The following is a 57,671-nucleotide window of genomic DNA, read 5'->3' on the forward strand; positions in this document are numbered from 1 at the left end:
CCTGGAATTTCAGTGACAGGATATAGTTCACCCCATCCCAGACATCTTCTGCAGACAGTTTCATATTCCGTGGCAACAGGTTACGCAGCTCACAGAACTCACGCATGGCATCGGTCACACCTGAACGTAAGCCATTCACGTGAGTACCGCCTTGTGCGGTTGGAATCAGGTTGACGTAGGATTCCTGAATACTTTCTCCACCTTCCACGTTCCAGCAGATGGCAAATTCTGCACTGGCACGCTCAGCATCACCTGTCGCCACAAAAGCAGGAGCCGGAATGATTTCACGGTCTTCCAGCTCGTCCATCAAATAGTCAACCAGACCATTTTCAAACTGCCAGGTGATCTTTTCATCATTGATCTGGTCGATATAGTTAATTTGCAGACCAGCAGCCAATACCGCTTTGGCTTTTAAGTTATGTTTTAAGGCTTTAAGCGCGAATTTTGGAGAATCAAAATATTTGGTTTCCGGCCAGAAATGAACAGTTGTCCCTGTGGCACGTTTCGGTGCCTTGCCTTCCAGCACTTCTAGTGGTGCAGTCGGTTCACCATTTTCAAAGGCCATTTTATACAGGTTGCCGTGACGCTGAACTTCAACTTCTACGCGGCTAGAAAGCGCGTTGACGACCGAGATCCCCACCCCGTGCAGACCGCCAGAAAATTGATAGTTATCAGTACTGAACTTACCACCGGCATGCAATTTGGTCAGGATAATTTCAATCCCGCTCTGACCATATTCCGGATGAATATCGACGGGCATACCACGGCCATTATCTTCAACCGATAATGAACCATCCTTATACACCGTGACCGTGACTTTATTGGCATGTCCCGCCAGTGCCTCATCGACCGCGTTATCAATCACTTCCTGCGCCAAGTGGTTTGGACGAGAGGTATCGGTATACATGCCCGGACGACGACGGACCGGATCTAGACCAGATAAAACTTCAAGAGATTGAGCCGTATATTGAGACACGTTATTCGGTTTCCTTTTTTATGCAGTCGGATAAAAACTGTAAGAGCAGCGGAATTTTCTCCGCAAAATCATCCATGCCATGGCTGCCATTGGCCTCGGTCATCAGCAGTGCAGGTGGACGAGCTGAACTATAATAGCGATGTGCTTCACGATAATCCAAAACTTCATCGCCTTGTTGTAACAGCACTAACATTTTGTCTGCATCTTGTGCAGTTGGTAGCGCCATGGCTTCGAGCTGACCAAGATCTGTGTCATTCAGGCACCAGTTCGGATGAACCTGCAGGGGCAATTCATCATCAAACAGTTCACGAAACAGCTGCCATGGTCGCATTGCCGGATTGATCAGTACAGCCGGCACATGCGCTTGAGCGACCAGATATGTCGCATAAAATCCCCCCAAGCTACTGCCGACTAATGCTACCTGATCCATCGACTGGATCAATTTAGAAATCTTCTGAATTGCAGCTATGAGCGGCATGTTCAAATCGGGTAAATGCACCTGAATATCCGGGTACTTTGCACAGTATTGTTCCAATAACTGGCCTTTAATTGAGCTGCTACTACTCTTGAACCCATGCAGGTAAATGATATTCATCGGCAATCAATAAAAAACAAACAAAATGTCAAAATTTAATTTAAAAGTGTGAAATACACTTCATTTTATAACCACTTAATTGCTTAAATTGTCTGACAAAAAAGCCTTTAATGTTATGCAATTCTCGCTATTTTAAGAGTATTCCGAATAAATTGAGAATCAAGAATACTGAAAAAAAGAATTTATACCGCGAAGTGCTCAAAAAAGAAAGATGTCTACGGCTCATATAAAGGATAGGATCAAATGCCAAGTTTAACGCCATTGCATGAAACCTATTGTCGATGGGACCGAACTCCGCTTAGCCAGGCAGATGTCCTGGAAGGCCTGGCACAATTGGTCACCATGCGCTTTAGTGATGTAGTACAGGAGCTGATTAAATCGATTCAGCGTGAAATTTTAATGAGCGTATTCGGGCTGAGTGAAAAAAATTCCAAAACTTTCCAGAATATTCCTTATATCGTACGTCTGTATCAAATGTCTTATGACATGATCTTTCATTATGGCAATACTCTGATTGCGCCTGGACTGCGCCGTATTATTGAAAGATTTCCAAAATTACATAATAAACCTCTGACCCCGACCATGCATTTTATGGTCAGTGCCCTGAACGGGATTATTGGCGATTATCTGCTGAAATATCAGAATCCTCTCGCCCTGCCGATGCTCATTTACGATCATTATGGTTCTCTGCAACAAGGTGAGCTAACCGGACGCATTACCCTATTTGTGCATGGTCTGTGCATGAACCATCTGGACTGGTCAACCCGCAAATATCCGGGCATTGGAGAAAAATTACTGGCACAGCGTGACCATAACACCATGCTGTACCTGAACTACAATACCGGACGCCGCATTTCAGCCAATGGCCGCAGTCTGGCCAATGCCTTGCAGGATCTGGTCAAACGTAATCCAGGAATTACCAGTATTGATCTGATCGGACACAGTATGGGCGGTCTGGTGTCACGCAGCGCCTTGTTCTATGGCAAACAAAATGTCTATGACTGGATTCCGATGGTAGAAAATCTGGTCTGTCTGGGCTCACCGCATCATGGTGCGGTACTGGAACGTTTTGGTTTTAGTTTGCAGGAAAAGCTCGGACATTTTCCTTTAGTGAAAATTGTGGGACATGTGGTGAATATTCGCAGTAACGGAATTCTAGACTTACGTCATGGCAGCGTCCGGGATGATGACTGGGAACATAATCCGGTACGGATTGGCTTTATGGACGACAACCGTAAACCGGCACCGATTCCTGCGCATATTGATGCCTATCTGGTGGCAGGTACGATCGAGTTTGAACACCATACCAACAAAACGCTTAATGTGATCGGTGATTATCTGGTCAGTGTCAAAAGTGCCTTGGGCGAACATCCCCATCCGCGTTTTGATCTGAAAGTACCCGACGCACATAAGGCGATTTTCTATGGACTGAATCATTTTGAAATTCAGTATCATCCACTGGTGGCCGAACAGATTGTGCGCTGGTTCTATCCAAGTGTGGAAGATGAAACCTATACGCAAATTCATGAATACGTGACCGATCTGGACAGTATTGAAGGCATTGCCCTAACCTGATTGAAGGTAAAAAATTTGGTTCGCCTCTAAGAGAGTGATAAAAAAAAGCCAGTCTGTAGACTGGCTTTTTTGATTCCAATTTTGAAAATCAGTATTTATCTCTTAGACGTTTGACGGGCGCAGTCTGATATTTGCGAAATAACTGCCACAGGCTGATCAGCAATAAAATACTGAAGAACACCAATGACCAGACCGGTAAAGATTGCCCCAGGAACGTCCAGTCAATTGCGGCACATTCACCTGAACCGTTTAATACCTGCTGTAATACCGATTTCATCGGCAAAGTTTCCAGCCAGTAATCCAGACCTGGGCCACAGCTCGGCACTTGATCTGGGGGCAGGTTCTGTAGCCAGACATGCCGTGCAGCGACACCGACTGACCATAAGATACTCAGCGAGCCTAAGAAAGCATAACCACGCTTCATGGCATTGGATTTCGGATTATGCAGCAAGGCAATCAGGGAAATAATCCCTAGTCCGATCAATCCGATTCGTTGAAACACACACAATGGGCAAGGGTTCAGGCCCTGTCCATGCTCAAGATATAAAGCAAATGCCATCCCGGCAACAGATGCCAAAAACAACACACCACTCACGAAGCGATAACCCCATTGCATGGTTAATCCTCTTATTTATTATCGATATTGGGCTAAATATTCAGTAAAACTGATCGTGTTATCTTGCTCGAGCTGCTGTTGTTGCTGCAATGACTTTTGTGACAATTCATTGAAATATTTAAGTGTTTCTTTGCTTAATCGATGTGATTCATAGAGATTGCTATGCTGATGGGCCAAATGCTGACCAAACTGCCACATGCTGCTGTGGCTACGAATATCTCCGACAATCAGGGCTGACAAGGTCGCATCAACTTCATCGACACGGATCTGCATGGCTTGCATAGCATTGCTATATAGATCAGTTTCATAAGCCTGATCGAGCAATTGAGCCAGTGGCTGCATACGTTGCAAATGTAAATTACACCAGTCTTCAATCATATAGCGCTGGCCATTTTCCATAATCGCAGCGTTATAGGCGCGGCCACGATTGACCACTTCAGCCTGATTCTGGTCAATGATTTCCTGTTCGGCATCCAGCAATGCCGGGCTGTCTTGCAATAAGCAGTACAGTGCCACTACTTCCAGGAAGCCGGCAGTATCTTCATTGATCCCGATCGCGCTATACGGATTGACATCTACAGCACGCAGCTCAACATAGCCGATCCCGCGATTTTGCAAGGCTTGCGATGGAGTTTCACCTTCTTTAGGTACCTGCTTTGGACGCACCAGACTGTAGTATTCATTTTCAATCTGTAGCACATGGTCATTGATCTGAATTGGCTGACCATTGGCATCATCCAGACCCAGACGGGTAAACTGTTTGTACGGTGTTCTGACCGCTTTTTGCAGACCTTCCAGATAATCCTGCAGATTATTGTAGTGAATACCGAGCTGTTTCTGCGCTGAATTCTGGTAGCCAAAGCGTCCCATCCGTAATGCAGTCGAATAAGGCGTATATAAAGTACCGCGTACCAGCGGAAATAGATGGTGATCACGTCCAGTCATAAAACACTGGCACACTGCTGGACTGGCACCAACCAGGAAAATTACCAGTGGCGTTAAACGAATAAAGTTACGGATCAGCCCCATATAGCGATGGCTGCGATAATCCTGCAGGCTTAAAGCGCGTAGCTCTTCATCAGTTTCCTGTTCCTGAAGTGCTATAAAGAAATTATCCGGGAAAGACAGATTATAGTGAACCCCGGAAATGGTCTGCATACGGCGACCATAACGCACGCCTAAACCATGACGATACAGCGTTTTAAATAAGCCAATATTGGAGCTGCCATATTGCGCCAGCGGGATATTTTCATCCTTACTGTCGAGCATGCACGGCATAGACATCGGCCAGAGCTTTTCATCATTTTTCAGATGACGATGTACAAAGGCATGAATGTCGGTCAGATAGTTTAATGCCTCAGTAATACTCTCTTTCGGTGGAGTAATAAACTCCATCAAGGCTTCAGAATAATCGGTCGTAATATGCGGATGTGTCAGAGCTGAACCTAAGGCATGAGGATGCGGTTCCTGCGACAGGAAACCATTGCTTTGCATACGCAAGCTCTCACGCTCGATACCGCGCAGCATTCCTTTGATGAGCGACGAATCTACCCATTCCGGTAATACATCATGGGCAGTCGATTCAGGTTGACTCATTACAATCTCGCTTAATGGGGGTAACTATTAAAATAGAATCATCGGTTTAGCTTAGTATACCGCGATTTCCAGACAGCACATGCTGCCCTGCCTAGTTTTCAAGCAAACCATTGATTTTTAGTTGGGCAAATTTTTAACACAAAGTTTCTCTATAAGACATGTGAAATTTGTGATTTTATTGACAAATAAATACTAATAAATTGTAAACATTATGAATTATCAAGATATTTTAGACTTCTGGTTTAGTCCTGAAACTCAACCCAACTGGTTTGCCAAAAGTGACCAGTTCGACCAAAGTTTGAAGGAAAAATTTGGTGATATTCTGGAACAGGCGAGTAGAGCTGAACTGTGGTCATGGCGTAAGAATGCTGATGGTCGATTAGCTGAAATCCTTGTTCTGGACCAGTTCTCACGCAATATTTTTCGGGATACGCCGCGTGCTTTTGCTCAGGATAGTCTGGCTTTGGCACTGGCTCAGGAAGCCATCAGCCAAGATCTGGATAAACAGCTGAGTCCGGAGCAACGTTCCTTTCTTTATATGCCTTTCATGCATAGCGAATCTAAATTAATACATGAATTTGCGCTAAAATTATTTCAGCGCCTCGGCAATCCAGAAAACCTCGAATATGAAATCAAGCATAAAATCATTATTGACCGTTTCGGACGCTACCCACATCGCAACCAGATTCTGGGCCGTGAATCCACCGAGGAAGAATTGAGTTTCCTGACCCAGCCAGATAGCAGCTTCTAGAGGTCTGTAACTCGCTGGATCATCCTATCAGGAGAACGAAGATGAAAAAGACCGTCATTGCCCTGACCCTTGCGACGACCGCCCTGCTTTCCGGCTGTGCAACGACACCGTCCAAGCCGCTTACCTTTGACCAGCTCGGCCAGTACAGCACTACTCCACTGAATGCCAACACTTATCGCATCAGTTTTCAGGCGCGACCTAATATGAGTTTCGGTACAGCCGAAGAAATTACCCTGCTAAAAGCTGCTCAAACTACGGTACAAAATGGCTTCCAGTTTTTCCGGGTACTGAACGATCCAAGTAATCGTAGCCAGCAACCTCCACGTCAGGCAATTGTCTATCCAGCGCCTAGTGTCTATCCATACGGCTATTATCGTCCTTATGGTTATTCCCGCCGTTATCCGGGATTCTGGCCCGATCCATTCTATGACCACCCCTATACTGTCACTTTAGATCCTGCCCAGGTCGCTTATACCATTGAGTGCTTTAAAGCCGGTCAGGAGCCGAAAGATGCTTTTGATGCCCGCTTGATTTTACAATCACTTGGCGCTAAATATGGAGTAAGTCCATCCGGCCAAGTACTCCAACCACAGCCGGCCACGCCTCAATAACAGGATGATTTATGCAGAAAGAGCAGCCGTCACCAAGCTTACAACGCAGTAAACGTTTTGCGACCATTGCACTGGTTGTCGCAGTACTGGCTTGGCTGGCGCTGATGATTACTGCCAAACTGCTGCCTGAATATGTCTGGCTGATTCATATTCTGATGCTCTCTGCCGAAGCAGGTGTAGTCGGTGGTCTGGCGGACTGGTATGCAATTACCGTGCTGTTCCGCAATCCTTTTGGCCGGCTACCGATTCCAAAATTTTTACGTGACCATACTGAAATTATTCCACGCAATAAAGCCCGGATTGCCGAATCTATGGGGCGCTTTGTGCAGGAAAATTTCCTTTCCCCGCAAATTGTGCAGCGCAGTCTGGCTAGTACGGACTTAAGTCTGGCTGCCGGCCGCTGGCTGGCCAATCCGCAGAATAATGCCCAAGTCATACAAGTGATTCAGCAGACCGTACCCAAAGTATTTGAATTTGTCGGGCAGGAACAGATCGCCGGGTTTATCCAGAGCAACAGTGTGCAATGGGTCAAAAACACCCAGATCAATACCCTGGCCAGCGAAATGCTGCGCGCTATTTTGGAAAATGATTTCCATCAGGATGTGCTGCAACGTGGCCTGGATGTGGTGCATGCCTGGATGACTTCAAATCCGGAACAGACCCGTGAGCTGACCCGCACTTTATTCAAGGAAATGGGCGTCTGGCGTCTGGCCAAAGGCGCCAGCTGGATCGGTATTGATGTGCAGCAACGCAGTATCGATTCGGTGATTCAGCGGGTGGAAGCCATGCTGGCAGATCCCGACCATCCGTGGCGGCTTAAAATTGAAGAAACAGCTCAAGAATTGATGCAGCAATTGGCAGATTCTGAAAGTATGGCCAGCCAGCGACTGAATGAAACTAAAGATGCCCTGCTTGACAGTCCGCAAGTGCTAAATTTTATCAGTGGTGCAGTGGTCATTTTATGCGATGCCATCAAAGCAGATTTGCAAAAGTCGGATTCGGGGATTGCGGAGAATCTGCGAGTCGCCATTCAGCAAGTCGGTGAAAATATTATTTCAAATACTTCAGTGCGTGAGTTGCTGAATAACCGTCTCAGTGGTATCGCTGTCGATTTGAGTGACCAGTACAGTGAGAAAGTGATCCGTTTTATCAGTGAACGTATTCATGAATGGGATTCGACTGAGATGATCGACAAGATTGAAAACGAAGTCGGTGGTGACCTGCATATGATCCGGGTCAATGGTGTCGTGGTCGGGGCCTGTATTGGTCTGATCCTTGGGATCATCCGCGCTGCAGTCGAGCATCTGATTTAGTTGGTTTTTTCAGCTATAGAACTCATCTGTTAGCGAATGCTTTTTACCTTCTAAAACTTCTTTCTTAATTCTCATTGATAGAAAACAATTATTTGGGTGGCTGATTTCCTGACATATCGACCAGCAATCCGGCAAATTTGCGTACAAAAGGCAAAAGCGTTACCACAATCGGAAAAGCAATCGCCCAGGAAATCATCCAGTTATGAAACCAGAGGGCCATAAAGCCCTCAATCCAGCCCAGATTGCGCAGCATGTTAATCATGGAAATAATTCCACTCATCAGGCAGGACAAGATAAAAGGCACAATGACCAAGGCCCATTTGGCTGGAAGTTTGGGAATATTGCCGATGATGGTCGGACGCTGTTTTGAATCCATGCTGACTCTTTTTATAGTTTCAATCAGGCTAATATAGGCTATTTTGATTGCTGGATGATTCATTTTTTATAGTAAAGTTTGCAACTTATTTATTCCCCTCTTTCTCATGTGATCCTTCATTGATGACCGACCGATGGATAGAAACCATAGGCTGCTAATCGTATATTTTTTATTCCCCATAAATGGTTTTACCTAAAGAGTCGGAAATTTGCTATATTTGCTGTTTTTCTGCGATATCTATTTTCGACTGATTATGAATACGGCAATCCAAGCAGCTCTCGATCATGCAGTGCAAACTTTACAGGCACAAAACGTACTCCCATCTGACTGGAACAATACAAGTAATTTGACGCGTACCAAAGACCGCAGCCACGGTGACTTTGCATCAAATATTGCCATGATCGCGTCTAAAGCTGCGGGGATGAAACCGCGTGATTTAGCAGAAAAAATCCTTGCTGCCCTGCCTGAAGTGGCGGATATCAGCAAGGCAGAAATTGCAGGCCCAGGCTTTATTAACTTCTTTTTAAATGCAGACCAGCGTTTTGCTGTGCTGGATCAGATTCAGGCTCAACAGGCAACGTATGGTCGTACCCAGGCCAATGCGGAAAAACGCGTTCAGGTTGAATTTGTGTCTGCGAACCCGACTTCTAGCCTGCACGTAGGTCATGGTCGTGGCGCTGCTTATGGTATGACTGTTGCAAATCTGCTTGAAGCGACAGGTGCCAAAGTTGACCGTGAATATTATGTTAACGATGCTGGCCGTCAGATGGATATTCTGGCGACTTCAACTTATCTGCGTTATTTAGAATTGACGGGTCAGGAACTGGTGTTCCCGAAAAATGCCTATCAAGGTGATTACGTTAAAGAAATCGCACAAAGCATTATTGATAAAGACGGCGATATCTATGTTCGCCCTGTTGCAGACGTTTATAAAGATGTCCCTGAAGACGTACAGTATGCTGCCGAACCGGATGCTGAAGGCAATAAAGTAGTTGTTTCAGGCGATAAAGAAAAGCACATTGATGGCCTGATCTTCAACTCACAAACTTTATTAAATGAAGGTTACCGTGTATTCCATCAAGCTGCGTTAAAAGCCATCCTTGATGATATTAAAGATGACCTCGGTGAATTCGGGGTGACTTTCAACCAGTGGTTCAGCGAAGCAACTCTGACTGAAAAAATTGATGAAGCGCTACAAACTCTAGATCAGCGAGGCTTCCTGTATGAAAAAGATGGTAACATCTGGTTCAAGTCAACTGAATTTGGTGATGAAAAAGACCGCGTGGTTAAACGCCGTAATGGTCAAACCACTTATTTCGCGTCTGATATTGCGTATCACCTAAACAAATTACAACGTGGCTATACCGATATTATAGATATCTGGGGTTCAGATCACCACGGTTATATCGCACGTGTAAAAGCAGCGATTGATGCTCTGGGCTATGACTCGAAAAAACTGACTGTACTTCTGGTTCAGTTTGTCAGCCTGTGGCGTGGTGGAGAGATGGTACAGATGTCCTCTCGTTCAGGCCAGTTCGTGACTTTACGTGACCTGCGTAAAGAAGTCGGTAATGATGCAGCGCGTTTCTACTATGTCATGCGTAAATCTGAACAGCACATTGACTTCGACCTTGACCTTGCCGTATCTCAAAGCAAGGACAATGCCGTGTATTACATCCAGTATGCGCATGCGCGGATCTGCCGTATGTTAGAAAAGGCAACCTCTACAGGTGTGAACTTTGATGCAGCCACTGCACGTGGTCTGGCAGCCAAACTTGAGCTGGAAGCGGAGACTGAAATTCTGGCAAAGCTGGCAGCTTATCCAGAGATTGTCGTTCGTGCTGCAAACAGCTATGAACCGCATCAGATTGGTAACTACCTGAAAGAGCTGGCTGCGCTGTTCCATGGCTGGTACAACGACAACAAGGTTCTGGGCGATGATGCAGAATTAACTCAGGCACGTTTACTGTTATCTGTAAATGTTCGCCAGGTGCTGCGTAACGGTCTGGAACTGCTTGGTGTATCTGCGCCTGAGAGCATGTAAGCAAAACACTGTTTTGCATGCTCGCAAGGCGAGAGCTAAGCTCGAAGCGAAAATGTAAAGCACTGCTTTTACATTGACGCAAGACGGAGAGCTCTGCTCGAAGTCAGCATGCTAGTCATTGCCGTTTATCTGCTGAATAAATATTTTGTAACTTTAGCTATGTGTTTGAAGATGCAGATAAATTAAAATTCTGTGTGATTTGTGATCTAGATAATGACTTTTCTATCACGATCACATAGGATGAAGTCATAGTAGGGGCATAACTGCTGTTATGCCTTTTCTATTTGCCCCGATAAATAAGAGGAAATCCCAAGTGTTTGGAAAAACGCAGCGCGGTGTATCTGAAAGACCGAATAAGCCCAAAAAGCCACTTATTCCTACCTGGCTCGGCACACTCGTGATCATTTTAATCGTGTTAAGTTTTTTAATGGCACTCATGCTGTGGAAGCCATGGGAACCTGTTAAACCTAAAAACCAGGCTACGGCTGAGCATTCTCAAGAAGAAGATACCAATAAAGACTACCGTTTTTATGATCTGTTGCCACAGCAGCAAGTGACACCGATTCCTGAAGAGGCGGTTCCTGAAGCAAAAAATCAGGAAGCAGTGGTGATTGTAGAGGCACCAAGACCTGAAGTTGATGAATCAGAAACAGCAACTGAGCCAGGTCTGGATGCAACCGAAGCCCCAACTCCTGCTTCTGCAAGCTATATTTTACAAGTTCGTAGTTTTGATGACCCGGATCAGGCAGATGCCCGCCGTGCAGAAATCATTCTCAACGGTTTATCTGCAGATGTAGTCCGCAGTGTGGAAAATGGCAAGGTTTGGTATCGTGTCGTGTCTGGACCTTATGATTCAGCAGAATCTGCGATTATTGCACAGCAAACCTTACAACATAGTGGTATCGATTCGATCGTGGTCAAACGATAAAGTTTAGAAAATAAAAAAGCGCCAGATGGCGCTTTTTTTGGATCTTTTATCTCCTCCCTTTTTTAAAGGGAGGTTGGGAGGGATTTTAATTTTTTAACTCCCTCTTGCGAAGCAAGGCTTCTCACCTTTTTCAAAGGGAAAGAATCTAAGGGATATTTGTTATCATGAGATTCCCTCCTAAGCAAGCTTTGAAGCACTGCTTTGAATTGAAACGCAAGAGGAGGAAATTAGAATATTTAATCCCCCTCAATCCCCCTTTTTCAAAGGGGGAAGCAACATAACAGGAGATTAAAAGCTTTTTATAGGGTATGACCCAACGCCTCACCCATCAATACGGTTGAATTGGCTTTAAATTTCTCATCCCATTGCATCTTGTTTTCCTCAAACAGGATAACGGCGGTTGAACCTAGGTAAAAACGACCCAGTTCAGCGCCTTTTTCAAGGAATAAATTGTGCTGGTTTAGCTCGATACGACCAGATGGTTTTACCTTGCCAGTCGCCACAGTTTCAATACCAGCCACAATCATCGCACCAACTAGAACCACTGCCATACGACCAAGTTCGGTATCAAACAGACATACCATACGTTCATTACGGGCAAACAGACCTGGAATATTTTCGGCTGTGGTCTGGTTGACCGAGAACAGTTCACCCGGCACATATAAAGTTTCAGTCAGAGTCCCGGCAAATGGCATGTGAACACGGTGATAGTCACGTGGTGACAGATACACCGTCGCAAACTCACCATTCTTGAATGGTTCTGCTAGTTGCGGATCAGCAATCAAGTTTTCAACCGTAAACTTCTGGCCTTTGGCCTGAAACACATCGCCATTTTCAATTTTACCCAGTTGGGAAATCGCGCCATCTGCCGGAGATACGATCGCAGTTGAATCAGCATCGACCGCACGCACCCCGGTTCTTAGTCCACGGGTAAAGAAATCATTAAATGATTTGAATTTCAGGGCATTGGTTTGCTCAGCAATCGACATATCAATTCCGTATTTGGTCTTGAATGCTGCGATCACGGCTGTTTTTACAATCGGATTTTCGCTGGCTGCAATTTTTCCCACCACACGGGACAGGCGATGCTGTGGCACCACTTTTTGGGCCTGGATAAACAGTTGTTGTTTTAGACGCGATGTGATGCTCAAGATGGCACCTCTCCTGTAGCGATTGGACTATCGAGGCGGTTGCCCCATTCACTCCACGCACCATCATAGGCTCGAATATTCCAGCCGAATAAGCGACCCAGAATATAAGCCAGACCTGAACGGTGATGGGACTGACAATACACCACAACCGGCTGATCCAGATCAAATCCCAGTTGTTCCAGACGCTGCTGAGTACGTGGTAAAGGATGTAATTTTAAATGATTTTGCCGGTTAAGGGCAGTACTCCACTCAAAATGACGTGCGCCCGGGATGTGACCACCGCGTCGCGCAGCCAGACGCAGGCCAGTGTATTCATCTTCTGTACGACAATCCCATACCTGAATTTTTTCATTTTCAATGAGTTGTTTTAATTCATCATAATCAATCTGAAACTCAGCCTTTCTTTCAAGATTGACTGGAACCAGATGATCGACAGGTATAAACGTTTCCTGATCTGATGAAGTCGGTAGTCCCGCACCCAGCCAGGCATGAATGCCGCCATTGAGTAAACTGGTATTTTCAAAGCCCATGCAATGCAGGTTCCAGAGCAGACGCCCTGCCCACGCACCGCCTTCATCATCATAAGCTACGACATGATGTTCAGGAGAAATATTCAGGTAACGAATTAAAGCTTCCAGCCCTTCTGCATCCGGTAACAGGCCCATGGCTGTTTCTTCCTGACGAACCAGCAGCTTGGGTTGCAGATGTAAGGCATGTGGAATATGCAATTGTTCATAAACCGACGCCCGGCTTAAATCAACAATTCGAAGTTTTTCATTTCCCAAATGTGGAACCAAATCTTCTGCTTCAATCAGCAGACCAAAGTCAAAGGCGGAAGCTGTCATCTTAGTAGTTGTCATTGCGGTCAAATCCTTTTGATCTTAGCACAGCTCATTTTTTCAATTATGTTGTTTTTATCTAGATCCTTAGCATAATTTTAGCTAAAGCTGATTTAAGAAAGACCATCATCCAAGAAAAAACCGCCTCATGATTGAAGCGGTTTTTTGAATCAAGCAGAGATTTTTAGACAGGTTCTGAGATATTGAACACCTGACGCAAATATGCCAGGAAAGTATCATTATCCGTCATGGTTTTTCCTGGGCTATCGGAGATTTTCGCTACCGACTGACGGTTGCATTCCACCAGTTTCAATACGATATTTAGCGGCGTCTGCCCCATGTCATTGGTCAGATTGGTGCCGATCCCGAAGCTGACCTGAAAGCGGTCTTTAAAGTATTGATGCAATTTCCAGGCTTTTTCCAGATTCAGGCCATCACTAAAAGTCAGCATTTTGGTTTTGCTGTCAATTTTCAGCTTTTTATAGTGAGCATAAGCCTTGTCACCCCATTCATAGGGATCGCCACTATCATGACGCAAGCCGTCAAACAGTTTGGCAAAGTACAGGTCAAAGTCACGCAGGAAAGCATCCATACCGACTACATCGGTCAAGGCAATTCCGAGGTCACCACGGTATTCTTGTACCCAGGTTTCTAGGGCTGCTTTCTGGAAATTACGCAGACGCACATCCAAGGCCTGAAAGGCTTGCAGAAATTCATGCGCCATGGTGCCGATCGGGGTAATACCCAATTCTTTGGCTAAGTACACATTACTGGTCCCACGGAACACGTGCGGTGCAGCTTTATTAAATTCTTCAACGACATGCTTTTGCCAGTCAAAACTATAACGACGGCGGGTACCAAAGTCCGAGACCAGGAATGGTGGATCATTCGGGTTCTGCGCGGCATCATACTGTTTTAGCAATTCAATTTTAGCTTTTAAACGGCGCTCACCTTCGGCTAGCACTTCGGGTGTACGGATACGACTGAAATACAGTTCATTCACAATGGCCAGTACAAAGATTTCAAACATCATTGCCTGAACCATGGGGCCTTCAATAGTAATATCCAGGCGGCCTTCATTGTCGATGGTGGCCTTAATAAAACGCCGTTTGAGCTGGAATAGTTCCAGATAATCCACAAAATCGCTTTTGATAAAACGCAGGCTGCGTAAATATTGTAATTCGTCTTCTTTAAATTTGAGCTGACACAGCAAATCCAGTTGGTGATTCAAATCATCCAGAATATCCGTCAGCGGATATTCCGTATCTTCCAGGTTGCGACAACGGAAATGATAGACACTATGCGTTTGTGGAAACTTGTGTAATACCACTTGTAGCATGGTGAATTTATACAAGTCAGTATCTAACAAAGAGTGGATAATTGGAGCCATAACTAAGGGAAATATCGCTGTGCTTATCCCGCATTAAAGCATAAAAGTTTAGGCAATATTGCAGGATTTACGTACAGCTAGCTGAATTATCGACAAAAGTTCAAGAAAATAAACTGCTTCCCACACAGTTATTTGACTGCTTTCAGCCCGTTTTCCTGTTCCTTGATAATTTTTTGTAGCTGCTTTTCCTGACCGATCACCTTGGCAAATTCAGCTGTGGTTTTTTGCCCGGTTTTCTTGGCTTGGGCATCACAGTCGACCTGACGCAGCTGTTTGGCAATGGCAAATTCCATTTTAAACAAGGCACCCATCAAGGCTGTATTGCCACGGTTGTCCCGGGCGCAGCGGTCTGCCCCTTTGGCCAGTAAGGTGGTCACAATATCCTGATGGCCATAATAGGTTGCCATCATCAACGAGGTATAACCATCTTGATTGCGTACATCGACTGGAAAGCCGTGCTTTAAAAATTCATTGATCACTTCGCTATTGCCGATTTTAGCAGCAGCAAAAAACAGATCGATCAATTCCTGTTGTGAGGTCATCTGAACGCTTGCCGCAGTTTTTGCAGGGGAGACATTCTTCACTTCAGCAGCAGTTGCGAATGCGGAACTAAAGGCAAGAATACTGGCTAGAAATGCGTGTGGCAGAACTTTCATGATGAACTCCAATAGAAATCGAAAGGAAAATTTAAGTTTTTAAAAACTCAATTGACCTGAGATGGAATGAAAAACAGAGTGCCTGTAAAACTCCCCCTAGGGTGCAGGAAAGGTTTGGAGTATTACAGGACTTTTTGGAGGTGATGCGCTATGCCCTAGTCACCAGTTCCTCAAGACCAATCGGGATTAGTCTTTTAATTTTGCAGCTTTGGCTTTAACGATGGCGATGTCACCATTTACAGCTTTAGTCATGCGCATACCGTAGTCAGCATCTGCCTTATAGAAGTAAGACAACATGATGTGCTTGGTTTCTGAATCTTTGACATTGCCCAGATCAGCCGCCAGGTTCATGATCAGGTCATCTTTCTCTTTGGCAGTATATGAACGGTACAAGTCACCTGCTTGCTTGAAGTTTTGCTCTTTAGTACCGATCTGTTGCACATGACCAGTCAATGGTGTTTCAACTGCACGCGCTTTTTCAGTCGCCGGTTTTGGCTCTTTACGGCTTGGCTCGTAGTTCACATCAGAGTCACGTTCAGACACATTCATGTGACCTTCTTGGTTATTGTTGTTCACATTCACCACAGGACGGTTTACCGGAATTTGCTGATGGTTCGCACCTAGACGGTACATTTGTGTATCTGAATAAGAGAAGATACGGCCTTGAAGCAAACGGTCTTCAGATGGTTCGATACCTGGGACCAGATTACCTGGTGCAAATGCAGCCTGTTCAGTTTCATTGAAGAAGTTCTTCGGCATACGGTTGAGTGTCAATGTACCGACTTTCACTTCTGGAACCAGTTTGGTTGGCCAGATTTTGGTTGGGTCTAGCGGATCGAAATCAAAGCTGTTCAGATCTTTAGGATCAAGCACCTGAATATACAGATCCCATTTCGGGAAATTACCTGCATAGATGTTGTTATAAAGATCATTGGTCAAGTGATTGAAATCTTTACCTTGTTGCGCAGCCGCTTCTTTGACATTTAAGCCCTTCACGCCCTGTTTAGAGCGGAAGTTGAATTTCACGTACTTGTATTCGCCTTTGTCGTTATACAGTTTGTAGGCATGTACACCAAAACCGTCCTGTTCGCGGTAGCTGGTTGGGACACCTTGCTTGCCATAAACATAAGTCAGCATGTTGGTTGCCCAAGGCTGGCTAGACAGAAAGTCAAACACACGGTTGGCATCTTGTACGTTGGTGACGGGGCTTGGTTTCATCGCGTGGATGAAGTCCGGGAATTTGATCGCATCACGGATAAAGAAGACTGGTGTCTGGTTACCGACCAAGTCCCAGTTACCTTCCTGGGTATAGAATTTGATGGCGAAACCGTGCGGGTCACGTAGGGTCTCTGGTGAACCTTTACCATGAATGACGGTAGACATGCGCACAAAAACTGGAGTTTTGGTACCGGCCTTGAATAAAGAAGCAATTGTTAAATCAGACAGATCTTTCGTCGTAACGAATTCACCATAAGCACCCGTACCACGTGCGTGTACGACACGTTCAGGAATGCGCTCACGGCCAAAACGTTGCAGTTTTTGAACCAGTTGTACATCCTGCAGCAAAGTTGGACCTTGTGGACCCGCAGTGATCGAGTTCTGGTTATCACCGACTGGTGCCCCGTTATCTTTGGTTAATGGTGCAGCTTGTGCAGCTGTCACCGTTGCAAGCATTGCAACAAGTAATGAACGCTTAAACATTTCTAAATCTCTCAATTTAATACCTTTCCTGCATGCAGCTAAGATACTTGAGAGCAAAAAATAGATAAAACAGATAATTTTTATGATTATGATCGTGTTTTTAGATAGTCTAAAATATTATCAATGCTAATCAATCAATTAAGCCCATTTTTTAGACATTAACTTAATAACAGATGAGTCTGATCTTGCTACAATGGCGGCAATTTTGAATCTGACTAAAATTGATTATGCGTGCATTATTACAACGGGTACTGGAAGCCAAAGTCGTGGTCGATGGTGAAACCACCGGAGAAATTGGTAAAGGTATTCTGGTTTTTCTAGGTTTAGGTAAAGAAGACAATCTTGAAAAAGGCAAAAAACTGATTGATAAGATATTGAAATACCGTTTCTTTGATGATGAGCAGGGCAAGATGGGCTGGAATGTCAGTCAGGCCGGTGGCGGTTTACTGCTAGTGTCCCAATTTACCTTGATGGCGCAAACTCAAAAAGGCTTACGTCCGGATTTTGGTCCCGCCATGCCGCCAAGCGATGCCAAGGTCTTGTATGAACAGCTGGTTGAATATGCGCAGAGCCAGTTCGAAAATGTACAAACCGGTATTTTTGCGGCCGATATGAAAGTGCATCTGGTCAATGATGGGCCGGTAACGTTTAATCTGGAAGTTGAATAAACCGTCATTGTTCCAAAATGAAAAAAGCCCTCTTGATGAGGGCTTTTTTATGATAATCCTTCCCTAGCCCCTCCTTTAATTAAAGCAGGGGGATTAGGAGTTATTTACCAGTTTTCTCTTTAATAAACTGGCGTGCCATTTTCACTTTTTCTTTGACCGGTTTTGGCAGTTTAGGCGGAATCATTTTCGCAACCTGGTTAAACCAGACCAGCAGACCAAAATCACCTTCCATTTTAATCGTGCCACTTTGCATACCGGTCATGAATGCAGTCGGATCACCTTTGAGCAACGTTTTTACGCCCTGTTCACTGTCAGCAAATTGCAGTACAAAATCAGCTTTTTCTGCATCACCTGAAACAGTATCAATATGACCATTATTCACAACGATCTGACGTGCCATTCCTTCATCTGTTCCAATCTGAATACGGAACTGGCGTTCATGTACCAATTCAATAAATTTCGGGCTGGTACGTGCTAACTGCTTCATACGTAATGCAAGACCTGCGACTAGCAAATCAAGTGGATCGGTACTGAGGTCAACCAGAGGAAGTTTGAGCACAGGAATGGAGGACAGTTTCATGGAATTATGCCTATTCTAATTGTACGAAAATTGACAAATATCCTAGCATAGATCAAAGCCAGGCAGATGCAGGACTTTGTATCATATTTCTAAACGAAAAATGCACCCGCAGGTGCATTATTTCGCTGATATTAGAGAACTTAACGGCTAGATAGCTGCTGCTGGTCATCTTCATACACTGGTGTATGTTCGATATAACGGCGTTTAGCCAAAGCACGCTCTGCACGTCGATCTTCACGCAATAACAGTAAGGTCACTACGACCATCACGGCCGTTAAAGCTGTCAGATAGCTATATGTCATCGGGAGCTCAAACAAGGCTTGAGTACCTACTCGAATCACTTCGATCAGGCCCCAGGCCAGCATTCCCGCAGCCATAAAACTTAACCAGCGACGATAAGGCGAGAAGAAAACAGCAAGCACAGCCGCGGCGACTAAACTAAAGCCTACGAGAGTTGCTAGATTCGCTGTTACCATATAAACCCCTCCATCCAAAAGGATAGTGTGTATGCTTGATATTGCAACCGTCCTACCTATTGAATTTCGTTAAATCAATAAAATGGAATGTGTTGATTTGTATCTCTATGCATGCATTATGCTGAGTTTTTTGCATAAAAAAAGTCCTGTTTTCTCCCCTTACGACATACTCTGTCGCGATATTATTTTGTCATTACATTTTTTATTTTCACAGTATTTGTGGATCAATTGCTGCGTCGATGTTGGCGTGTCATTACAAAATCATATGCCCTTTCATCGACTTAAAAAAAATATTTTCCGTTTAAGATGATCGGGGTATTTATAGACAAGCTGCGCCGTCCCTCGATAAAAGTTAAGCTAAAAATATAAAAAAACGCGACCCTAAGGCCGCGTTGGATTTCACCGAAAAGCTATGTGTTACGCGCGGCTCAGATCTTTATCATGTACACCGAGCAGGTAGAGCACACCATCCAGACCCACGCTGGAAATGGCCTGATTGGCATTCTGACGAACCAAAGGCTTGGCACGGAAAGCCACACCTAGGCCCGCAATTGAAAGCATTGGCAGGTCGTTGGCACCATCACCTACAGCAATGGTCTGTTCCAGAGAAATTCCCATATTGTCGGCAATTTCACGGAGCAATAAAGCCTTGCGTGCGCCATCCACAATATGACCTTTGACTTCGCCTGTCACCACGCCATCCTGCACATCCAGAACGTTGGCATGAACTTCATCAATTCCCAGTTTGGCTTGCAGATATTCTGCAAAATACTGGAATCCACCAGACAGAATTGCGGTACGGTAGCCCAGTGCTTTCAGGGTGGAAATCAGGCGTTCTGCACCTTCAGTCACGGTCAGACGCTCAGCAATTTTTGGCAATACCGATGCATCCATGCCTTTTAATAAAGCAACACGGGCACGGAAACTTTGCTGGAAGTCCAGCTCGCCCTGCATCGCGCGTTCAGTAATTTCAGAGACTTGGATACCGACACCAGCTTCGATCGCCAGCTCATCAATGACTTCCTGCTCGATCAAGGTCGAGTCCATGTCAAAGCAGACCAGACGACGGTTACGGCGGTAAGCATTATCTTCCTGTACTGCCACATCGACATTCAGGTTATTCGACAGGCTTAAGCAGGCTGCACGCATGGCTGCTGCATCTAGCATCTGGCCTTTCAGACCAAACTGTACACAGGCACGTTTAGGGCCAGTATTGGAACCATCCAGCTCAGGACGGCCAGAAAGACGGGTTACGGTTTCAATATTGAAGCCCTGACTCGACACAATCTGGGTCACGGCTTGCAGATGAGAGGCATTTAATTCCGGGGCCAATGCCGTTACGATATAACGCATGCGGCCGCCCTCTCTTACCCACTGTTCATATTCAGCAGCAGAGATTGGTTTAAAGCGCACTGTTAACCCGATATCATGTGCTAGAATCAGGATTTCCTTCATGGCTAATGCTGTTGCAGTTTGGTCATCAGACGATACAACAATACCTAAGGTCAGTTGATTATGAATGACCGCTTGCCCCACATCTAGAATCTGTAAGGAATGAGCGGACAAAACCTGCATTAATCGTGTAAATTGATTAGGCTGGTCGGGTCCTAAGAATGATATAAGAATGATTTCTCGCATGAATTGACTCGGGTCTGAGCTACAACTATTGTTAGAATCATAATCGAAATTGAACAGAATTGCCTTGGAAGTTTACGTTGAATGCGCCTAGACAAGGGCTATTTGCTAGCCTACTGATTGTAAGTTTTGCTCTGCATACCTTTTTACTGGTATTGGCAACGACTCACCAACTGAATGATAACCGTGCCAACCAGGGACAGCTCATGACGAGCCAACTGGTCACAGACAGCCTGGCGGAGCTTGAACCGGCGAACCGCGTTTCTCTGGCACTTCTGGCCAACCGTTATGCGACTAACCCAAGCGTTGCTTCAATTCGTATCCTGGATGCGAATGGTCAGGTTTTAGCCACTGGTGGGCTGACCAAGACCCGTGATGGGGAAGTTTTTGTCCGTGATGCCCTGCAAAACGAGAAAAAAGTCGGTGTGATTGAAATCACCCTGATTGAGCCAAGTATTGGTGAAATTCTCCGGACTCAATGGCTTGCCATTCTGTTCTCTTTCATTATTCATGGTTTGCTTTGGGTCGGTTATCGTGCGGTAGCGCGTCCAAGCCGTACCGAGTATCTGGCACGTATCAATAATGAATCGCGACTGAAATTCGAGATTCAGACTTTAACTCAGGCATTAGAACAGGAAAAGCATAATGCTGCCCTCGCCATTGCCCAGGCACAGCAAGCCCTGAAAAACAAACCGAAAGAAAAAGACAGTAAACCTGTGGTCCTGGATACCGATAGCCTGAGCTTGAACATTCAGTTCTATGATCCAAAACAGTTGCTAGATAGTGTGAATAAGACGGTATCGGTTCCTTATTTCAATCTGTGCCAGATTTTCCTGAACAAAGCTACTGAACTGTGCATCCAGCACTACAAACTGAACAGCACGGATATTTGTACCGTACACAAGTTTGATGAAAAAGGTGCCAGTATCAGTATTGCGGCAGAGAAGCCAGATGCCCTCGCCTGTCTGACCATGATCAGTTCAGTATTCCAGTTGCTTTCAGAAGTCCTGTATAAGCGTTATCGCGAAGAAAAACGTTTTGTCCTGCAGACACGTAGCGCAATTTCTTCAGCCGTTGAAGAAATGCAGCTTAATTCCGTTCAGGCTGCAGAACGTCTGGTTCAGCAACTAGTCGCTAAGGAAAGTGCACTGCATGTTCCTAATGCCCTGTTGAAACAAATCGCGGACCACTTTGAGCTGGTCAGCATGCCAAATCCGACCAATGTTCTGACCCGTCATGCCTTTGTGGTCAATGGGATGGATGCGGAAAGTGCTGAACTAGCGCAAAGCTTCAGAACCGAGATTCTCAAATCGAAACAGTCTAAAGCGTCCTAAGTCACAGAAAGCAAAAAGCCCGATTGAATATCGGGCTTTTTATATGAGAGAAATAAAATCTTCAGCAGTCAGGATGTTATCTATCTGCGGAAGTATCTTGTGCTGATGCAGATTCAATTGTCTTACTTTTAGCGGCCCAGTACGTCGCCAAGGCGGGTCCAGAAATGTTATGCCATAGGCTGAAAATAGCACTTGGAACCGCAGTGATGGGAGACGCGGCAAAATGGGTCGCAGCCAACGCTACCCCTAAACCAGAATTCTGCATTCCCACTTCAATCGAAACCGCGCGACAATCGATTTCTGCCAGTTTCAATATTCGGCTTGCCCAATAACCCAATAAGTAGCCCATTCCATTGTGTAAAGCCACAAGACCCAAAATCATTAACCCGGATTCCAGAATCTGGGTTTTACTGCCAGCAATAATGGCCGCCACAATTGCGACAATGGCAATCACCGAAATTACTGGCATTACTTGGATATAGCCTTCTACCTTGGTTTTTAGAAGGGCACGGACAATCAAACCTAAAATGATTGGAAACAGCACCACTTGTAGAATCGAAATCAGCATAGATAAGGCATTAATTTCAATCCATTGGCTGGCCAGCAGATAAAAAATTGCCGGAGTCAAAAGCGGTGCCAATAAAGTTGATACCGAAGTACACGCCACAGACAAGGCCGTATTGCCTTTGGCCATATAGGTAATCACATTAGATGCCGTGCCACCTGGACAGCAGCCCACCAGAATCACACCAATCGCAATTTCAGCCGGAAGCTGGAATAGCTGACAGAGCAAAAAGGCTAACCCTGGCATCACCATAAACTGAGCTACGACCCCAATCGCAACGGCCTTGGGACTTTGCAAGATACTTTTAAAATCACCTGGCGTCATGGTCATGCCCATGCCGAACATGATCAGACCCAGCATCCAGGGAATATAGGCGCGTAACCAGACAAAAAGATCCGGCAGCATCAAGGCAATGGCTGAAAACAGAATGACCCATAGAGCAAAGGTCTTTTGGACAAACTGGCTAAATTGAAGAAGTGCTGACATGGGAAAATCCAAGTGTCATGAAAAAGAAATCAAGGCATCTGTGGATGCCTCAAAGTAAACAAACCATTGCATAATGGCAAATGGCCCTAATCGCCTTAAGTTAGCGCTTAGGCAGCATTAATAATATCTTTCAGATAAATCCGTTTTACACCCTGTGCCAGCATGTCCTGCCAGGCATGTTGTAGCGAACCGTTCAGGTCTATACCTTTGGTGGCATCCGCAATGACATAGGCCTTAAAGCCGAGTTTGCAGGCATCCATCGCAGTCCAGGCCACACAAAAATCAGTCGCGATACCCACGATGAATACGGTATCAATACCGCGCTCACGTAAATAGCCGGCCAGACCGGTACTGGTTTTTTGATCAGCTTCCATAAAGGCGGAGTAACTGTCGATATTTTGATGAAAGCCTTTGCGGATAATCAGTTGAGCTTGCGGAAGGTTCAGCTCCGGATGGAATTCAGCATCCTCAGTCCCTTGTACACAATGACTCGGCCAAAGGACCTGAGAACCATAATCCAGCTGAATCGTGTCATAGGCTGCTTGAGCAGGATGATTGTCTGCAAAGGAGATATGCTCTGCCGGATGCCAATCCTGAGTCAGCACAATATTCTGAAAGTACTGCCCCAATCGGTTGATATTCGGAATAATCTGATCGGCATTGGTAACAGCCAGATTTCCACCTGGGGTAAATCCTTTTTGTACATCCACCACAATCAGCGCCGCATTTTGCATCATTTTCATCCCTTGAAATCTGAGTTTGCATCCAAGCATAGCTTAAAACTAAAGAAAATTTTTAGCCCTTTAGGTAAAAATAGAATGACTCTGCATTCTGATAAAACGCATGATGAGTTAACTGTAAAAGCTATTGCTCTCCAAAACATAGAAAGAATTTGTCTTAAGCTGAACTGATACTGGAAAATAAAAAGCCTGCATCAGTGCAGGCTTTTCGGATATTCATCTTTTTATTTTTAAACCTTGGTACGGCTGACCAGGAGTAGCATACATACCGCAGAGATTACGATACATGGAATCGCTGCCGAGATCACCCCTGCTGCACCGAAGCCTGCTGTCAGTAGCTGACCCGCAATTGCAGGGCCAAGCATGGCGCCGATACGGCCAACTGCGGAAGCAACACCTACCCCTGTACCACGTACTTCAGTTGGGTAAACGATACTACCGAAGGCATAGAGTACACCCTGACAGCCAATCACAAAGGCACCTGCCAGTGCTGCGGCCATGTACATTTGCTCAAGTGAGCTTGCACCGTTGAGTGCCAATAGACCCGCCAGGATACCGCCATACATCAACAGGATCACATAGGCTTTTTTCAGGCGATCCGTGAGCATACCCAAAATCACAGTACCAATCGTTGCAGTCACCATAAAGTAGAACTGTGCAGTTGAACCATCTTTACGGGTGAAGCCCAGTTCCATGAACAATGATGGCAACCAGCTCAACATAATGTACACCACCATCAGGGTGAAGAAGTAGCTGACCCAGATGCAAAGCGTACGAAGCAAGTTGTCAGAGTTAAACAGATCCTTGAATGAACCCTGAGGAGATGCTGCACGTTCTGCGGCTGTCTTGTTTTGTGTCTTTAAGTATTCTTTAGATTCAGGCAGACACAACATCATCAGTGGAATCACGATGATGGGTAATAAACCACCTAAGTAAAAAACATTTTTCCAGTTTGCACCGAATTCAGTTGCTGCGATTAAAGACAAGATTGCTGCACCGACTGGCATACCACAGTACATCAGGCCCACGGCACGTCCACGGTTTTGTGGAGCCACGGCTTCAGAAGCCAGCGTGATTAAGATTGGCATTGCACCGCCAAGACCCGCACCCGCCAGAAAACGAACTGCCAGCAAACTGTGGAAACTGTTCACCCACACGGTACATAAGGTAAATAGTGCAAAAATTGCGGTTGACCAGATTAAAACTTTCTTACGACCAATACGGTCCGCGAATCGACCACCGACCAGTGCACCAGGCAATAAGCCCAGAATCCCTGCACTAAAAAACACACCCAATTGTGAGCTATCCAGACCAAAGTGCTCACGAATACCAGCAGCGGCAATCCCGGCAGCCTGAATATCCAGGCCTTCAATCACAGCGATCAGAAAGCAGATCCCTACCGTGATGATCGCGTGCTTATTGTCTGATTTTTCCATTGGAATATCCTTGTTCAATCAGCGTTCAAAAGAGAGGCCATCATCTATGAGCGCTCAAATAGAATTAACTACCAATAAGTTGAACAATTTGCTCGGATATACTGAAAAATCCAGAAAATTGATGACTTTAAGATGCTGTTCGATAAAGTCAAAAAAGCAATTAATGAGAAGTATTAAAATCCCAGTATTTTTGGATTTAGACTTATACATCAAACTCGGAAATTCAACAGTGAGAAAAATTCGGGGCCGATCACTAATACGAAAAAAAGATTAGTTCAGGCATTTTTGCTTTTTATTCCTCATAAATGAGGTTTATTATTCGATATATTTTAGCTCTTAATTCATCGAATATAAATATTAATACTCCCCTAAAACACCATAAAAGAATGTTTTCTAAATCTATTTAATTCACTTAAGTGACTTATTCTGTGTATTTTTTCCTGAAAAAATGAATTCATTAGCTTTCATCCTGCTGGAGGATAAAGGATGATTTGGACAGCAAAAAATCATAACGATTAAAACTTGATTGTTGCCTAGAGGCTTTGTATAAAGAATTCAGTGGCTTTTACTAAAGCATATTGTTCTTATGCGTTTGATCAGTCATAATTTGCATAAGCAATATTCAATTCAGTGCAAATCTATTGAATTTGCTACAAATCAAAATACAAACCCATCCCAAATATGTTTTCTCATTCTCTTCGGATGGACAAATAGGATAGTTTTTTAAAATGACTCAGCAAGCACAGACCATTCAGGGTTCCATTGTCGCAATCGTCACCCCCATGTTTGAAGATGGCAGCGTAGATTGGAAGGGTCTCGAGAAGCTGGTTGAGTGGCATATTGCAGAAGGCACTAACAGCATTGTGGCTGTAGGTACTACTGGTGAAGCATCAACGCTCAGCATGAGCGAGCACACTCAAGTGATCAAAGAAATCATTCGTGTTGCCAACAAACGTATTCCTATCATTGCCGGTACAGGCGCAAACTCGACTCGTGAAGCAATCGAGCTGACTCAGGAAGCCAAAGAACTTGGCGCTGATGCTGCCCTGCTGGTTACTCCTTACTACAACAAACCGACTCAGGAAGGTTTATACCAGCATTATAAAGCCATTGCTGAAGCGGTTGACCTACCTCAAATTCTTTATAACGTTCCAGGCCGTACTGGCGTGGATATGGCTAATGAAACCGTGATCCGTCTGGCAGATATTCCACAGATCGTGGGCATTAAAGATGCAACAGGTGATGTAGCCCGTGGTGCTGCCCTGATTGAAGGTCTGGCAGGTAAAAACATGACCGTTTACTCAGGTGATGATGCAACTGCCTATGAGTTAATGGGTCATGGTGCCAAAGGCAATATTTCTGTGACTGCCAACGTTGCACCAAAAGTCATGAGTGAAGTATGTGCTGCAGCCATTGCAGGCGATGCTGCACGTGCTGAAGAGCTCAATGCTCAGGTTGCAAATTTACACAATATTCTATTTTGCGAATCAAACCCAATTCCTGTGAAATGGGCTCTCCATGATATGGGCTTAATTGGTACAGGTATTCGCCTTCCATTAACACCACTTGCAGAACAATATCGCGCTCCGCTTCATGAGGCACTTGTAGAAGCGAGCGTCATTAAATAAAGAGCAACGATTATGCAATTACGTTTAGGACTTACCCTGGCACTTTCAGTATTCAGTTTAGCAGGTTGTAGTTCAATGGCCTTTAAAAACGGTACCTTGGACTATAAAGAAACAACCACGCTGCAACCATTGCAATATCCTGAAGGGTCAATGGTTCGTCCTGCAACGCCTTTGTACCCTGCTCCGACAGTGGATCCGCTTGCCCTGGAAAATGCACCAAAACTTGAAAATCAGCGTGGTAACCGCTTTGCGATGCCACGCCCTACTGCACAGCCAGTAAATTCAACTCAAGCAGATGAAACTCAAGAAAATTTTTCAGGAAAGCCGCAATTAGTCACTGACGGAAATCAAAATCCACTGCTCAAAATTGATGGAAATGCTGCTACAATATGGCAATACACTCTTGCCACGCTTAGCAGCCTTAACCATTCTATCGTTGGTCAAAATAAAGATCGTTATGAAGTAACGATTCAGGTTGATCAGCAAACCTATGTTTTAAGACTCTCTCCCGCAGGTTCGAGTAACACCCTGGCTGTGTTTAATCCCGATAACAGTTTTGCCGACCGCGAAAAAGCAGCAGAACTGTTAAACCAGATTTACCAAAATTGGCCAGCCTAGACATTTTCTAGGCATTTTTTTTTGTAGAAGGTTCCCTCATGTTAAAACAAACCTTGCTCTATACTGGTAAAGCGAAATCTGTCTATACCACGGACAGTGAAGACCACCTGATTTTAGTTTTTCGTGACGATGCGTCCGCATTCAATGGCGAAAAAATCGAACAACTGGATCGTAAAGGTAAGGTGAATAACCGTTTTAACGCCTTCATCATGGAAAAGCTGGCTGCTGCTGGTATTGAAACTCATTTTGAGAAACTGCTGACACCAACTGAAGTATTAGTGAAAAAACTTAAAATGATTCCAGTAGAATGTGTGGTACGTAACTATGCTGCGGGTTCTTTATGCCGTCGTCTGGGTGTAGAAGAAGGTAAAGAATTAACTCCTCCTACATTCGAATTGTTCTTCAAGGATGACGCGCTAGGCGATCCAATGGTGAACGAATCTCAAGCGATTGCTTTAGGTTGGGCGACTGCTGAACAACTGGCAAAAATGAAAGAACTGACTTACCAAGTGAACGATGTGCTTAAAGCATTATTCGAAGCGGGTAATATGCTTCTGGTTGACTTTAAACTTGAATTTGGTGTGTTCCACGACCGTATCGTACTGGGTGACGAATTCTCTCCAGACGGTTGCCGTCTATGGGATAAAGACACCAAGAAAAAACTGGATAAAGACCGTTTCCGTCAAGGCCTAGGCGGCGTGGTTGAAGCGTACGAAGAAGTTGCAGCACGTTTAGGTATCAATCTTGAAGATATCTAAGCACTAATAGTGCTTCAAAGAACCGGGTTAATAGCCCGGTTTTTTATTGTCTAATCTTATGATCGAAAAAATGAATTTTATTAATAAAAATGATCGTTTTTACATTATTCAATGCATGCCTTAATATTACTGCATCCCAGCAACATCCCCAGCAGATGCAATCCATCTGATGTTGCTGACCAGATTTATACCCTTACCCTCTAGGATGTATCTCCCCCAAGACATCCTATTTCAGCCCAATTCTCCTTGAATTGGGCTTTTTTTTGCTTATTGCTGCTGTTGTTCCTGCTGCCAGCGACGTTGTTGCAGACGTTCGCCTTCTACTTCACGCTTATTACGTGCCGATTCGTACAGCTTGGTGCCTTTCAGCTCAGGCGGCAGGTAATCTTGCAGGACAAAATGTTCCGGATAGTTGTGCGGATACAGATAATTTACCCCATAGCCCTGCTCTTTCATCATTTTGGTCGGTGCATTACGTAGATGTAAAGGCACTGGCAAATTGGCCGTTTTTTCAGCCAGATCCATCGCCTTGTTAATGGCGAGATAGGTACTATTACTTTTGGCACTGGTCGCCAGGTAAACCGCACATTGTCCCAGAATAATCCGGCATTCCGGCATGCCAATCGCTTGAACTGAGCGGAAACATTCGCCCGCCAGCAACAAGGCATTCGGATTGGAATTGCCAATATCTTCTGATGCCGCAATCAGCATACGGCGGGCAATAAAGACCGGATCTTCACCGCCTTTGAGCATGCGTGCCATCCAGTACAGGGCAGCATCCGGATCACTGCCACGAATCGACTTGATGAAGGCCGAAATCAGATCATAGTGCTGCTCGCCAGACTTGTCATAACGGGCAATATTCTGCTGTGCGACTTTGACCACAATCGCATTGGTAATGATATTTTCCTGGTCTGCCTCAAAAGTGCTGGCAATCAGATCCAGTAGATTGAGGGCTTTACGTGCATCCCCTGCGGCAAACTGCAATAAGGCGTCAAATTCTTCGATCTGGATATAGCGTTCCTGCAGAAATTTATCAGTCTGAATCGCCTGAGTCAGTAAAGTCTGAATCGCTTCATCACTCAGCGCATTTAAGGTATAGACCTGACAACGTGATAGCAAGGCACTATTTACTTCAAAAGACGGATTCTCTGTGGTCGCACCAATCAAGGTAATTTTGCCTTTTTCGACGGCATTCAGCAGTGCATCCTGCTGGGATTTATTAAAACGGTGAATCTCGTCAATAAACACCACGGGCGTCAGCAGATCACCACTTTCTGCAATGACTTCACGCAACTCCTTCACACCAGTATTAAGTGCAGACAGGCTGATAAATGGCCGGTCCACCGCTTGGGCAAGTAGCAAAGCAATTGTGGTTTTACCTACTCCAGGTGGCCCCCAGAAGATAATCGATGGTAAATGCCCTTGGTCAATCATTTGACGTAGAGGTGCATTCTCTCCAAGCAAGTGATCCTGCCCGATAATTTCTGTAAGGTCGCGAGGCCGCAAGCGTTCTGGAAGCGGGATATGACTGTCTGACATCTTATTATTGGCTCAAATTAAATTCTGCTTTCATTCTAACACCGGTAGTTTTGATTCCAATATTTCAAACATTTATGAGAAAAATTTAATTTATGTAAGAAAGCTCTATTTTTTTTACAATGAATGGATTAATCTTATGAAAAGTAGATAAATAGAACATGATTAATTACAGGTGAATAACCTTGTAAATTTCACATTGTCTCATATTAATTAGAATGGACTTGAGCAACTGATTGGATGCTCTTTGGGTGGTATCGGTGGGGATGCATGAAGCATAATAAATCTAGACGAACAACTGCAGAATGCGCTGAGTCGCTTATTTCAACCTCGATACAATCTTCTAATGAGCAACAGGCAAAATTCAGATTATTACAGGACCTAATCAATGATGTGCCACATCCACTCTGGGTGCTGGGCAAAGATAATATTGAATATTTTAATCAGGCACTTTCGGATTATTTAGGCACCAATTTAAGTAAATATGGTCCTAAAGAATGGCAAAGCCTGATTCATCCAGATGATCAACCAGCGTTTTCTAAGCAATGGCATGCTGCCCTGAATCAGCAACAAGGCTTTAATACCCAGTGCCGGATTAAATCGGCTGATTCCAGCTACCGTATGTGTGCCTTGGCTATTAAGTTTCAGCATACCGCGGAACATCTGCTGCAATGGTCGGTATCACTGACGGACATCCATGAATATTTTGAGATTCAGCAACAACTGTCTCAGGTCATTTCTACCCAGAAAAACATGCTGGATGCCAGTGTCGACTGTATTAAAGTGATGTCTCCACAAGGCGAGATCCGTCATATCAATCAGTCAGCCTGTCATAAGTTAGGGATTGATCCTGAACAGCAGCCTGCCCCGCATTCATGGTTAAGCCTGTTACCAGCCGAGGTTAAAAAGACCGGACAGCGCGCTTTAAAACAGGCTGCTCAAGGCTTAAATAGCCGTTTTGTAGAAAAAGCCCAGACAGAGAATCAGGACCCAGAATATTGGGATCATTTGCTGACTCCGGTATTGGACGAAAATAATATTCCCCAAAATATTCTGTGTGTTTCACGTAATATCAGTCAGCAAAAAATAGCCGAAAGCCGTTTAAAAGCCGTAATTCAGCGTGATGAGCTGACCGGACTGTATAACCGCAATGCCTTTTATAAGACCTTTAAACAGGTGCTGCTAAAAGCCAAGCAACAGCAAATGATGGTTGGCCTGCTCCTGATCGATCTGGACTATTTCCGGCATATCAATGACACCCTGAGTCATATTGCCGGAGATCATTTGTTGCATGTCTTGGGCAAGCGTTTTCAGGCCTGTTTTGGCTCCAACAATATAGTCGTTGCCCGTCTCGGTGGAGATGAGTTTGCCATTCTGGTCAAAAACTTGGAAAACGAAGCCCAGCTGATTAATACCGCACAACTGGCCTATGCTCAACTAGAACAACCAGTGAGTTATGTCGGCCATCGTATGAGTATCGGCATGAGTATTGGTTGTACCGTTTATCCGCGTGATGCCCAGAATAGTTCCAACCTGCTGAAATGTGCCGATATTGCCCTGAATGATCTGAAAAATAGTGGTCGTGGCGGGATTCGCATGTTTAATCAGGAGATGTTCAGATCACTGGAAAACATGACCAAACAACTGACGCTGGCACGCAAGATTATTCATGCGGATCAGATCATTCCTTATTATCAGCCTAAGGTCCGTCTCTCCGATGGTGAGGTGATTGGTTTTGAGGCCTTATTGCGTTGGCAGGATCAACAGCATCAGATCCAGTTACCCTCTCATATTTTTTCAGCGTTCCAGGACTATGATCTGGCTTCGCGCATCAGTGAAACCATGCAGCTAAAAGTCTTTGAGGATATGAGCCGCTGGCAGGCCGAAGGTCTGGATATTCTGCCAATTTCAATCAATGCAGCTCCAGTTGAATTCCTGCGCGATGACTATGCTGAGAAATTTCTGGCTCGTCTGTCCCGATTCGATATTCCTGCGCATAAGGTTGAGCTGGAAATTACCGAGCAGAGCTTGTCTGAAGGCGGAGCCAATTATGTGATCCGGGCACTGAACCTGCTGAAAAAACATGGAATTCATATTTCTCTGGATGACTTCGGTACCGGTCATTCTTCCCTGACCCGTTTGCAGGAATATCCGGTCGACTGCATCAAGATTGATCGCAACTTTGTAGAACGCATGAACAATGATCCGTCTGCGCTGGCCATTGTCAAAGCCATTACCCAGATTGGTTCCAGTATTTCTCTGGATGTATTGGTCGAAGGCATTGAAAATACTGAACAACTGGACACGCTGATCAATTGTGATTGCCAGATCGGACAAGGTTTTTATTTTTATCGTCCTATGTCCGGGTCTTCAGCACAGCAACTGCTACAACAGGCAGCTTAATTTTTTTATTTAATCATTTGACGGGGTTGGATTGCGATAATCATTAGCGCACCCAGCGCACGATATATTCATCAATTTCATCTTCATCAATATCGACTTCACTTAAGCAGCGACCAGCAGCGGATTTTTTGGCCTGAATCACGCTTTGTCGTGAACCCGTCTTCAGATAATGCCAGGATGGCAGGCTTTTCCCTTCAGCAACTCGGCGATAGGCGCAGCTTGATGGCAACCAGTGAATGGTGTCCAGTTTCTCAGGTGTTAGCTGAATACAATCCGGCACATATTGCAGCCGGTTCGGATAATCCGAACAGCGGGCAGTTTTGCAGTCCAGTAATTTGCAAGCCACTTTGGTATAGGCAACTTCATGGGTGTCTTCATCTTCCAGCTTGATCAGGCAGCAAAGCCCACAACCGTCACAAAGCGCTTCCCATTCTTCTGGCGTCAGCTCAGTGAGACTATATTTTTTCCAGAAGTATGGACGTAAGGCATCAGACATAATCAAAACGGCTATGGTAAAAATCAGCTTATTATACCAAGTCTCAACAAAGGAAATGTAGGGACGTGAATCTTATTAATATCACGTAAACTATTGTTAAATCAGAGACAGTACATCAACAAAACACTAACAGTGCCCAAAATCGAATATTCCTATACTGGATTTGAGAATAAAAACACATGGAGAATTGATATGTTTCGCTGGGCTATTATTTTTGCTGTGATTGCCTTGATTGCCAGTCTACTTGGTTTCGGTGGAGTAGCAGGCTTATCTAAGGATTTCGCAATTATCTTATTGGTGATTGCCGTTATTCTTGCCATTGTTGGTTTCCTTTCTCGCGGCAAGGTCTAGCGACTGAGTTCTGCTTAAGAAAAAGTTTCCTACAGAAAAAACAAGAGCCATTTGGCTCTTGTTTTTTTATGCGCCCAAAATGAATTATGGTTTGATATGGCGTGGTCTGAAACCAGCAGCGACCAATGCGGCCAAATACGCCACGACTCCTACCACACATAAAATCAGCACTTCCAGTACACGCATCCACTGTGATACATCACCATTGTACCAGCTCAGTGCATAGGCCAAGGCTGCAATCATCACCACATTGGCAAACATGAATTGCATAAAGATTTTTTTCCAGTGTGCGCCAAAACGGAAAATATTGCGTTGATGCAGATAAAAATACAGCAGACCCGCATTGACCATGGCTGAACCGGTCGAAGCCAGTGCCAGTGCCATATGCTCCGCTTCCCAATGAATCAGCTTAAAGAAACCAATAAAGATCACGTTCAGAATCGCATTGGCTGCTACCGCCATTAAACCGACGCGTACCGGTGTACGAGTATCCTGCTGGGCATAGAAGCCGGGAGCAAAGACTTTAATCAGCATAAAAGCAATCACACCGCCACTCATACATTGCAATGCCAGCGCCGTCATCTGGGTATCTTCAAAAGTGAACTGTCCGCGTTCAAATAATGCCTGAATAATCGGTGTTGACAGCATGAACAAGGCAATACTGGCTGGTAGACCCACCAGCACGATGACTTTTGCTGCCCAATCCATCATGTCGCGGAATTTTTCCGGATTCTTTTCTGTATGCTGTGTGGATAAAGACGGCAGAATCACGGTACCAATTGCCACGCCAATCAGACCCAATGGCAACTCGGTCATGCGTTCAGCACTATATAACCACGACACTGAACCGTCCTGCATGAAAGAAGCCCAAACCGTATTCAGTAACAGGTTAATCTGGGTGACAGATACACCAAACAAAGCGGGTAACATCAGTTTCATGATGCGATCCACCCCTTCATGCTTGAAGTCCACTTTCGGTGGAATCAGCAGGTTTTTACGCCATAACTCTGGAATCTGGATTGCCAGCTGCAAAATCCCGGCAATGACGACGGCCCAGCCTAGCGCCATAATCGGCTCTGCCATAAAAGGAGTGAGCCAGAGCGCACCGGCAATCATGGCAATATTCAATAAAACCGGAGCAAAGGCTGGCGTACTAAAAGAGCCATAACTGTTAAGAATACTGCTGGCAAAAGCCGTTAATGACATAAACAGCAGGTAGGGAATGGTCAGACGGAACATGTCTGTGGCCAGCGCAAACTTTGCTTCATCGCCATGAAACCCTGGCGCATAGATATACATGATCACCGGTGCAGCAATGATGGCAATCATGGTCAGGGTGGTCATGAAGGTAGCCAGACAGCCAAAGACCCGGCTGATCAGGATCTGCACTTCTGCATGGGTGCGACTGGTCTTATATTCAGTCAGTACCGGAATAAAGGCTTGGGAGAATGCCCCTTCTGCAAACAGCCGTCTGAAAAAGTTTGGAATACGAAATGCCACCACGAAGGTATCGAAATCTTTACCGGCACCGAATACATTCAGTAAAACCACATCCCGGACCAATCCCAGAACCCGCGACAACATGGTCATCGCACTGACAATTACGGTCGAACGCCAAAGCGCCATCCTATTCACCTAATAATTAATTTGGGCCTATTGTAATGAAACTTGCAAAAGAAGTTCATTGCTTAATCACATGACTTCCTGAAGGGTCATGGGTTCTTATAATGTTGTAACTGGGCACGAAAAGCACACCAGTCAAAATATGGTCCCGGATCGGTTTTACGTCCCGGTGCAATATCCGAATGTCCGGCAATATGCTGCTGCATTTTTGGATAATAGTCTTGCAAACAGGCGGTGACTTTGACCAAGGCATCATATTGTGCCTGTTCAAACGGCAGGTCATCACTGCCTTCCAGTTCAATCCCGATGGAATAATCATTACATTCTTTTTTGGCCAGATAGCTGGAACGACCTGCATGCCAGGCTCGGTCATTGAAATTCACAAACTGCAGCACTTCACCAGAACGCAAAATCAGCAGATGCGCCGACACCTGCATGCCTTCAATAGTCTGAAAATACGGATGCACTGACCAGTCCAGCTGATTCTGAAAAAACTGTTCAATATAGCCACCACCAAACTGTGACGGCGGCAGACTGATGTTATGGATTACCAGTAACTGGATGTCGGTATATTCAGGCCGCTGATTAAAATTTGGAGAAGGGATCTGGCGCGCCCCGAGCAATTGCCCGTCCTGGATTTGAAACTCAGCTGCCTGTTGCATAAAACTGTCCTGTACAAAAATAAAATCTGCAATATCAGGATTGCAGCCGGCTTAATGCTAAAACTTTCATAGGCAAATCTCAATTCATCCCGGCAGGCTGTATGAAAAATCGCTCATTTTAATGTAACGGTGTTAAGATAACGCACAATTTTTCACGGCTAAAAAAGATACGGAAATACTCATGAGCATATCTCAGGCTTTGCTAGAACAGTCGATTCAGATCAATATTCAACAGGCACTCTCCGAAGATATTGGCGATGGTGACATTACTGCCCTGCTGACTCCTGAAGATGAACAGGCGACTGCCACGATTATTAGCCGTGAAGCAATGGTTCTTGCTGGTCAGCCTTGGGTCAATGCCCTGATTCAGGCCTATGATCCGAGTGTAGAAGTGATCTGGCTAAAAAATGACGGCGATCATGTCGCTGCCAATGAAGCTTTTCTAAAACTGGCCGGTTCTGCACGTAGCCTACTGACTGTAGAACGCCCTGCCCTGAACTTTGTACAGACGCTGTCTGCAGTTGCGACCAAAACAGCAACCTATGTCAAAGAGTTGGACGGTCTGCATACCAAGCTCTTAGATACCCGTAAAACGCTGCCAGGCTTACGTATTGCCCAAAAATATGCTGTTGCTGTCGGTGGTGGTCAGAATCACCGTCTGGGCCTATTCGATGCCTTTTTGATTAAAGAAAATCATATTATGGCAGCCGGCGGCATTCGCCAGGCGATTGCCATGGCCCACCAGATTGCACCGGGTAAACCAGTTGAAGTGGAAGTTGAAACCTGGGATGAACTGAATCAGGCCCTAGAAGCCGAGGCTGATATCGTGATGCTGGATAATTTCAGTCAGCAGCAAATGATTGATGCCGTTAAACATGTGGCTGGTCGCTGTAAACTGGAAGCTTCAGGCAATATCACCATTGATAACTTACGTGAAGTGGCGAGTACAGGCGTAGATTATATTTCGATGGGCGTACTGACCAAAGATGTCAAAGCCATTGACCTGTCGATGCGTTTTAATGGTTAAAGTCTTATTATTAAAAAAGGGTGCCACAGCACCCTTTTTCTTATTCTCAAGGATATAAATCATAGAGGTTGAATGGCCTCTACTCTGTTAATTGGTATCACTTCCGTTCCATATTTGCACCATCGCGGTTTTTATCACGAGAATTCGAATCGCAGGCAGTTAAACCCAGCACAGCAAATACTGAAAATGCCATTAACCATATTTTCATGTTATACCCCTCTGAATGAGATTTGGTTAAAAGATCATCGCTTAAAACAGAGGTTACACAGTAGACAGATCCTGTTCATTTTTTGTCAGGCAATGTGTAGGTACAATAAAAAACGCATCCGAAGATGCGTTTTTTACAACTTGAAAAGCTTACCAGCCCAAAGCTTCTTGCTGTTTCTTGATCAGTTCCTGAATCCCTTTTTCAGCCATGGCCAGCATGTCATTGCATTGCTCACGGGTAAATGGCTTATCTTCAGCAGTACCTTGGATTTCAATAAATTCACCTGCCTGAGTCATCACGACATTCAAGTCAGTCTGACAGTTTGAATCTTCTTCATAGCAAAGATCCAGCAAGACTTCATCTTTAAAAATACCTACAGAAATGGCTGCTACCAGACCTTTAAGTGGGTCCTGTTTAATTTTCTTTTTCTCAAGCAATACGTTCATGGCATCAATCAATGCTACGGCTGCACCCGTAATTGATGCAGTACGGGTACCACCATCTGCCTGGATCACGTCACAGTCAATGGTAATGGTATTTTCACCAAGTTTTTTCAGGTCGACCATTGAACGTAGGCTACGACCGATCAGACGCTGGATTTCCTGAGTACGGCCACTTTGTTTGCCGCGAGCAGCTTCACGATCACTACGGGTATGTGTTGAACGTGGCAGCATGCCGTATTCTGCTGTTACCCAGCCTTGGCCCTGACCTTTCAGGAAACGTGGTACAGAGCTGTCCACACTGGCAGTACACAGCACTTTGGTATGACCAAATTCAACCAATACGGAACCTTCCGCATAACGTGTATAGTTACGGGTAATTTTCACTTCACGTAATTGATCTAATGCTCGTTGGTCGATACGCATAATAGGTCCTGCTGTTGACTAAAAATAATTGCGGCTCAGTATAACAGAAGCCTCCGCCAAGATTGGAACAGAGGACAGATCATTTACAAAATCACTGGACACGCCTTGCTTGTATAGATTTTTCAGTCCATTGGGGCTACTGCGATAGACAGGTGTTTTTTGCTAAACTGCAGATCTGCCGAAGGAAAATCCCTATGTCTTTACGTGAAGAACGCAAGCAACAAAGCCGTCAGGCCCTCCTCGATGCTACCTTGGCATTGAGCAGCCGTGGCCATGCCTTTAGCAGCATCAGCCTGCGCGAAATCACTCATGAAGTCGGACTAGTACCTGCCGCATTTTATCGACACTTTCAGAATATGGATCAGTTGGGACTAGAACTTCTGGATCAGGTTTCAATTCATCTCAAAGGTGTGCTGAATCAGTTAGGACCTGCAGATTTTTCTCTGGATGAGCTTTCAGCCAAAATCGAACTGTTTTTTCAGGCAGTTGATGCCCACCCTGAAGCCTGGACATTTGTCAGTGCCGAACGTTGGGGCGGTTCAAACATCCTCAGACAAGGCATTGAGCGGGAAATTCATTATCTGACCCAAGATTTGCGGCATACCCTGGAACAGATTCCAGCCATCCAGCAATCTCCTTCTCCAGCCGAATTAACCGCACTGGCACAGATCCTGGTTCCTCTTGCATTGAACTGGGCTATGGGCTGGATTCAGCTTCAGGCACAGCCTGATCCCGAACTGCGACAAACTCGGATAAATGACTTCAAAGCGCAAAGCCTAAAGCAGTTAGAACTGTTATTTCGTGGAATTTTATCTCAAGCCTGAGATCTCATCTGAGTGAAATCTATTTTACAATTCAATTTTATCCTGACATAAAAAACCCGCATATAGCTGCGGGTTTTTAGATTCATGCAGATCTGGTGTTATTTAGCTTTACGCTCTTTTTCAACCAGATAATTCACCACTTGAACCACTTTGGCATCATCGCCCTGAACTACATACTTACCATTTACGGTTACCGCTGGTACGCCGCTTAACTGATAAGTCGCAGCCAGATTTTTGGCCTGTGCGATTTTTGAAGAAATCGGGAATGATTTATAAGTGGTATTAAATTTCGCTTCAGAAATACCATAACGGGTATAGAACTTGGCCAATTGAGCCTGCTCCAGAATTGGCTGTTTCTTGGCATGAATATCATGAAATAGCTGCAAATGCGCTTTTTGACGAACACCTAGAGCTTCAGACACATAATACGCACGAGCTGCCTGTTCCCATAGCGGATTCATCGCGGCTGGAGTACGTACAAAGCGTACATCTTTAGGCAATTTTTTTAACCAGCTTTGCATGTGTGGTTCAAGAGAATAGCAGTGACCACAGCCATACCAGAAGAATTCACGGACTTCAATTTTCCCCGGCTTTTCAACTTTTACTGGATTCGCCAGGACTTGATAGTCTTGACCTGCTACAAAGTTGGCGGCCATTGCACTGCCAGAAAATGCCAAAACAGATGCGGCTACAGTGCCTAAAATAAATTTTTTCATTAGGATTATCGTCCTCTAAATCATTATGTCTAATTTATGGCTTCACTATAAAGTAATTATGCCGGTTTCGTTTTTATTCTGTGAACTTTTTTACAGCTTTTATCGCTTTTTTTTCCAGAATCGCTACACTAAACAAGTGTACTGATTTACAAGAAGTTAAATCTGTTTATACCGCCTCTGGGCGAACTTAAATTTTAAATAATCACGACTGATTGAGGTGACACCGATGTCGCAATTGAATGTTGATCCACAAGAAATTGCCAAGTTTGAAGCATTTGCAGCTATATGGTGGGATCAGCATTCCGAGTTCCGCCCATTGCATATGATCAATCCACTGCGTCTCAACTGGATTGATGAACATGCCGGTGGCTTGAGCGGCAAAAAAGTGCTGGATGTAGGCTGTGGTGGGGGCATCCTGTCAGAAAGCATGGCACGCCGTGGCGCTCAGGTGCTGGGCATTGATATGGGTGAAGCACCACTGAATGTGGCCCGCATCCATGCCGAGCAGGAAGGTGTCAACAATATTGAATACCGTCAGATTCCAGTAGAGCAACTCGCAGAAGAACAGGCCGGCCAATACGATGTGGTTACCTGTATGGAAATGCTGGAACATGTACCTGATCCAGCCTCTATTATTCAGGCCTGTTATAAACTGGCCAAACCTGGTGGCCATGTCTTCTTCTCGACCATTAACCGTAATCCAAAATCTTATCTGTTCGCGATCATTGGTGCAGAATATATCCTGCGTATGCTGGCCAAAGGTACACATGATTACAGCAAATTCATCAAGCCGTCTGAACTGGCGCACGACATCCGTAATGCCGGTTTAAAACTGAAAGATATGACTGGCCTGCATTATAACCCGCTGACCAAGCGTTACTGGCTGGCACCGAATGTCGATGTAAACTATATGGTGTACACCGTTAAAGAAAACACGCAAGAGGCCGCCCAATGAAGGCTGTTCTATTCGACCTGGATGGTACTTTAATTGATACCGCGGCTGACTTTATCCGGATTATCCAGCATATGTGCCGTGAAGCCGGCCGTGACGTGGTAGAAGCTGATCTGATCCGTACCCAGGTTTCAGAAGGTGCCCGCGCTATGGTCAAATTGGTCTATCCGGAATTGCAACTGGAAGATCCAGTGTTTTTGAATCATCGCCAGCGTTTTCTGGATATGTATGGTGCAGATATTGCTGTGGATACAGACCTGTTCAGCGGAATGTATCCTCTACTTGAAGAATTAGAGGAAAATGATATCCCTTGGGGAATCGTAACCAATAAACCGCGCTGGTTGAGCGAAGCTTTACTCAAAGCTTTAAACCTGACCGAGCGCTGTGCCGTACTGGTCTGTCCGGAAGATGTAACTCGAACCAAGCCAGATCCGGAGCCAATGTATCTGGCTGCCCAGCAGTTACAGCTGGCTGCAGAAGACTGTATCTATGTCGGTGACCATCCACGGGATATTGATGCCGGCCGCAATGCCAAGATGTACACCATACTGGCAGCATACGGTTATTTACCACTGCAATACAAAGATGACTTAACAGCTTGGCAAGCCGACTATATAGTGAACACAGTGAATGAGTTACACCAGCACATTCAAAAACTGGTCTTGAGCGAGCCAAGTGTCCTGTCTTGATTCCTGAAACTACTGAAGACACTTAACAATAATAATGAGGAGGTAGATAATGAAGTATTCAGAATATCAACCTCGCCCCGATCTGTTAAAAGATCGTATCATCCTGATCACGGGTGCGGGCGATGGCATTGGTCGTGCAGCAGCAATCAGCTATGCCCTGCATGGGGCAACTGTAGTTCTGCACGGGCGTACCTTAAACAAGCTTGAAGTCATTTATGACGAGATTGAAAGCTTGGGGGCGCCGCAACCTGCCATTCTCCCATTACAGTTATCTAGCGCCTCTGAACGTGATTATGAGTTATTGCTCGACACGCTCGATCGTCAGTTTGGCCGTCTGGACGGGATTTTGCATAATGCCGGTATTTTAGGCGAACGAGTGCCGTTGGCGGAATACCCGGTCAATGTCTGGGATGATGTCATGGCAGTTAACCTTCGTGCGCCTTTTGTGATTACCCAAGCCCTGTTACCTCTGCTGGAAAAATCCAAACATGCTTCGGTGGTCTTTGCCAGTTCCGGCGTAGGTCGTGAAGCCCGGGAATGCTGGGGCGCTTATTCAGTTTCAAAAATTGCCATTGAAGCAGTGAGCCAGTTATTTGCCAAAGAACGGGTCAATTCGAATATCCGTTTTAACTGTATCAATCCAGGCGCTACACGTACGGCAATGCGTGCCAAGGCTTATCCGAATGAAGATCCGAAAACCTTACCGACACCGGATTCCATCATGCCAGCCTATCTGTACCTGATGGGTGAAGATAGCTTGCATATGAACGGTCAAAGTATTGATGCGCAGGACTAATCTTTAATTGACACCTATTTAAAAGTCAATGTCCGCATTGGCTTTTTGTTTTTTTTAAACTCTATAAAGATAAGACCCATTTGAAAGCTGGCTTATTCTTCTGCCCAATTCATCCAGATTTCAGACTGAATCAGCCAGACCTTTCTTATTTCTACAATACTGTCTTTATTCAGTTCGCTACAAATTCCCCTATACTAGCGCCAACAGATTTTTATTTGAGTGCAACATGACTGACTTAAACAACATCACCGTGACGACTTTGGAAGATGGCATGGTCTCTCTGCTGGTCGATCAGCAGCCGATCTCTGAAAAATACGGCATGAAGTTTGATGCCAGCATTGTCGATGACATTCAGGCACTCGAAAATGGTCAAAAACTGAAACTGTTTGACCAGTTTGTCTTTTCCCATACCGATCTGAATTTTGAACATTCCTATCATTATGTGATGGGTATCGAAAAGCTGGGCGATCGTTATCAGGTAGCGAAACACTTTGTCTATCGCATCAAGATCGAAGGTCAGCCTGAAATTGAACATGTGATCAGCAATCAGGGCAAAGCAATGACAGCGGAAGATGTGCATGCCTTTATTCAGGCACATGTGCAGAAATCCCTAAGTGACTATACTGACCTGAACTATGCCTATTAAGATCGTTCATTAGATCCCGAAGAGCGCATTTACTGATAATGCGCTTTTTTTATCCTTAAATTCTTTAAAAAACAGATATAAATCGTTTTAATGAATCAATAATATAAAATTATTCGGTTTTTCAAATTAATATAAAATTTTTATAATGCTTTTCAAGTTAAATCAAAGCGAAGGAAAATTAAATGACAGACCAAAAACGTAAAACTGAAACTATTCGTCGTATTGAAAACTTGCAGTTATCAACTGCCCTCATTTTGGCTTTAGAAGATGCAGTCGAGGCAGAGTCTGTGGCTGAAGCCATTCAGTCTTTACAGGGTTTAACAGAACAGTGGAACTAAAAAATTGTAATGACTGAATCAAGATCTGGTGCTTAAAAAGAATATTTTTCCACTAATTTGAGACGGTTTTGATACACAATTCAGGACATTGCGCTTGCATCTTGATCCCGGTTTTGCTGAAATGCCAATGGGGCTGGGCATAACTGGTCAACTGACTGAAGTGCATCCTAAGCTTATGTAAAATCATGGCATAATCATAATTTCTCTGTAATTGATATAAAACTTCAGCCAGTTCTTCACAGTTTCTCTGCAATTTTTCCGTACATTAGTTACTGTAGAAAATGAACAATTGAATGAGGGTTCAACATGAAAAAGGTTCTGGTAGCATTGGCGATGTCCTGCAGTGCATTCATGCTGGCAAATGTTGCAAACGCTGCCCCTCATTTCAATGATGAACAGCGTATGGAACGAGGTCCGGGTCATCATCAGGCCAAGAAATCGCGTGAGTTCCATGACGATCACCAAGACCAGTATGATAAACGTCGTATGCGTGAAGAACGTGGTGTTAAACGTCTGCAACAGTTACGCTGGCAGCCTGGCTATGTCATGCCGCAGCATTATCGCAGTAATGGCTACAAGGTCGAATATAAGGACCATAAACTGCCTAAACCAGACCGTAAGCAGCAATGGTACAAAGTCAACAATGACTACATTCTGGTGAACTCTGAAAATAACAGTATTGTCCGGATTATCGGAGACTGATTTAGAACCTGATGCAAAGCCCAACCTTGTTTGGGCTTTTTGATTTTTAGGATGAGCCTTTTTAGGCTTTTTCTTATTTTAGAGCTTTCCTTTTAATCGTGGCTAATCTCCTAAATTCCTTCATGAATTTAACAATTCCACTAAACTGGCCTCACGCTTTCTATCCACTTATTCGCTAATTTAATCTCATCGAAAACATGTACAGATTTTTAGGTGAGAGCCATGAAAAAAGTTTTAACTACAATTGCCTTATCTCTTAGTGCGCTGGTTGCTACTTCTGCAATGGCAGCACCGCAGCATCATGATCCACGTTATGCACCGCATAAACCGGCACCGCACTGGGATCATAAAGATGCGAAAAAATGGGATGACCGTCGTTATAACAACCGTGGGGTTAACCCAAGCCGTGACTGGCGCGTAGGTCAAAAACTGCCAAACCGGTATGACAACCGTCGCTTTGAAGTCAGTGGCTATGAAGCACGCCGTTTGCCGAAAGCAGGTAAAAACCAGCAATGGTATAAAATCAATGGTGACTATGTACTAGTCAACGATCGTAATGACAAGATTATTCGAATCATCAACTAATCATTCTCTTTTCTGCCCTTCTAGCAGACACCTGAAGCTCGCTTCAGGTGTTTTTTTATATCTGTACTTCCACTTCAGTATTTTTTCATTAGAATCAAAGCTAGATCTTTAAATGTTGAAATAGGCACAGCTATGACTGCAGCAGAAACCTCACCGAGCAACACCTTGCAATATGTGCACTGGTTTCGCCATTCTGCGCCTTATATCAATGCTCATCGCAATAAAACCTTTGTGATCATGTTTGATGGTGAAGCGGTATTGCATGACAACTTTCAGCACATCATTCATGATATTGCCCTGCTCAATTCTTTAGGAATCCGTCTGATTCTGGTGCATGGCGCACGTCCGCAGATTAACCAGAATCTGGCTGCGAGTGGTTTCGAGACCCCTTTCCACCAGCAGCGTCGGGTGACGACACGTGAATCCTTAAGCTGTGTACTGAATGCTGTAGGATCGATCCGTTTACAGATTGAGGCGCTATTATCGATGGGGCTGGCTAACTCACCCATGTATGGTGCGCGCATTGATGCCGTTTCTGGAAATTTTGTGACAGCCAAACCTTATGGCATCCGTGACGGGGTCGATTTTCAGTTAACTGGTGAAGTTCGGGCGATTGATACTGATGCGATTCAACGTCATCTGGACAATCATAATATTGTGATTCTCGGTCCGACCGGCTATTCAACGACAGGCGAAGTTTTTAACCTTCTAGCTGAAGAAGTTGCAACCAAAACTGCGACCCGCCTCAAAGCAGATAAACTGATTATCTTGGGTCGACAGCATGGTCTGCTCGACAGTAAGGGCCAGTTAAAACGGGAAGTAACCCCACAGCAACTGGATGACTATATTCTTTCTGATGAACAGGATATTGAAATTCGGCTCCAGCTCAAGGCCGCTCAGGAAGCTTCCCGAAATGGCGTCAATCGTGTTCATCTGATTTCATATACCTATGACGGCGCCTTGCTGGAAGAACTGTTCACCCGGGATGGTTCCGGCACCATGATCACCGATGCGCATTATGAAGAAGTGCGTATGGCCGACATTCAGGATGTTGGTGGCCTGATCCGCTTGCTTCGCCCCTTGGAAGAAGAAGGCATTCTGGTTTACCGTTCGCGGGAACGTCTGGAAAATGAAATTGACCAGTTTGCCGTAATTGAGCGTGACGGCATGATTCTGGCTTGTGCTGCCCTGTATCCGATTCCGACTACGGGCAATGAACTGCGTTCTGCAGAAATCGCCTGCGTTGCAGTAGATCCAAGTTACCGTCAATCCAACCGCGGTAGCCAGATTCTGCATTATCTGGAAGATAAGGCCAAAAGTCTGGGTATTCAGCAACTGTTTATTTTAACGACCCGTACTGCACACTGGTTTCTGGAACAGGGCTTTGAACCGGCATCAGTAGATGATTTGCCCGATGCCCGACAGGCTTTTTATAATTATCAGCGCAATTCAATTGTCTGCAAAAAGTCACTTTAAAGTGACTTTTTTTATGCGCTCTCATATCTTTATTTTAGATAACGATATTCATAAAACCTGCATTCAGTATAAAAATCTTATTGCTGATTTTCTAATAAGCATATCTGGTCACTTTATTTAGAATAAATAGTTTTATATTTCATTATCTTATACCAATTACTCTTTCTTCCTAAATTAATATGTAAATCACTTTCCTGCATAAGTTTTGCACTTTTTTATTTATCTTTTTTCTTCATTAGAAATTCCTGAATAGTTATTTTTTTAGAAAAGTAAAAAGCTTTAGCGTATGCCTAAGCTCTTCATTTCACATTTCTAAATTTTCAGGAGTTCTGATTCATGCGCCAATCACACATTCAATTATTCACAAAAACTGCGGTCCTTAGTGCTGCGGTGGCTGGCGTGATGATGCTTTCTGGCTGTGGCAAAAAACAGGAAGCCGTGACCCTGAATATTGGTTTCCAGAAATATGGCGTACTGCCGATCTTAAAAGAACGTGGCACCTTAGAAACGTCATTAAAAGAACAAGGCGTGAATGTGAAATGGGTTGAATTCCCGGCTGGTCCTCAGTTGCTTGAAGGCTTGAATGTCGGCAGCGTATCTTTTGGTGAAGCCGGTGAAGCGCCACCGATCTTTGCTCAAGCAGCGAACTCAAATCTGGTCTATGTGGCCAATCAGCCTGAAGCACCGAAAGCTGAAGCGCTAATCGTACAAAAAGATTCGAATATCCAGTCAGTTCAGGATCTGAAAGGCAAACGTGTTGCCTTAAATAAAGGCTCAAATGTTCATTACTTACTACTTAAAGTCCTTGAAGCCAACAATCTGAAACTCAGTGATATCGAAGTGGTTTACCTGCCACCTTCTGATGCCCGTGCCGCTTTTGAACGCGGTGCTGTCGATGCCTGGGTGATCTGGGACCCGTTCTTCGCTGCAGCAGAACATCAGATTGGTGCCCGTGTCATCGCAACGGGTGAGAACATCATCAGTAACCATCAGTTCTATCTGGCAGATCGCAAGTTTGCTGAAGCCAACCCACAGATTATTGAAGCTGTCGTGAATGAACTCAATCTGACCACTGAGTGGGTCTCTGCTCATCAGGATGAAGCCGCCAAACTTCTGGAAAAACCAACAGGTCTGGCATTTGATGTATTGAAAACGTCTATTTCACGCATGGGTTTTGGAGTAAAACCACTCACTCCCGAAGTGGCACAAAAACAACAACAGGTGGCTGATGCCTTTTATGGCCAGCAACTGATTCCAGCCAAACTGAATATTCAATCTGCAATTATCGCGAAGTAAACCAAAGAACAATTTAGGGGATTTAATCATGACTCAACATCAGCTACACAACAAAGCAATCACATGGTTCAAGACCTCCAGTCATGGAATGAACGCTGCATTAGTTGCTTGCGCGATGTTGGGTTCAAGTGCCGCTTGGGCAGTAGATCCTTCTGTTAAACAGCTTCGTGTGGGCTATCAAAAAGCTTCTGTGAACCTGGTCATTGCCCAGCAGCAAAAACTGTTTGAAAAAGAATTTCCAAATGCAAAAATCAGCTGGAATGAATTCCCAGGCGGACCACAAATTCTAGAAGCATTGGCGGTAGGTTCTATTGATGTAGGTGCAACTGGAGATACACCTCCTGTCTACGCTCAGGCAGGCAATAAGCCATTGCACTATTTTGCTTATGAAACTGCAAAACCTTTATCTTCTGCCATTCTGGTCCAGCATAATTCCAAAATTACCAAGCTGAGCCAGCTCAAAGGTAAACGTGTCGGCGTACACCGCGGTTCAAGCTCACATTATTTACTGGTGCAGGCAGTACGCAAAGCGGGTCTGCAATGGACCGATATCCAGCCGGTCTGGTTAAGCCCTGCTGATGCGCGTGCAGCTTTCCAGAAAGGGGCGATTGATGCCTGGGCGATTTGGGATCCGTACTATGCTGCGGCTCAAGTAGAAGATAAAGCCAGAGTTTTATCTTCAGGCAAGGGCTTAAGTCCCAATTACACCTTTTACCTCGCTTCAGAAAATTTGATCAAAAATCACCCGCAAGCCTTAAAAGGCATTATCAAGCAGGTAAATGTTGCAGATAAATGGGTACAAAGCCATAAGGCTGAAACTGCAAGCATCTTTGCACAAAGTACCGGTCTAAAACCGATTGTCAGCCAGACCTTTATCCAGCGTCGTCCGAATCCGTCTGGTGCGGCACCGCTCACCAAGAAAGTGATTGCCGATCAGCAGGAACTCGCAAACCATTTCAGCGAACTCAAGATCATTCCGAAATCTATCAATATTCAGCAAGCCGTTTGGGCAGGCAAATAATCTAAGGATCAAAGACATGAAAATTTTCTGGTTTATCCCGACACATGGCGACAGCCGCTACTTAGGTACCAGCAAAGGTGCACGCCAGGTCGATCATGCCTACATGAAGCAGATTGCGGTTGCGGTCGATAATCTTGGTTATGAAGGTGTATTAATCCCGACTGGCCGTTCATGTGAAGATCCATGGTTAACTGCTGCCAGCCTGATTGATGCCACTAAAAAATTGAAATTCCTCGTCGCGCTGCGTCCAGGTGTTACTACGCCTGCCCTGACTGCACGTATGGCTGCAACCTTTGACCGTCTGTCTGGTGGCCGTGTATTGCTGAACCTGGTGACGGGTGGTGATGAGCAAGAGCTAAAAGGCGACGGCGTTTATGAAGATCATGCAACACGCTACAAGACTGCAGCTGAATACACCACCATCTGGCGTGAAATCCTGACCCGTTCACATACCGGCGAAAGCTTCACTTTCCATGGCGAACGTCTCAGTGTAGATGATGCCAAACTGCTTTATCCACCAGTTCAAAAACCATATCCACCACTCTGGTTCGGTGGTTCTTCAGATGCAGCCGTTGAACTGGCCACTGATCAGGTTGACACTTACCTGACTTGGGGTGAGCCACCTGCAGCAGTGAAAGAAAAAATTGAAAATGTGCGTGCCAAAGCGGAAGCGAAAGGTCGCAAGCTGAGCTACGGTATCCGTCTGCATGTGATCGTGCGTGAAACCAATGAAGAAGCATGGAGAGCAGCAGACGAGCTCATCCAGTATGTGGATGATGCCACCATTGCTGCTGCACAAGCGAAATTCAAGCAAATGGACTCTGTCGGCCAACGTCGTATGGCTGAGCTGCACAATGGCGACCGTAGCAAACTCGAAGTGTCTCCAAACCTGTGGGCAGGTGTAGGTCTGGTACGTGGCGGTGCAGGTACAGCGCTTGTAGGAGATCCAGAAACTGTCGCAGCACGTATTCAGGAATATGCTGATCTAGGTATCGATACCTTCATTTTCTCAGGCTACCCACATCTGGAAGAATCGATCCGTTTTGCGGAACTGGTATTCCCATTACTTCCGCTTGAAACTCAGCAAAAACTGGCTCAGCCAAACCTGACTGGTCCATTCGGTGAGATTGTGGCAAATAACTACACTCCAGATGAGAACAAGAAGGCTGAGAGTATTCAGGAGCCAGCTTAATGTCGAAAGTCGTTTCAGTTGAAACCCTCGCAGAAAAGAAGGTTTCACGTGGAACAATTCTGGAGCAGCATCTGCTGCCCTGGCTGGTTCCAATTTTCTTGATTGCAGTTTGGCAAATTGCCTCTAGCACAGGCCTGCTGGAAAGCCGGATTCTGCCTGCACCGAGTGCCGTGGTTTTAGCCTTCTGGAATTTATTGCTCAGCGGTGAACTGTGGACGCATGTGCAAGTCAGTGCAGGACGTGCCATCAGCGGATTATTGGTAGGTGGTGGTTTGGGTCTATTGCTGGGTCTGTTAAATGGTTCATCCAAAACTGCCTCTACCCTGCTCGACACCACCTTGCAGATGATCCGCAATATTCCTGCACTGGCACTCATTCCCCTAGTCATCTTATGGTTCGGGATTGATGAATCAGCCAAGCTGTTCCTGGTCGCGATTGGTGTGTTTTTCCCAATCTACATCAATACCTATCATGGGATTCGTTCAGTCGATCCCCAGCTGATTGAAATGGGTAAAAGCTATGGCCTGACTCGCTGGCAGCTTTATAAAGAAATCATCCTGCCAGGGGCAATGCCTTCAATTCTGGTCGGCCTACGTTTTTCACTTGGTCTGGTCTGGGTACTGCTGATTGTGGCTGAAACGATTTCTGCCCAGTCCGGTATCGGTTATATGACCATGAATGCGCGTGAATTCCTGCAAACTGATGTCGTACTGGTGGGTATTTTACTGTATGCCCTGCTCGGTAAACTGGCAGATGTCCTAGCCGTGGCCTTAGAACGATTCCTGCTGCGCTGGCATGCTGGCTATCAAAAATAATTGAAAAAATATTGAGGAGCATGTGATGACTGATCTCAGCTTAGGGCGTCTTGCCAATGATCCGACTGCAGTGCAGGAGCCTGCTGCAACCGACATCAATCCCAATGCCGTTGCGGGTGCCGAAATCATTATTGAACAGCTGCACAAGTTCTATGGTTCGGTGAAGGTACTGGAAGATCTGGACCTGCATATTCAGCCGGGTGAATTTCTGGCGATTGTTGGACGTAGTGGCTGTGGTAAAAGTACCCTGCTTCGTCTGATTGCAGATTTAGAAAAACAGAGCTATGGCGAAATTAAATTCAAGTCCGCACGTCATATCCGTGAAGGCATCACCGCTGATGATATCCGCGTGATGTTCCAGGATCCGCGTTTATTGCCATGGCGCAGCATCGAACAGAACGTGCAACTCGGCTTACCAAAAGACCAGCATGACAATGCATCACAAATGCTGGAGAAAGTCGGCTTAAAAGAAAAAGCTGGACTTTGGCCTTCACAACTGTCTGGTGGTCAGCGTCAGCGTACAGCTCTGGCACGTGCCTTGTCACATAAGCCACGTATTTTATTGCTAGATGAACCACTTGGTGCGCTGGATGCCCTGACCCGTCTGGATATGCAGAACCTAATTGAAAAATTATGGACTGAACAGGGCTTTACCGCGATTCTGGTCACCCATGACGTGAGTGAAGCCGTACAACTGGCAGACCGGATTATCCTGTTGGATAAAGGCCATATTACCAAAGAGTTCAAAGTTGATCTTCCACGTCCACGACAAAAGAATGTGAAATTCGCCGAACTTGAACAGCAGGTTCTGAATGCCGTTCTGGCAACCTAAAATGTGAGGGAATCTGGAATAACTGTTTATTCTGGATTCCTTATTTCGAATCAAGAGAATATCTGTCTCACTGATTATTTATTCAGCAATTGGCAAAATTTCAACTTCATTCATTAATTTTATTTTAACTTTATGATGCTTCAAGGTAATAATTAGTACTTAAAAAATCATCAACCTTTTCAAAAGCTTGGTTTTTAATTCCTGCGCCTTAAACCGATACTAATTATATCTTTAATCTAAAGAATAAATCATCATTATTCATAAAATTAGCACCTGACTTGATGCACAAATCTGATGATTTGACGTACAATTAAAAATTCCCTTTTTAATTGTTTTTAATATTTGCTGATGGAACAAAAAAAGAGTACTCAAAAACGCAACCAGCTGCTGAATGCTGCACTCGATGTTTTTTCCCTATACGGTTTTAATGGGGCGAGTTTAGATGAGATCGCGCAAATTGCAGAAATGCATAAGTCGAATATTTTCTATTATTACGAAAATAAAGAGGCGCTCTATGTAGAGGTTTTAACGACCGTTCTACAAAAATGGCTGGCACCTTTACAAATGCTAGAAGCTGATCTTGAGCCTGAAGAAGCGATTACCAATTATTTGATGCAAAAAATTGAAGTATCGCGTACCCAGCCTAAAGCTTCACGCCTGTTCGCTCTGGAAGTGATTCAGGGTGCGCCGCACATTTTAGAAATCTTAAAAGGTCCATTGAAAAAACTGGTCAAGCGTAAAGCCAAAGTGATTTCAAACTGGCAGGAACAAGGCAAGATTTCTAAAGATATCGATCCTGAACTGCTGATTCTGAATATTTGGGCCGTGACCCAGAACTACGCAGATTTCGCGACCCAGATGGAAATGGTAACAGGCAAGACCTTGCGTAACCGCAGCATGCAACAACGGATTATCCAGCATACGGTAAACATGATGTTATATGGCGTGATCCCACGTAAGGATCAATAAGCGCACTTATGATTGGCATACGGCCATAGCTCCTATGGTCGCCGAGCAAACTTGAGCCTCCCTTTTATTTTACCATTCGATATAAATCTAATAACTTCCTCGCACCCAGCAACAGATTCTCTTCCCAGTCCAGATGCGCAGTTTCATTGGCACCATCACTGATATATTTGACTGAAATCAGGCGAACACCCAGTTTTTTACAGACTTTTGCCAAAGCATAGCCTTCCATATCAACCAGATTACACGTGACTTTCGATATGCTGGTTTCAAAACTATCACCTGTCCCGCAAATCCCTTTCGGCAAATGTTCAAAGAACGATTCCAGCTCAATAGCACCCGGGAAATGCTGATCCATCGGCGTAACGCCGATTTCAAAACCGAGTGGTGAAACATCCATATCACGCTGTACAAACTGGCTGACTTCAATCAGTTCATGTGCATTAAAATGCGTACTCCCTGCTGTACCCAGGTTCAGTAAGGTAGTGCAGCCCGTCTTCTGAATCACTTCAAAGGCTTTAAAGGCCGCATTAATTTTGCCAATCCCGCTGTAATGTACTTCAATACCTTCTGCTTCAAACAAGCCCTTGGACTCATTCGGAAGTGCCATAATTAATGCAATTTCTTGACTCACAATTCTCTCCTGCGCTGTATGGCAGTGATATACCATAAAACAGCAGCACAAAGCAGCCTGAGTTGCATCATTTTAGATGCTCAATCATACAAGGAATTGCATTCTTATTTTTCTGTGGCCTTCGCAATTTGCTGGTTTTGCAAATACTGTTTAAGGCAAGGTGAAAAGATTAAATTGCCATGATAAAAACCTGCTGCCGTTTTAGTTGCAACCAGTATCCATAACATGACTAATACACCTCCCAGTGCATAAGCAACCGCATATAAAAATTGAAGCTCTAGTACAGCAGCCAGATTAAATATCGCCAAAGTAAATACACCGATTGGAAAGGTGAGTCCCCACCAGCCCAAGTTAAAGGGCAACTGCTTTTTGGCATGAGATAAGGTGGTCAATAAGGCAATACCAAACCACCAGACAGCAAAACCAAGCAGGATTAAGGCACCCATAATACCCACCTGTTCTAAAAACAGTCCCAGACTGTATTGATCTATCACTGCCAACACTTGCGGTGCCTGATGACCCAGTAATAACAATGCCAATGCACCTGTACCAATTGGCCCAAGGGCAAGCCAACTGCTAATGGCCATTTCTTTTTCAGGTAACTGATGTAAAGCCAGACGCAACATTAAAATGCTCAGAATTCCGAATGCAGGCAGAACTGAAATTCCCCACAGCATATAGCTGCCGAGTAGAATCATGACGCTCTGTTGAGTTGGCTCCTGATGGGCCAATAACAATCCCCCACTACTTGCAGCAACCTCACATGCCACGATGGGCAGTAACCACACTGCTGTCATGCTTTTAAACTCATGCTTCTGCCGGCTATACATAAAAAATGGCACGGCCCACCCAATCACAACCGCAAGTGCAACATCGACATACCAAAGTAGTCCTGCAATCTGTACGGCAATATCGCCCATTTGATCAATACCAAATTTAAGAAAGCCATTGATGATTGTGGCAAGCCCCATCGGGATTGCACCCAAAAATAAACTCATATTTGGATGCTGAAAAATCTGTTTGGCTTCAACTGGGTAATAAATCCAGCGCAGCGCATAAAGACTCAGGAAAGCAACAAATAAGATGATATTCAAAAGCCAAAGCCCGGCACCCATTTGCCAGAAAAGCTCAGAAGCCAGCGGAGATTCTGCGATAATTAAAGCGACAATACCGGTACCCATGGTTACTGTGAACCAGTTCGGTGTGAACTCACGGATCAGGTCAGAAACTCGATTTAAATCGGCAAATGGCTTTTTCATCAGCTCCACTCTGAAAGGATGTTAGAACCATCATACGAATAATCAAATATAAATTAAATTGATTAATATTAATTTTTATTATCAATTTAATTTATTATAAGTTCATCATTGCATTAATTTTATTGTCTAAAAACACAACAACAAGACGAAACGCTGAGATTATGGCAATATATAGCCTTTCCTATTTTTCAATTCCCTGATTTCGCCTATGCAGCTGCTCCGTCTCAATGCTTTAGCGTCATATTCTGAATTGCCAAAAACCGCCGTTACGATTGGTAATTTTGACGGCGTGCATCTGGGTCATCAGGCCATGATCAAACAGTTAAAAGCTGTTGCAGAAGCTGAGCAACTAAAAACTGTTGTGATGATTTTCGAGCCACAACCGCTTGAATTTTTTAAAGGTTATGAAGCACCGCCGCGTATTTCCTCTTTGCGTGAAAAAGTGGAATATCTAAGCGAACTGGGTGTGGACTATATTGCGGTCGCCAAGTTTGATCATCATTTTCGTAGCCTGAGTGCCGAAGCCTTTGCCGACATTCTGAAAGATAAACTGAATGCAGCGCATCTGGTCTTGGGGGATGATTTTCACTTTGGTAAAAACCGTCAAGGTAATAGTGAATTCCTGCGAGACTACGGATTTAAGGTTACCAACCTGCATACCATTGCCTTGGATGGTGAACGGGTCAGTTCTACCCGCATCCGTCAGACTCTGCAAGCGGGTGACCTGGCTCTGGCAGCCAAATTACTGGGACGTCCTTATAGTATTACCGGCCGGGTGCAATACGGCGACCAGATTGGCCGTACCATTGATTTCCCGACCATTAATGTCCGGTTAAACCGGCATAGACCCTGTCTGCAGGGTATTTATGGGGTTGAAGTCGTCTGTGAAACCGGATCACTCAGCGCCAAGGTTCAGCAAGAAAATCCTGAACAGCCGGGTATTGCCGGCTATGATCAGGGCAGCCTGTTTGGTGCCGGTCATGTAGGTACCCGCCCTGCGATCAAACAGACTCATCCGGAATGGCGATTAGAAGTACATTTTCCTGATGTTTCTGCTAATCTGTATGGCCTGTTAATGCGGGTAACCTTCTTGAATTATCTGCATGGCGAAAAAGATTATCCTTCGCTTGAAGCGTTAAAGGCCGGAATTGATGATGATGTTGAGAAACTGCTTGAGTTTCGTCGAAAACACCCCACATTTCCCTTTTAATGTCCCGTATTTTTATTGTAAAACGTGTCAGTCTAATGACTGATTAAATTGGAAGACAACTTGCATGAGCGATAAGCAAACTCCTGAAAATGCAGTGGATTATAAAGCCACGCTGAACCTCCCAGGTACTGACTTTGCAATGAAAGCAAATCTGGCAGTACGTGAAGCGAAATGGTTAGAAGAGTGGTATGCCGATGACATTTATCAGCAGATTCGTGCATCGCGAATTGGCAAGAAAAAATACGTGCTTCATGATGGCCCTCCATATGCCAATGGCCAGATTCACTTAGGTCATGCAGTCAACAAGGTACTTAAAGACATCATCATTAAAAGCCGCATCATGGACGGCTTTGATGCGCCTTATGTGCCAGGCTGGGATTGTCACGGTCTTCCAATTGAACTGAAAGTTGAAGAAAAAGTCGGTAAGGTCGGCGTTAAAGTGGATGCGCCTACTTTCCGTAAAGCTTGCCGCGAATATGCATTGAGTCAGGTGGAGCTACAGAAAAAAGACTTCATCCGTATGGGCGTGTTTGGTGACTGGAGCAATCCTTACCTCACCATGAACTTCAAGCAGGAAGCCAACATCGTGCGTTCACTCGGTGAAATCGCGAAAAATGGCCATATCCAGCCAGGTCTTAAACCGGTGAACTGGTGTCTGGACTGTGGTTCAGCACTGGCTGAAGCTGAAGTTGAATATGAAGATAAAAAGTCAGACGCGATTGACGTGGGTTTCACCGTGGTGGATCTGGCGGATCTGTCTGCACGTTTAGGTGTTGAAGTTAAAGACTCAACCGATATCGTAATCTGGACAACTACGCCTTGGACCCTGCCTGCGAACCAGGCGGTTGCTCTGCACGCTGAAATTGAATACCAATTGGTTGTTGCACGTGGTGAAGATAAAGCGGCGCAAAACTTTATCCTGGCCAAAGATCTGGTTGAATCTGCGACTGAACGTTATGGTTTTAATGCGGTTGAAGTAATTGCAGATTTTGCCGGTGCGAAACTTGAGAATCTGGTACTACAACATCCTTTAATCGCTGAGCGTCAAGTGCCAGTGATTCTGGGTGAACACGTTATTGCAACCAGCGGTACTGGTGCTGTACATACTGCACCTGGCCACGGTGTGGACGATTATAAAGTTGGTCTGCTGTATAACCTGAAAGTAGATAATCCTGTAGGTGGTAATGGTGTGTATTTACCGACTTCACCACTATTTGCAGGCGAGCACATCTACAAGGCCAATCCCCAAATTATTGCGGCACTTGGCGAAGCTAACAAGCTATGGGCACATAAGCCTATCAAGCATAGCTACCCGCACTGCTGGCGTCATAAAACTCCAATCATCTTCCGTGCGACCCCACAATGGTTCATCAGCATGGATGAAAAAGGTCTACGTCAAGGCGCATTGAATGCCATTGAAAATGACATCAGCTTCGTACCGGATTGGGGTAAAAACCGTATTCAGGCGATGATTGAAGGCCGTCCGGACTGGTGTATCTCACGTCAACGTACCTGGGGTGTGCCAATCCCATTCTTCGTGCACAAAGACACCAATGAACTGCATCCTCGTACACCTGAACTGATCGAAGAAGTGGCTAAACTAATCGAACAGGAAGGTATTGATGCCTGGTATAACCGTGAAGCGAAAGACTTCATCGGTGATGATGCTGAGCAGTACAACGCGGTTCGCGATACCTTAGACGTATGGTTTGACTCTGGTACAACCCACTATGCAGTGCTGCGTGACCGTGAAGAATTGACCGATCCGGCTGATCTGTATCTTGAAGGTTCTGACCAACACCGTGGCTGGTTCCAGTCTTCATTATTGACCTCTATGGCAATCAATCAACGTGCGCCATATAAAGGTCTGCTGACTCACGGTTTCGTGGTTGATGAGAAAGGTCGCAAGATGTCGAAATCGCTGGGTAATATCATTACTCCGCAAGACATTATCAAGAACATGGGTGCAGACGGCCTGCGTTTCTGGATCGCTTCAGCAGATTACCGTTATGAAATGACCGCAGGTAAAGAAATCTTTAACCGTGCATCAGATGGTTACCGTCGTATCCGTAATACTTTGCGTTTCTTGCTGGCAAACCTGAATGGCTTCAATCCGGCAACTGATGCCCTACCTGTAGATCAACTGATTGCACTGGATCAATACATCCTGCAACGCGCCAATGATGTACAGGAAACCATCAAGAAAGCATATGAAGATATGAACTTCCATATCGTGACCAATGCCTTGACCAATTTCTGTATTAACGACCTCGGTGGTTTCTACTTAGACATCATCAAAGACCGTCAATACACTACTAAAGCAGACTCGCAGGCACGTCATTCTGCGCAAACTGCGCTGTATCATCTGGTACAAGCCTTTGTTCGCTGGATGGCACCAATCCTGAGCTTCACCGCTCAAGAAGCATGGCCACTAATTCCAGGTCAAAGCGAGAAATATGTGTTCACTGCTGAATGGTACGATATTCCAGTTTCAGCACAGGCAAACCTGTTGTCTGAAGCAGACTGGCAAACCCTGATTACAGTGAAATCTGCGGTGAACAAGCACATTGAAAATGCGCGTAACGAGAAACTGGTGGGTTCAAACCTGTCTGCCAAAGTTGAGCTGTGGGCCAATGATGAACTGAAAGCTGTTCTAGACCGTCTGGGTGATGAGCTGCGTTTCGTTCTGATCACTTCTCAGGTGATCGTGAATCCGTTTGATGCTGCTCAAGGCAATGATGCTGAACTTGAAGGTCTACGCGTGAAAGTATCTGCGGCAGATGGCGAGAAATGTGTACGCTGCTGGCATGTACTTCCTGATGTGAATACACATGCCTCACATCCAGGACTATGCGGTCGTTGTATCATTAACCTCCCGAGCGGCCAAGGTGAAGAGAGAAAATATGCCTAACCCACAGCAGAAAAAGGGTCTGTTCCAGTTCTATCCTCACAATTTGTGGTGGATTGGACTGGCTATTCTGGCGATCATTCTAGATCAATGGACCAAATGGATTGCGGTAACACATCTGGAATATGCAGATCCGGTGCCCGTCCTGCCCTTTTTAAATTGGACACTGTTACATAACTATGGCGCTGCCTTTAGTTTCTTGTCCGATGCCGGTGGCTGGCAACGTTATTTCTTTACCTCACTTGCAGGTTTAGTGTCTGTGGTTTTCGTGTTCTGGCTGATGCGTATGCCAAAGAGCATGAAAGTCTTGCCACTAGCAGTTGCCCTGATTCTGGGGGGGGCTATTGGTAATCTGATTGATCGCATTTCTTTAGGCTATGTGGTCGACTTTATTCATGTCTATTATCAGAACAGCCACTTCCCTGCTTTTAATATTGCGGATAGTGCCATTACTTTAGGTACGATTCTGCTGCTGATTGATACGTTTTTCCTGGAAAAACACCGAATTCAACGTGCACAGGCGCAACATGACTGATTTTATTAATCCTAACGAGGAAACTCGTGTTGAAGACGGCTCTAAAGTCGAGCTTCATTTTT

The 57,671-nt window shown here is 45.0% G+C and carries 57 protein-coding genes (2 of these 57 only partly in view); 33 read left to right on the plus strand and 24 right to left on the minus strand.

Features of this window, described 5'->3' with window-relative positions:
- Both parE and FTU03_RS01330 read right to left on the minus strand, forming a co-directional pair.
- On the minus strand, positions 1-976 hold the 5' portion of the coding sequence (gene parE / locus FTU03_RS01325) for a DNA topoisomerase IV subunit B (RefSeq protein ID WP_166137506.1). 905 nt of this gene lie to the left of the window's left edge; 976 of the gene's 1,881 nt are visible here — the first part of the coding sequence; it begins with the start codon at positions 974-976; the stop codon falls past the left edge of the window.
- Between the two features lies 1 nt (position 977).
- Positions 978-1,571: a YqiA/YcfP family alpha/beta fold hydrolase gene (locus FTU03_RS01330; RefSeq protein ID WP_179991907.1), complete on the minus strand. Its 594-nt coding sequence runs from the start codon at positions 1,569-1,571 to the stop codon at positions 978-980.
- A 243-nt stretch (positions 1,572-1,814) separates the two neighbouring features.
- Between FTU03_RS01330 and FTU03_RS01335 the strand changes: the two genes are divergently transcribed.
- On the plus strand, positions 1,815-3,146 hold the full coding sequence (locus tag FTU03_RS01335; protein WP_166137513.1) for an alpha/beta hydrolase: 1,332 nt from the start codon (positions 1,815-1,817) through the stop codon (positions 3,144-3,146).
- Between the two features lie 88 nt (positions 3,147-3,234).
- On the opposite strand, the gene FTU03_RS01340 is transcribed toward FTU03_RS01335, so the two are convergent.
- Both FTU03_RS01340 and gshA read right to left on the minus strand, forming a co-directional pair.
- Entirely contained in the window at positions 3,235-3,762 is a 528-nt protein-coding gene (locus FTU03_RS01340) for a disulfide bond formation protein B (RefSeq protein ID WP_159124206.1), read from the minus strand.
- Between the two features lie 18 nt (positions 3,763-3,780).
- Positions 3,781-5,358, minus strand: a complete 1,578-nt coding sequence (gshA, locus tag FTU03_RS01345; protein ID WP_179991906.1) for a glutamate--cysteine ligase — start codon at positions 5,356-5,358, stop codon at positions 3,781-3,783.
- Between the two features lie 211 nt (positions 5,359-5,569).
- Here gshA and FTU03_RS01350 point away from each other — a divergent pair, with 211 nt between their 5' ends.
- From FTU03_RS01350 to FTU03_RS01360, 3 genes are read left to right on the plus strand one after another with little or no spacing between them, the layout of a single operon-like run.
- Positions 5,570-6,109, plus strand: coding sequence for a DUF924 family protein (locus tag FTU03_RS01350; RefSeq protein WP_179991905.1), 540 nt, complete (start codon positions 5,570-5,572; stop codon positions 6,107-6,109).
- A gap of 41 nt (positions 6,110-6,150) precedes the next feature.
- Positions 6,151-6,720, plus strand: coding sequence for a hypothetical protein (locus FTU03_RS01355; RefSeq protein WP_179991904.1), 570 nt, complete (start codon positions 6,151-6,153; stop codon positions 6,718-6,720).
- An 11-nt stretch (positions 6,721-6,731) separates the two neighbouring features.
- Positions 6,732-8,033: a DUF445 domain-containing protein gene (locus FTU03_RS01360; protein WP_179991903.1), complete on the plus strand. Its 1,302-nt coding sequence runs from the start codon at positions 6,732-6,734 to the stop codon at positions 8,031-8,033.
- Between the two features lie 88 nt (positions 8,034-8,121).
- Here the strand turns inward: FTU03_RS01360 and FTU03_RS01365 are convergent, their stop codons facing one another.
- The gene (locus FTU03_RS01365) at positions 8,122-8,409 is read right to left on the minus strand and encodes a DUF2798 domain-containing protein (protein ID WP_125278848.1); all 288 of its coding nucleotides are present in this window, start codon (positions 8,407-8,409) and stop codon (positions 8,122-8,124) included.
- A gap of 253 nt (positions 8,410-8,662) precedes the next feature.
- Between FTU03_RS01365 and argS the strand changes: the two genes are divergently transcribed.
- Entirely contained in the window at positions 8,663-10,453 is a 1,791-nt protein-coding gene (gene argS, locus FTU03_RS01370; RefSeq protein WP_179991902.1) for an arginine--tRNA ligase, read from the plus strand.
- Between the two features lie 313 nt (positions 10,454-10,766).
- Positions 10,767-11,381: an SPOR domain-containing protein gene (locus FTU03_RS01375; RefSeq protein ID WP_159124212.1), complete on the plus strand. Its 615-nt coding sequence runs from the start codon at positions 10,767-10,769 to the stop codon at positions 11,379-11,381.
- 299 nt (positions 11,382-11,680) lie between these two features.
- Here FTU03_RS01375 and asd read toward each other — a convergent pair whose 3' ends face one another.
- The 5 genes from asd to FTU03_RS01400 form a co-directional block, all read right to left on the minus strand.
- Entirely contained in the window at positions 11,681-12,532 is an 852-nt protein-coding gene (asd, locus tag FTU03_RS01380; RefSeq protein ID WP_166137528.1) for an archaetidylserine decarboxylase, read from the minus strand.
- A complete protein-coding gene (locus FTU03_RS01385) occupies positions 12,529-13,377 on the minus strand; it encodes a sulfurtransferase (protein ID WP_179991991.1) in 849 nt (282 codons plus the stop codon). Before FTU03_RS01385 ends, asd begins: the two co-directional genes overlap by 4 nt.
- Positions 13,378-13,555: 178 nt before the next feature.
- Entirely contained in the window at positions 13,556-14,761 is a 1,206-nt protein-coding gene (gene pncB / locus FTU03_RS01390; protein ID WP_179991901.1) for a nicotinate phosphoribosyltransferase, read from the minus strand.
- 128 nt (positions 14,762-14,889) lie between these two features.
- Complete coding sequence (locus FTU03_RS01395; RefSeq protein ID WP_179991900.1) at positions 14,890-15,417, minus strand: ankyrin repeat domain-containing protein; 528 nt, start codon at positions 15,415-15,417, stop codon at positions 14,890-14,892.
- Positions 15,418-15,603: 186 nt separating this feature from the next.
- Positions 15,604-17,118, minus strand: a complete 1,515-nt coding sequence (locus FTU03_RS01400) for a catalase (RefSeq protein ID WP_179991899.1) — start codon at positions 17,116-17,118, stop codon at positions 15,604-15,606.
- Between the two features lie 227 nt (positions 17,119-17,345).
- Between FTU03_RS01400 and dtd the strand changes: the two genes are divergently transcribed.
- Positions 17,346-17,786 (plus strand): D-aminoacyl-tRNA deacylase, encoded by a 441-nt coding sequence (gene dtd, locus FTU03_RS01405; RefSeq protein WP_004281259.1) that lies wholly within the window; start codon positions 17,346-17,348, stop codon positions 17,784-17,786.
- Between the two features lie 100 nt (positions 17,787-17,886).
- Here dtd and FTU03_RS01410 read toward each other — a convergent pair whose 3' ends face one another.
- From FTU03_RS01410 to serB, 3 genes are all read right to left on the minus strand, one after another.
- Positions 17,887-18,366 (minus strand): SCP2 sterol-binding domain-containing protein, encoded by a 480-nt coding sequence (locus FTU03_RS01410; protein WP_004281258.1) that lies wholly within the window; start codon positions 18,364-18,366, stop codon positions 17,887-17,889.
- 140 nt (positions 18,367-18,506) lie between these two features.
- On the minus strand, positions 18,507-18,842 hold the full coding sequence (gene aciT / locus FTU03_RS01415) for a ciprofloxacin tolerance protein AciT (protein WP_034703185.1): 336 nt from the start codon (positions 18,840-18,842) through the stop codon (positions 18,507-18,509).
- 417 nt (positions 18,843-19,259) lie between these two features.
- Positions 19,260-20,480 carry a phosphoserine phosphatase SerB gene (gene serB / locus FTU03_RS01420; protein WP_179991898.1) on the minus strand — a complete coding sequence of 407 codons (1,221 nt, stop codon included), beginning with the start codon at positions 20,478-20,480 and terminating at the stop codon, positions 19,260-19,262.
- 77 nt (positions 20,481-20,557) lie between these two features.
- On the opposite strand from serB, the gene FTU03_RS01425 reads away from it, so the two are divergent.
- Positions 20,558-21,811, plus strand: a complete 1,254-nt coding sequence (locus FTU03_RS01425) for a hypothetical protein (RefSeq protein ID WP_159124187.1) — start codon at positions 20,558-20,560, stop codon at positions 21,809-21,811.
- A gap of 76 nt (positions 21,812-21,887) precedes the next feature.
- Here FTU03_RS01425 and FTU03_RS01430 read toward each other — a convergent pair whose 3' ends face one another.
- From FTU03_RS01430 to mhpT, 3 genes are all read right to left on the minus strand, one after another.
- Positions 21,888-22,862 carry a bile acid:sodium symporter family protein gene (locus FTU03_RS01430; RefSeq protein WP_166137546.1) on the minus strand — a complete coding sequence of 325 codons (975 nt, stop codon included), beginning with the start codon at positions 22,860-22,862 and terminating at the stop codon, positions 21,888-21,890.
- A gap of 107 nt (positions 22,863-22,969) precedes the next feature.
- Entirely contained in the window at positions 22,970-23,599 is a 630-nt protein-coding gene (gene pncA, locus FTU03_RS01435) for a bifunctional nicotinamidase/pyrazinamidase (RefSeq protein ID WP_159124185.1), read from the minus strand.
- A gap of 233 nt (positions 23,600-23,832) precedes the next feature.
- Positions 23,833-25,038: a 3-(3-hydroxy-phenyl)propionate transporter MhpT gene (gene mhpT / locus FTU03_RS01440; RefSeq protein ID WP_179991897.1), complete on the minus strand. Its 1,206-nt coding sequence runs from the start codon at positions 25,036-25,038 to the stop codon at positions 23,833-23,835.
- 728 nt (positions 25,039-25,766) lie between these two features.
- Between mhpT and dapA the strand changes: the two genes are divergently transcribed.
- The 3 genes from dapA to purC are packed head-to-tail and all read left to right on the plus strand — an operon-like array spanning position 25,767 to position 28,042.
- Positions 25,767-26,666, plus strand: a complete 900-nt coding sequence (dapA, locus tag FTU03_RS01445; RefSeq protein WP_125278859.1) for a 4-hydroxy-tetrahydrodipicolinate synthase — start codon at positions 25,767-25,769, stop codon at positions 26,664-26,666.
- Between the two features lie 12 nt (positions 26,667-26,678).
- A complete protein-coding gene (locus FTU03_RS01450; protein ID WP_034703997.1) occupies positions 26,679-27,284 on the plus strand; it encodes a lipoprotein-34 precursor (NlpB) in 606 nt (201 codons plus the stop codon).
- A 38-nt stretch (positions 27,285-27,322) separates the two neighbouring features.
- Entirely contained in the window at positions 27,323-28,042 is a 720-nt protein-coding gene (gene purC / locus FTU03_RS01455) for a phosphoribosylaminoimidazolesuccinocarboxamide synthase (protein WP_004781395.1), read from the plus strand.
- A 267-nt stretch (positions 28,043-28,309) separates the two neighbouring features.
- Here purC and FTU03_RS01460 read toward each other — a convergent pair whose 3' ends face one another.
- Entirely contained in the window at positions 28,310-29,584 is a 1,275-nt protein-coding gene (locus FTU03_RS01460; protein WP_179991896.1) for a replication-associated recombination protein A, read from the minus strand.
- A gap of 267 nt (positions 29,585-29,851) precedes the next feature.
- Here FTU03_RS01460 and FTU03_RS01465 point away from each other — a divergent pair, with 267 nt between their 5' ends.
- Positions 29,852-31,984, plus strand: coding sequence for an EAL domain-containing protein (locus FTU03_RS01465; RefSeq protein ID WP_179991895.1), 2,133 nt, complete (start codon positions 29,852-29,854; stop codon positions 31,982-31,984).
- Positions 31,985-32,027: 43 nt separating this feature from the next.
- Here FTU03_RS01465 and FTU03_RS01470 read toward each other — a convergent pair whose 3' ends face one another.
- Positions 32,028-32,480, minus strand: a complete 453-nt coding sequence (locus FTU03_RS01470; RefSeq protein ID WP_004781392.1) for a YcgN family cysteine cluster protein — start codon at positions 32,478-32,480, stop codon at positions 32,028-32,030.
- Between the two features lie 192 nt (positions 32,481-32,672).
- Between FTU03_RS01470 and FTU03_RS01475 the strand changes: the two genes are divergently transcribed.
- On the plus strand, positions 32,673-32,831 hold the full coding sequence (locus FTU03_RS01475) for a DUF1328 domain-containing protein (protein ID WP_004647174.1): 159 nt from the start codon (positions 32,673-32,675) through the stop codon (positions 32,829-32,831).
- An 84-nt stretch (positions 32,832-32,915) separates the two neighbouring features.
- Here the strand turns inward: FTU03_RS01475 and murJ are convergent, their stop codons facing one another.
- Positions 32,916-34,466, minus strand: coding sequence for a murein biosynthesis integral membrane protein MurJ (gene murJ, locus FTU03_RS01480; RefSeq protein ID WP_171505608.1), 1,551 nt, complete (start codon positions 34,464-34,466; stop codon positions 32,916-32,918).
- A 77-nt stretch (positions 34,467-34,543) separates the two neighbouring features.
- A complete protein-coding gene (gene ampD, locus FTU03_RS01485) occupies positions 34,544-35,116 on the minus strand; it encodes a 1,6-anhydro-N-acetylmuramyl-L-alanine amidase AmpD (RefSeq protein WP_179991894.1) in 573 nt (190 codons plus the stop codon).
- A 181-nt stretch (positions 35,117-35,297) separates the two neighbouring features.
- On the opposite strand from ampD, the gene nadC reads away from it, so the two are divergent.
- The gene (nadC, locus tag FTU03_RS01490; RefSeq protein ID WP_034704010.1) at positions 35,298-36,143 is read left to right on the plus strand and encodes a carboxylating nicotinate-nucleotide diphosphorylase; all 846 of its coding nucleotides are present in this window, start codon (positions 35,298-35,300) and stop codon (positions 36,141-36,143) included.
- Between the two features lie 357 nt (positions 36,144-36,500).
- On the opposite strand, the gene rph is transcribed toward nadC, so the two are convergent.
- Positions 36,501-37,217 carry a ribonuclease PH gene (rph, locus tag FTU03_RS01495; RefSeq protein WP_004781384.1) on the minus strand — a complete coding sequence of 239 codons (717 nt, stop codon included), beginning with the start codon at positions 37,215-37,217 and terminating at the stop codon, positions 36,501-36,503.
- Between the two features lie 194 nt (positions 37,218-37,411).
- Here rph and FTU03_RS01500 point away from each other — a divergent pair, with 194 nt between their 5' ends.
- Entirely contained in the window at positions 37,412-38,041 is a 630-nt protein-coding gene (locus FTU03_RS01500; RefSeq protein ID WP_179991893.1) for a TetR family transcriptional regulator, read from the plus strand.
- A gap of 98 nt (positions 38,042-38,139) precedes the next feature.
- Here FTU03_RS01500 and FTU03_RS01505 read toward each other — a convergent pair whose 3' ends face one another.
- Entirely contained in the window at positions 38,140-38,757 is a 618-nt protein-coding gene (locus FTU03_RS01505; RefSeq protein WP_004781380.1) for a thiol:disulfide interchange protein DsbA/DsbL, read from the minus strand.
- Between the two features lie 226 nt (positions 38,758-38,983).
- Here FTU03_RS01505 and ubiG point away from each other — a divergent pair, with 226 nt between their 5' ends.
- The 14 genes from ubiG to FTU03_RS01575 all read left to right on the plus strand — a co-directional run bounded on the left by ubiG (position 38,984) and on the right by FTU03_RS01575 (position 51,066).
- Positions 38,984-39,712 (plus strand): bifunctional 2-polyprenyl-6-hydroxyphenol methylase/3-demethylubiquinol 3-O-methyltransferase UbiG, encoded by a 729-nt coding sequence (gene ubiG, locus FTU03_RS01510; protein ID WP_179991892.1) that lies wholly within the window; start codon positions 38,984-38,986, stop codon positions 39,710-39,712.
- A complete protein-coding gene (locus tag FTU03_RS01515) occupies positions 39,709-40,398 on the plus strand; it encodes an HAD family hydrolase (RefSeq protein ID WP_159124176.1) in 690 nt (229 codons plus the stop codon). The genes ubiG and FTU03_RS01515 overlap by 4 nt, the downstream gene beginning before the upstream one ends.
- Positions 40,399-40,447: 49 nt before the next feature.
- Positions 40,448-41,194 carry a YciK family oxidoreductase gene (locus FTU03_RS01520; protein WP_179991891.1) on the plus strand — a complete coding sequence of 249 codons (747 nt, stop codon included), beginning with the start codon at positions 40,448-40,450 and terminating at the stop codon, positions 41,192-41,194.
- A 226-nt stretch (positions 41,195-41,420) separates the two neighbouring features.
- Entirely contained in the window at positions 41,421-41,840 is a 420-nt protein-coding gene (locus tag FTU03_RS01525; protein WP_179991890.1) for a hypothetical protein, read from the plus strand.
- Positions 41,841-42,022: 182 nt separating this feature from the next.
- Complete coding sequence (locus FTU03_RS01530; protein ID WP_179991889.1) at positions 42,023-42,178, plus strand: hypothetical protein; 156 nt, start codon at positions 42,023-42,025, stop codon at positions 42,176-42,178.
- Positions 42,179-42,484: 306 nt separating this feature from the next.
- A complete protein-coding gene (locus tag FTU03_RS01535; protein ID WP_034704024.1) occupies positions 42,485-42,880 on the plus strand; it encodes an RcnB family protein in 396 nt (131 codons plus the stop codon).
- A gap of 222 nt (positions 42,881-43,102) precedes the next feature.
- Positions 43,103-43,465, plus strand: a complete 363-nt coding sequence (locus FTU03_RS01540; protein ID WP_179991888.1) for an RcnB family protein — start codon at positions 43,103-43,105, stop codon at positions 43,463-43,465.
- Between the two features lie 132 nt (positions 43,466-43,597).
- A complete protein-coding gene (argA, locus tag FTU03_RS01545; RefSeq protein ID WP_179991887.1) occupies positions 43,598-44,941 on the plus strand; it encodes an amino-acid N-acetyltransferase in 1,344 nt (447 codons plus the stop codon).
- Between the two features lie 336 nt (positions 44,942-45,277).
- Positions 45,278-46,237, plus strand: a complete 960-nt coding sequence (locus tag FTU03_RS01550; RefSeq protein WP_179991886.1) for a sulfonate ABC transporter substrate-binding protein — start codon at positions 45,278-45,280, stop codon at positions 46,235-46,237.
- An 88-nt stretch (positions 46,238-46,325) separates the two neighbouring features.
- A complete protein-coding gene (locus FTU03_RS01555) occupies positions 46,326-47,258 on the plus strand; it encodes a sulfonate ABC transporter substrate-binding protein (RefSeq protein ID WP_227607501.1) in 933 nt (310 codons plus the stop codon).
- Positions 47,259-47,274: 16 nt separating this feature from the next.
- The gene (ssuD, locus tag FTU03_RS01560; protein WP_159124170.1) at positions 47,275-48,450 is read left to right on the plus strand and encodes an FMNH2-dependent alkanesulfonate monooxygenase; all 1,176 of its coding nucleotides are present in this window, start codon (positions 47,275-47,277) and stop codon (positions 48,448-48,450) included.
- Positions 48,450-49,265 (plus strand): aliphatic sulfonate ABC transporter permease SsuC, encoded by an 816-nt coding sequence (ssuC, locus tag FTU03_RS01565; protein ID WP_179991885.1) that lies wholly within the window; start codon positions 48,450-48,452, stop codon positions 49,263-49,265. The genes ssuD and ssuC overlap by 1 nt, the downstream gene beginning before the upstream one ends.
- Before the next feature lie 25 nt (positions 49,266-49,290).
- Entirely contained in the window at positions 49,291-50,097 is an 807-nt protein-coding gene (locus FTU03_RS01570) for an ABC transporter ATP-binding protein (protein WP_179991884.1), read from the plus strand.
- A gap of 348 nt (positions 50,098-50,445) precedes the next feature.
- Positions 50,446-51,066: a TetR/AcrR family transcriptional regulator gene (locus FTU03_RS01575; protein WP_179991883.1), complete on the plus strand. Its 621-nt coding sequence runs from the start codon at positions 50,446-50,448 to the stop codon at positions 51,064-51,066.
- Positions 51,067-51,130: 64 nt separating this feature from the next.
- Here the strand turns inward: FTU03_RS01575 and FTU03_RS01580 are convergent, their stop codons facing one another.
- The gene (locus FTU03_RS01580; RefSeq protein ID WP_179991882.1) at positions 51,131-51,697 is read right to left on the minus strand and encodes a 5'-nucleosidase; all 567 of its coding nucleotides are present in this window, start codon (positions 51,695-51,697) and stop codon (positions 51,131-51,133) included.
- A 104-nt stretch (positions 51,698-51,801) separates the two neighbouring features.
- A complete protein-coding gene (locus tag FTU03_RS01585; protein WP_179991881.1) occupies positions 51,802-52,956 on the minus strand; it encodes a TDT family transporter in 1,155 nt (384 codons plus the stop codon).
- A 208-nt stretch (positions 52,957-53,164) separates the two neighbouring features.
- On the opposite strand from FTU03_RS01585, the gene ribF reads away from it, so the two are divergent.
- From ribF to FTU03_RS01605, 4 genes are all read left to right on the plus strand, one after another.
- Entirely contained in the window at positions 53,165-54,166 is a 1,002-nt protein-coding gene (ribF, locus tag FTU03_RS01590) for a bifunctional riboflavin kinase/FAD synthetase (RefSeq protein ID WP_179991880.1), read from the plus strand.
- A 64-nt stretch (positions 54,167-54,230) separates the two neighbouring features.
- A complete protein-coding gene (gene ileS / locus FTU03_RS01595; protein ID WP_179991879.1) occupies positions 54,231-57,077 on the plus strand; it encodes an isoleucine--tRNA ligase in 2,847 nt (948 codons plus the stop codon).
- Positions 57,070-57,609 (plus strand): signal peptidase II, encoded by a 540-nt coding sequence (gene lspA, locus FTU03_RS01600; protein ID WP_004781354.1) that lies wholly within the window; start codon positions 57,070-57,072, stop codon positions 57,607-57,609. Before ileS ends, lspA begins: the two co-directional genes overlap by 8 nt.
- On the plus strand, positions 57,602-57,671 hold the beginning of the coding sequence (locus FTU03_RS01605; protein WP_125278879.1) for a peptidylprolyl isomerase. 413 nt of this gene lie beyond the right edge of the window; the window shows 70 of its 483 coding nt (coding positions 1-70); the start codon lies at positions 57,602-57,604; its stop codon lies off the right edge, out of view. Before lspA ends, FTU03_RS01605 begins: the two co-directional genes overlap by 8 nt.

Origin of the sequence: Acinetobacter sp. YH12046 (assembly GCF_013419905.1) — a bacterium.
In the GTDB taxonomy this organism is placed as follows: Bacteria; Pseudomonadota; Gammaproteobacteria; order Pseudomonadales; family Moraxellaceae; genus Acinetobacter.

What these genes read in the sequence shown, in the direction of transcription:
- FTU03_RS01330 (WP_179991907.1), bottom strand. Translation starts at nt 1,571, where the DNA reads ATGAATATCATTTACCTGCATGGGTTCAAGAGTAGTAGCAGCTCAATT.
- FTU03_RS01335 (WP_166137513.1), top strand. Translation starts at nt 1,815, where the DNA reads ATGCCAAGTTTAACGCCATTGCATGAAACCTATTGTCGATGGGACCGA.
- FTU03_RS01340 (WP_159124206.1), bottom strand. Translation starts at nt 3,762, where the DNA reads ATGCAATGGGGTTATCGCTTCGTGAGTGGTGTGTTGTTTTTGGCATCT.
- gshA (WP_179991906.1), bottom strand. Translation starts at nt 5,358, where the DNA reads ATGAGTCAACCTGAATCGACTGCCCATGATGTATTACCGGAATGGGTA.
- FTU03_RS01350 (WP_179991905.1), top strand. Translation starts at nt 5,570, where the DNA reads ATGAATTATCAAGATATTTTAGACTTCTGGTTTAGTCCTGAAACTCAA.
- FTU03_RS01355 (WP_179991904.1), top strand. Translation starts at nt 6,151, where the DNA reads ATGAAAAAGACCGTCATTGCCCTGACCCTTGCGACGACCGCCCTGCTT.
- FTU03_RS01360 (WP_179991903.1), top strand. Translation starts at nt 6,732, where the DNA reads ATGCAGAAAGAGCAGCCGTCACCAAGCTTACAACGCAGTAAACGTTTT.
- FTU03_RS01365 (WP_125278848.1), bottom strand. Translation starts at nt 8,409, where the DNA reads ATGGATTCAAAACAGCGTCCGACCATCATCGGCAATATTCCCAAACTT.
- argS (WP_179991902.1), top strand. Translation starts at nt 8,663, where the DNA reads ATGAATACGGCAATCCAAGCAGCTCTCGATCATGCAGTGCAAACTTTA.
- FTU03_RS01385 (WP_179991991.1), bottom strand. Translation starts at nt 13,377, where the DNA reads ATGACAGCTTCCGCCTTTGACTTTGGTCTGCTGATTGAAGCAGAAGAT.
- pncB (WP_179991901.1), bottom strand. Translation starts at nt 14,761, where the DNA reads ATGGCTCCAATTATCCACTCTTTGTTAGATACTGACTTGTATAAATTC.
- FTU03_RS01395 (WP_179991900.1), bottom strand. Translation starts at nt 15,417, where the DNA reads ATGAAAGTTCTGCCACACGCATTTCTAGCCAGTATTCTTGCCTTTAGT.
- FTU03_RS01400 (WP_179991899.1), bottom strand. Translation starts at nt 17,118, where the DNA reads ATGTTTAAGCGTTCATTACTTGTTGCAATGCTTGCAACGGTGACAGCT.
- dtd (WP_004281259.1), top strand. Translation starts at nt 17,346, where the DNA reads ATGCGTGCATTATTACAACGGGTACTGGAAGCCAAAGTCGTGGTCGAT.
- FTU03_RS01410 (WP_004281258.1), bottom strand. Translation starts at nt 18,366, where the DNA reads ATGAAACTGTCCTCCATTCCTGTGCTCAAACTTCCTCTGGTTGACCTC.
- aciT (WP_034703185.1), bottom strand. Translation starts at nt 18,842, where the DNA reads ATGGTAACAGCGAATCTAGCAACTCTCGTAGGCTTTAGTTTAGTCGCC.
- serB (WP_179991898.1), bottom strand. Translation starts at nt 20,480, where the DNA reads ATGCGAGAAATCATTCTTATATCATTCTTAGGACCCGACCAGCCTAAT.
- FTU03_RS01430 (WP_166137546.1), bottom strand. Translation starts at nt 22,862, where the DNA reads ATGTCAGCACTTCTTCAATTTAGCCAGTTTGTCCAAAAGACCTTTGCT.
- pncA (WP_159124185.1), bottom strand. Translation starts at nt 23,599, where the DNA reads ATGATGCAAAATGCGGCGCTGATTGTGGTGGATGTACAAAAAGGATTT.
- mhpT (WP_179991897.1), bottom strand. Translation starts at nt 25,038, where the DNA reads ATGGAAAAATCAGACAATAAGCACGCGATCATCACGGTAGGGATCTGC.
- dapA (WP_125278859.1), top strand. Translation starts at nt 25,767, where the DNA reads ATGACTCAGCAAGCACAGACCATTCAGGGTTCCATTGTCGCAATCGTC.
- FTU03_RS01450 (WP_034703997.1), top strand. Translation starts at nt 26,679, where the DNA reads ATGCAATTACGTTTAGGACTTACCCTGGCACTTTCAGTATTCAGTTTA.
- purC (WP_004781395.1), top strand. Translation starts at nt 27,323, where the DNA reads ATGTTAAAACAAACCTTGCTCTATACTGGTAAAGCGAAATCTGTCTAT.
- FTU03_RS01460 (WP_179991896.1), bottom strand. Translation starts at nt 29,584, where the DNA reads ATGTCAGACAGTCATATCCCGCTTCCAGAACGCTTGCGGCCTCGCGAC.
- FTU03_RS01465 (WP_179991895.1), top strand. Translation starts at nt 29,852, where the DNA reads ATGAAGCATAATAAATCTAGACGAACAACTGCAGAATGCGCTGAGTCG.
- FTU03_RS01470 (WP_004781392.1), bottom strand. Translation starts at nt 32,480, where the DNA reads ATGTCTGATGCCTTACGTCCATACTTCTGGAAAAAATATAGTCTCACT.
- FTU03_RS01475 (WP_004647174.1), top strand. Translation starts at nt 32,673, where the DNA reads ATGTTTCGCTGGGCTATTATTTTTGCTGTGATTGCCTTGATTGCCAGT.
- ampD (WP_179991894.1), bottom strand. Translation starts at nt 35,116, where the DNA reads ATGCAACAGGCAGCTGAGTTTCAAATCCAGGACGGGCAATTGCTCGGG.
- nadC (WP_034704010.1), top strand. Translation starts at nt 35,298, where the DNA reads ATGAGCATATCTCAGGCTTTGCTAGAACAGTCGATTCAGATCAATATT.
- rph (WP_004781384.1), bottom strand. Translation starts at nt 37,217, where the DNA reads ATGCGTATCGACCAACGAGCATTAGATCAATTACGTGAAGTGAAAATT.
- FTU03_RS01500 (WP_179991893.1), top strand. Translation starts at nt 37,412, where the DNA reads ATGTCTTTACGTGAAGAACGCAAGCAACAAAGCCGTCAGGCCCTCCTC.
- FTU03_RS01505 (WP_004781380.1), bottom strand. Translation starts at nt 38,757, where the DNA reads ATGAAAAAATTTATTTTAGGCACTGTAGCCGCATCTGTTTTGGCATTT.
- ubiG (WP_179991892.1), top strand. Translation starts at nt 38,984, where the DNA reads ATGTCGCAATTGAATGTTGATCCACAAGAAATTGCCAAGTTTGAAGCA.
- FTU03_RS01515 (WP_159124176.1), top strand. Translation starts at nt 39,709, where the DNA reads ATGAAGGCTGTTCTATTCGACCTGGATGGTACTTTAATTGATACCGCG.
- FTU03_RS01520 (WP_179991891.1), top strand. Translation starts at nt 40,448, where the DNA reads ATGAAGTATTCAGAATATCAACCTCGCCCCGATCTGTTAAAAGATCGT.
- FTU03_RS01525 (WP_179991890.1), top strand. Translation starts at nt 41,421, where the DNA reads ATGACTGACTTAAACAACATCACCGTGACGACTTTGGAAGATGGCATG.
- FTU03_RS01530 (WP_179991889.1), top strand. Translation starts at nt 42,023, where the DNA reads ATGACAGACCAAAAACGTAAAACTGAAACTATTCGTCGTATTGAAAAC.
- FTU03_RS01535 (WP_034704024.1), top strand. Translation starts at nt 42,485, where the DNA reads ATGAAAAAGGTTCTGGTAGCATTGGCGATGTCCTGCAGTGCATTCATG.
- FTU03_RS01540 (WP_179991888.1), top strand. Translation starts at nt 43,103, where the DNA reads ATGAAAAAAGTTTTAACTACAATTGCCTTATCTCTTAGTGCGCTGGTT.
- argA (WP_179991887.1), top strand. Translation starts at nt 43,598, where the DNA reads ATGACTGCAGCAGAAACCTCACCGAGCAACACCTTGCAATATGTGCAC.
- FTU03_RS01550 (WP_179991886.1), top strand. Translation starts at nt 45,278, where the DNA reads ATGCGCCAATCACACATTCAATTATTCACAAAAACTGCGGTCCTTAGT.
- FTU03_RS01555 (WP_227607501.1), top strand. Translation starts at nt 46,326, where the DNA reads ATGAACGCTGCATTAGTTGCTTGCGCGATGTTGGGTTCAAGTGCCGCT.
- ssuD (WP_159124170.1), top strand. Translation starts at nt 47,275, where the DNA reads ATGAAAATTTTCTGGTTTATCCCGACACATGGCGACAGCCGCTACTTA.
- ssuC (WP_179991885.1), top strand. Translation starts at nt 48,450, where the DNA reads ATGTCGAAAGTCGTTTCAGTTGAAACCCTCGCAGAAAAGAAGGTTTCA.
- FTU03_RS01570 (WP_179991884.1), top strand. Translation starts at nt 49,291, where the DNA reads ATGACTGATCTCAGCTTAGGGCGTCTTGCCAATGATCCGACTGCAGTG.
- FTU03_RS01575 (WP_179991883.1), top strand. Translation starts at nt 50,446, where the DNA reads ATGGAACAAAAAAAGAGTACTCAAAAACGCAACCAGCTGCTGAATGCT.
- FTU03_RS01585 (WP_179991881.1), bottom strand. Translation starts at nt 52,956, where the DNA reads ATGAAAAAGCCATTTGCCGATTTAAATCGAGTTTCTGACCTGATCCGT.
- ribF (WP_179991880.1), top strand. Translation starts at nt 53,165, where the DNA reads ATGCAGCTGCTCCGTCTCAATGCTTTAGCGTCATATTCTGAATTGCCA.
- ileS (WP_179991879.1), top strand. Translation starts at nt 54,231, where the DNA reads ATGAGCGATAAGCAAACTCCTGAAAATGCAGTGGATTATAAAGCCACG.
- lspA (WP_004781354.1), top strand. Translation starts at nt 57,070, where the DNA reads ATGCCTAACCCACAGCAGAAAAAGGGTCTGTTCCAGTTCTATCCTCAC.